The sequence below is a fragment of the Clostridium cibarium genome (assembly GCF_014836335.1).
Taxonomy (GTDB): domain Bacteria; phylum Bacillota; class Clostridia; order Clostridiales; family Clostridiaceae; genus Clostridium; species Clostridium cibarium.
Genome location: NZ_JACSRA010000027.1, coordinates 1 through 57,671 on the forward strand (window position 1 = coordinate 1; position 57,671 = coordinate 57,671).

General features: G+C 32.6%; 69 protein-coding genes, 3 tRNA genes and 2 other annotated features (1 of these 74 running past the window's edge). Of the genes, 66 read left to right on the forward strand and 6 right to left on the reverse strand.

The features are described 5' to 3' along the window. From H9661_RS14990 to H9661_RS15000, 4 genes are all read left to right on the forward strand, one after another. A tRNA-Phe gene (locus tag H9661_RS14990) sits at positions 1–76 on the forward strand. A gap of 5 nt (positions 77–81) precedes the next feature. Beyond that, a tRNA-Cys gene (locus H9661_RS14995) sits at positions 82–155 on the forward strand. Between the two features lie 343 nt (positions 156–498). Continuing rightward, positions 499–852: an acyltransferase family protein gene (locus tag H9661_RS19905; protein ID WP_341480437.1), complete on the forward strand. Its 354-nt coding sequence runs from the start codon at positions 499–501 to the stop codon at positions 850–852. Beyond that, positions 846–1,601, forward strand: a complete 756-nt coding sequence (locus H9661_RS15000) for an acyltransferase family protein (protein WP_279290175.1) — start codon at positions 846–848, stop codon at positions 1,599–1,601. Before H9661_RS19905 ends, H9661_RS15000 begins: the two co-directional genes overlap by 7 nt. Positions 1,602–1,856: 255 nt before the next feature. Here H9661_RS15000 and H9661_RS15005 read toward each other — a convergent pair whose 3' ends face one another. The 3 genes from H9661_RS15005 to H9661_RS15015 form a co-directional block, all read right to left on the reverse strand. Beyond that, the gene (locus tag H9661_RS15005) at positions 1,857–2,774 is read right to left on the reverse strand and encodes a S66 peptidase family protein (RefSeq protein WP_191769613.1); all 918 of its coding nucleotides are present in this window, start codon (positions 2,772–2,774) and stop codon (positions 1,857–1,859) included. A gap of 77 nt (positions 2,775–2,851) precedes the next feature. Continuing rightward, the gene (locus tag H9661_RS15010) at positions 2,852–3,796 is read right to left on the reverse strand and encodes a magnesium transporter CorA family protein (protein WP_143318465.1); all 945 of its coding nucleotides are present in this window, start codon (positions 3,794–3,796) and stop codon (positions 2,852–2,854) included. A 147-nt stretch (positions 3,797–3,943) separates the two neighbouring features. After that, positions 3,944–5,107 carry a zinc-binding metallopeptidase family protein gene (locus H9661_RS15015; RefSeq protein WP_191769616.1) on the reverse strand — a complete coding sequence of 388 codons (1,164 nt, stop codon included), beginning with the start codon at positions 5,105–5,107 and terminating at the stop codon, positions 3,944–3,946. 186 nt (positions 5,108–5,293) lie between these two features. Between H9661_RS15015 and tmk the strand changes: the two genes are divergently transcribed. The 6 genes from tmk (at position 5,294) to H9661_RS15045 (ending at position 8,674) form a co-directional block, all read left to right on the forward strand. Next, on the forward strand, positions 5,294–5,923 hold the full coding sequence (tmk, locus tag H9661_RS15020) for a dTMP kinase (RefSeq protein WP_143318467.1): 630 nt from the start codon (positions 5,294–5,296) through the stop codon (positions 5,921–5,923). Between the two features lie 81 nt (positions 5,924–6,004). Further along, the gene (locus H9661_RS15025) at positions 6,005–6,334 is read left to right on the forward strand and encodes a cyclic-di-AMP receptor (RefSeq protein WP_143318468.1); all 330 of its coding nucleotides are present in this window, start codon (positions 6,005–6,007) and stop codon (positions 6,332–6,334) included. Between the two features lie 19 nt (positions 6,335–6,353). Beyond that, positions 6,354–7,283, forward strand: coding sequence for a DNA polymerase III subunit delta' (locus H9661_RS15030; protein WP_143318469.1), 930 nt, complete (start codon positions 6,354–6,356; stop codon positions 7,281–7,283). A gap of 3 nt (positions 7,284–7,286) precedes the next feature. Beyond that, positions 7,287–8,192 carry a PSP1 domain-containing protein gene (locus H9661_RS15035; RefSeq protein WP_143318470.1) on the forward strand — a complete coding sequence of 302 codons (906 nt, stop codon included), beginning with the start codon at positions 7,287–7,289 and terminating at the stop codon, positions 8,190–8,192. Between the two features lie 11 nt (positions 8,193–8,203). Beyond that, positions 8,204–8,407, forward strand: coding sequence for a heavy-metal-associated domain-containing protein (locus H9661_RS15040; RefSeq protein WP_143318471.1), 204 nt, complete (start codon positions 8,204–8,206; stop codon positions 8,405–8,407). Positions 8,408–8,503: 96 nt separating this feature from the next. After that, on the forward strand, positions 8,504–8,674 hold the full coding sequence (locus tag H9661_RS15045; RefSeq protein ID WP_143318472.1) for a DUF362 domain-containing protein: 171 nt from the start codon (positions 8,504–8,506) through the stop codon (positions 8,672–8,674). A 41-nt stretch (positions 8,675–8,715) separates the two neighbouring features. Here the strand turns inward: H9661_RS15045 and H9661_RS15050 are convergent, their stop codons facing one another. Beyond that, the gene (locus H9661_RS15050; protein ID WP_143318473.1) at positions 8,716–9,357 is read right to left on the reverse strand and encodes an MBL fold metallo-hydrolase; all 642 of its coding nucleotides are present in this window, start codon (positions 9,355–9,357) and stop codon (positions 8,716–8,718) included. A gap of 159 nt (positions 9,358–9,516) precedes the next feature. Between H9661_RS15050 and H9661_RS15055 the strand changes: the two genes are divergently transcribed. The 7 genes from H9661_RS15055 (at position 9,517) to H9661_RS15085 (ending at position 16,842) form a co-directional block, all read left to right on the forward strand. Further along, entirely contained in the window at positions 9,517–9,972 is a 456-nt protein-coding gene (locus H9661_RS15055) for a CtsR family transcriptional regulator (protein WP_143318474.1), read from the forward strand. 15 nt (positions 9,973–9,987) lie between these two features. Further along, positions 9,988–10,524 carry a UvrB/UvrC motif-containing protein gene (locus H9661_RS15060; protein WP_143318475.1) on the forward strand — a complete coding sequence of 179 codons (537 nt, stop codon included), beginning with the start codon at positions 9,988–9,990 and terminating at the stop codon, positions 10,522–10,524. Then, positions 10,505–11,518 (forward strand): protein arginine kinase, encoded by a 1,014-nt coding sequence (locus H9661_RS15065; protein ID WP_143318476.1) that lies wholly within the window; start codon positions 10,505–10,507, stop codon positions 11,516–11,518. The genes H9661_RS15060 and H9661_RS15065 overlap by 20 nt, the downstream gene beginning before the upstream one ends. Before the next feature lie 21 nt (positions 11,519–11,539). Then, positions 11,540–14,017 carry an ATP-dependent Clp protease ATP-binding subunit gene (locus H9661_RS15070; RefSeq protein ID WP_191769618.1) on the forward strand — a complete coding sequence of 826 codons (2,478 nt, stop codon included), beginning with the start codon at positions 11,540–11,542 and terminating at the stop codon, positions 14,015–14,017. Positions 14,018–14,201: 184 nt separating this feature from the next. Further along, positions 14,202–15,125: a thioredoxin-disulfide reductase gene (gene trxB / locus H9661_RS15075; RefSeq protein WP_143318478.1), complete on the forward strand. Its 924-nt coding sequence runs from the start codon at positions 14,202–14,204 to the stop codon at positions 15,123–15,125. Positions 15,126–15,141: 16 nt separating this feature from the next. After that, positions 15,142–15,366 (forward strand): glutaredoxin family protein, encoded by a 225-nt coding sequence (locus H9661_RS15080; RefSeq protein ID WP_143318479.1) that lies wholly within the window; start codon positions 15,142–15,144, stop codon positions 15,364–15,366. 15 nt (positions 15,367–15,381) lie between these two features. After that, positions 15,382–16,842, forward strand: a complete 1,461-nt coding sequence (locus tag H9661_RS15085) for an NADP-dependent glyceraldehyde-3-phosphate dehydrogenase (RefSeq protein ID WP_191769620.1) — start codon at positions 15,382–15,384, stop codon at positions 16,840–16,842. Between the two features lie 215 nt (positions 16,843–17,057). On the opposite strand, the gene H9661_RS15090 is transcribed toward H9661_RS15085, so the two are convergent. After that, positions 17,058–17,285: a glutaredoxin family protein gene (locus tag H9661_RS15090; protein ID WP_143318481.1), complete on the reverse strand. Its 228-nt coding sequence runs from the start codon at positions 17,283–17,285 to the stop codon at positions 17,058–17,060. Positions 17,286–17,682: 397 nt separating this feature from the next. Between H9661_RS15090 and radA the strand changes: the two genes are divergently transcribed. Next, entirely contained in the window at positions 17,683–19,053 is a 1,371-nt protein-coding gene (gene radA / locus H9661_RS15095) for a DNA repair protein RadA (protein WP_143318482.1), read from the forward strand. 14 nt (positions 19,054–19,067) lie between these two features. Next, a complete protein-coding gene (gene disA / locus H9661_RS15100; protein ID WP_143318483.1) occupies positions 19,068–20,132 on the forward strand; it encodes a DNA integrity scanning diadenylate cyclase DisA in 1,065 nt (354 codons plus the stop codon). Positions 20,133–20,184: 52 nt separating this feature from the next. On the opposite strand, the gene H9661_RS15105 is transcribed toward disA, so the two are convergent. After that, the gene (locus H9661_RS15105; RefSeq protein WP_143318484.1) at positions 20,185–20,580 is read right to left on the reverse strand and encodes a nucleoside triphosphate pyrophosphohydrolase family protein; all 396 of its coding nucleotides are present in this window, start codon (positions 20,578–20,580) and stop codon (positions 20,185–20,187) included. A 280-nt stretch (positions 20,581–20,860) separates the two neighbouring features. Here H9661_RS15105 and H9661_RS15110 point away from each other — a divergent pair, with 280 nt between their 5' ends. The 47 genes from H9661_RS15110 to H9661_RS15340 form a co-directional block, all read left to right on the forward strand. Then, the gene (locus tag H9661_RS15110; protein WP_191769622.1) at positions 20,861–21,955 is read left to right on the forward strand and encodes a PIN/TRAM domain-containing protein; all 1,095 of its coding nucleotides are present in this window, start codon (positions 20,861–20,863) and stop codon (positions 21,953–21,955) included. Between the two features lie 19 nt (positions 21,956–21,974). Beyond that, the gene (gene ispD, locus H9661_RS15115) at positions 21,975–22,667 is read left to right on the forward strand and encodes a 2-C-methyl-D-erythritol 4-phosphate cytidylyltransferase (protein ID WP_143318486.1); all 693 of its coding nucleotides are present in this window, start codon (positions 21,975–21,977) and stop codon (positions 22,665–22,667) included. Positions 22,668–22,710: 43 nt separating this feature from the next. Beyond that, positions 22,711–22,891: a binding site (T-box leader), on the forward strand. Between the two features lie 54 nt (positions 22,892–22,945). Next, positions 22,946–24,661: a proline--tRNA ligase gene (locus tag H9661_RS15120; protein WP_143318487.1), complete on the forward strand. Its 1,716-nt coding sequence runs from the start codon at positions 22,946–22,948 to the stop codon at positions 24,659–24,661. A 12-nt stretch (positions 24,662–24,673) separates the two neighbouring features. Then, complete coding sequence (gene cysS / locus H9661_RS15125) at positions 24,674–26,071, forward strand: cysteine--tRNA ligase (RefSeq protein WP_191769624.1); 1,398 nt, start codon at positions 24,674–24,676, stop codon at positions 26,069–26,071. Between the two features lie 56 nt (positions 26,072–26,127). Continuing rightward, complete coding sequence (locus H9661_RS15130; RefSeq protein WP_191769626.1) at positions 26,128–26,544, forward strand: Mini-ribonuclease 3; 417 nt, start codon at positions 26,128–26,130, stop codon at positions 26,542–26,544. A 15-nt stretch (positions 26,545–26,559) separates the two neighbouring features. Further along, entirely contained in the window at positions 26,560–27,351 is a 792-nt protein-coding gene (rlmB, locus tag H9661_RS15135) for a 23S rRNA (guanosine(2251)-2'-O)-methyltransferase RlmB (RefSeq protein WP_143318490.1), read from the forward strand. 18 nt (positions 27,352–27,369) lie between these two features. Then, complete coding sequence (locus H9661_RS15140; protein WP_143318491.1) at positions 27,370–27,882, forward strand: NYN domain-containing protein; 513 nt, start codon at positions 27,370–27,372, stop codon at positions 27,880–27,882. 100 nt (positions 27,883–27,982) lie between these two features. Continuing rightward, complete coding sequence (gene sigH / locus H9661_RS15145) at positions 27,983–28,603, forward strand: RNA polymerase sporulation sigma factor SigH (RefSeq protein WP_143318492.1); 621 nt, start codon at positions 27,983–27,985, stop codon at positions 28,601–28,603. Between the two features lie 78 nt (positions 28,604–28,681). After that, positions 28,682–28,757, forward strand: a tRNA-Thr gene (locus H9661_RS15150). A gap of 57 nt (positions 28,758–28,814) precedes the next feature. Further along, positions 28,815–30,008 (forward strand): elongation factor Tu, encoded by a 1,194-nt coding sequence (gene tuf / locus H9661_RS15155; RefSeq protein ID WP_143318650.1) that lies wholly within the window; start codon positions 28,815–28,817, stop codon positions 30,006–30,008. 175 nt (positions 30,009–30,183) lie between these two features. After that, complete coding sequence (gene rpmG, locus H9661_RS15160) at positions 30,184–30,333, forward strand: 50S ribosomal protein L33 (protein WP_027099171.1); 150 nt, start codon at positions 30,184–30,186, stop codon at positions 30,331–30,333. Positions 30,334–30,384: 51 nt separating this feature from the next. After that, entirely contained in the window at positions 30,385–30,615 is a 231-nt protein-coding gene (gene secE, locus H9661_RS15165) for a preprotein translocase subunit SecE (RefSeq protein ID WP_143318570.1), read from the forward strand. A 32-nt stretch (positions 30,616–30,647) separates the two neighbouring features. Further along, entirely contained in the window at positions 30,648–31,169 is a 522-nt protein-coding gene (nusG, locus tag H9661_RS15170; protein WP_143318569.1) for a transcription termination/antitermination protein NusG, read from the forward strand. Positions 31,170–31,246: 77 nt separating this feature from the next. Then, positions 31,247–31,672, forward strand: coding sequence for a 50S ribosomal protein L11 (gene rplK, locus H9661_RS15175; protein WP_143318568.1), 426 nt, complete (start codon positions 31,247–31,249; stop codon positions 31,670–31,672). 53 nt (positions 31,673–31,725) lie between these two features. After that, the gene (gene rplA, locus H9661_RS15180; protein ID WP_143318567.1) at positions 31,726–32,415 is read left to right on the forward strand and encodes a 50S ribosomal protein L1; all 690 of its coding nucleotides are present in this window, start codon (positions 31,726–31,728) and stop codon (positions 32,413–32,415) included. A gap of 42 nt (positions 32,416–32,457) precedes the next feature. After that, positions 32,458–32,584: a sequence feature (ribosomal protein L10 leader region), on the forward strand. Positions 32,585–32,622: 38 nt separating this feature from the next. After that, the gene (gene rplJ, locus H9661_RS15185; protein WP_143318566.1) at positions 32,623–33,117 is read left to right on the forward strand and encodes a 50S ribosomal protein L10; all 495 of its coding nucleotides are present in this window, start codon (positions 32,623–32,625) and stop codon (positions 33,115–33,117) included. A gap of 48 nt (positions 33,118–33,165) precedes the next feature. Further along, positions 33,166–33,531, forward strand: coding sequence for a 50S ribosomal protein L7/L12 (gene rplL / locus H9661_RS15190; RefSeq protein ID WP_143318565.1), 366 nt, complete (start codon positions 33,166–33,168; stop codon positions 33,529–33,531). A gap of 293 nt (positions 33,532–33,824) precedes the next feature. Then, positions 33,825–37,535, forward strand: coding sequence for a DNA-directed RNA polymerase subunit beta (gene rpoB / locus H9661_RS15195; RefSeq protein WP_143318564.1), 3,711 nt, complete (start codon positions 33,825–33,827; stop codon positions 37,533–37,535). Between the two features lie 21 nt (positions 37,536–37,556). Next, positions 37,557–41,090, forward strand: coding sequence for a DNA-directed RNA polymerase subunit beta' (rpoC, locus tag H9661_RS15200; protein ID WP_143318563.1), 3,534 nt, complete (start codon positions 37,557–37,559; stop codon positions 41,088–41,090). Between the two features lie 154 nt (positions 41,091–41,244). After that, a complete protein-coding gene (locus tag H9661_RS15205; RefSeq protein ID WP_143318562.1) occupies positions 41,245–41,481 on the forward strand; it encodes a L7Ae/L30e/S12e/Gadd45 family ribosomal protein in 237 nt (78 codons plus the stop codon). Between the two features lie 56 nt (positions 41,482–41,537). Beyond that, the gene (gene rpsL, locus H9661_RS15210; RefSeq protein ID WP_143318561.1) at positions 41,538–41,915 is read left to right on the forward strand and encodes a 30S ribosomal protein S12; all 378 of its coding nucleotides are present in this window, start codon (positions 41,538–41,540) and stop codon (positions 41,913–41,915) included. 146 nt (positions 41,916–42,061) lie between these two features. Then, positions 42,062–42,532: a 30S ribosomal protein S7 gene (gene rpsG / locus H9661_RS15215; protein WP_143318560.1), complete on the forward strand. Its 471-nt coding sequence runs from the start codon at positions 42,062–42,064 to the stop codon at positions 42,530–42,532. A 78-nt stretch (positions 42,533–42,610) separates the two neighbouring features. After that, a complete protein-coding gene (fusA, locus tag H9661_RS15220; protein WP_191769629.1) occupies positions 42,611–44,677 on the forward strand; it encodes an elongation factor G in 2,067 nt (688 codons plus the stop codon). A gap of 171 nt (positions 44,678–44,848) precedes the next feature. After that, on the forward strand, positions 44,849–46,042 hold the full coding sequence (gene tuf / locus H9661_RS15225) for an elongation factor Tu (protein WP_143318650.1): 1,194 nt from the start codon (positions 44,849–44,851) through the stop codon (positions 46,040–46,042). 493 nt (positions 46,043–46,535) lie between these two features. Continuing rightward, entirely contained in the window at positions 46,536–46,844 is a 309-nt protein-coding gene (gene rpsJ / locus H9661_RS15230) for a 30S ribosomal protein S10 (RefSeq protein ID WP_143316941.1), read from the forward strand. Positions 46,845–46,925: 81 nt separating this feature from the next. After that, positions 46,926–47,555 (forward strand): 50S ribosomal protein L3, encoded by a 630-nt coding sequence (gene rplC / locus H9661_RS15235; protein WP_191769631.1) that lies wholly within the window; start codon positions 46,926–46,928, stop codon positions 47,553–47,555. A 25-nt stretch (positions 47,556–47,580) separates the two neighbouring features. After that, a complete protein-coding gene (rplD, locus tag H9661_RS15240) occupies positions 47,581–48,201 on the forward strand; it encodes a 50S ribosomal protein L4 (RefSeq protein ID WP_191769633.1) in 621 nt (206 codons plus the stop codon). Then, positions 48,201–48,500 carry a 50S ribosomal protein L23 gene (rplW, locus tag H9661_RS15245; RefSeq protein ID WP_143316944.1) on the forward strand — a complete coding sequence of 100 codons (300 nt, stop codon included), beginning with the start codon at positions 48,201–48,203 and terminating at the stop codon, positions 48,498–48,500. The genes rplD and rplW overlap by 1 nt, the downstream gene beginning before the upstream one ends. Before the next feature lie 61 nt (positions 48,501–48,561). Continuing rightward, entirely contained in the window at positions 48,562–49,395 is an 834-nt protein-coding gene (rplB, locus tag H9661_RS15250; protein ID WP_143316945.1) for a 50S ribosomal protein L2, read from the forward strand. 69 nt (positions 49,396–49,464) lie between these two features. Continuing rightward, positions 49,465–49,743 carry a 30S ribosomal protein S19 gene (gene rpsS, locus H9661_RS15255; RefSeq protein WP_143316946.1) on the forward strand — a complete coding sequence of 93 codons (279 nt, stop codon included), beginning with the start codon at positions 49,465–49,467 and terminating at the stop codon, positions 49,741–49,743. 28 nt (positions 49,744–49,771) lie between these two features. Then, entirely contained in the window at positions 49,772–50,107 is a 336-nt protein-coding gene (gene rplV / locus H9661_RS15260) for a 50S ribosomal protein L22 (protein WP_143316947.1), read from the forward strand. A 19-nt stretch (positions 50,108–50,126) separates the two neighbouring features. Next, positions 50,127–50,792: a 30S ribosomal protein S3 gene (gene rpsC / locus H9661_RS15265; RefSeq protein WP_143316948.1), complete on the forward strand. Its 666-nt coding sequence runs from the start codon at positions 50,127–50,129 to the stop codon at positions 50,790–50,792. A gap of 16 nt (positions 50,793–50,808) precedes the next feature. Next, the gene (gene rplP, locus H9661_RS15270; RefSeq protein WP_143316949.1) at positions 50,809–51,243 is read left to right on the forward strand and encodes a 50S ribosomal protein L16; all 435 of its coding nucleotides are present in this window, start codon (positions 50,809–50,811) and stop codon (positions 51,241–51,243) included. Next, positions 51,243–51,452 carry a 50S ribosomal protein L29 gene (rpmC, locus tag H9661_RS15275; RefSeq protein ID WP_143316950.1) on the forward strand — a complete coding sequence of 70 codons (210 nt, stop codon included), beginning with the start codon at positions 51,243–51,245 and terminating at the stop codon, positions 51,450–51,452. The genes rplP and rpmC overlap by 1 nt, the downstream gene beginning before the upstream one ends. A gap of 22 nt (positions 51,453–51,474) precedes the next feature. Next, the gene (gene rpsQ, locus H9661_RS15280) at positions 51,475–51,729 is read left to right on the forward strand and encodes a 30S ribosomal protein S17 (RefSeq protein WP_143316951.1); all 255 of its coding nucleotides are present in this window, start codon (positions 51,475–51,477) and stop codon (positions 51,727–51,729) included. Positions 51,730–51,758: 29 nt separating this feature from the next. Then, positions 51,759–52,127 carry a 50S ribosomal protein L14 gene (gene rplN / locus H9661_RS15285; RefSeq protein ID WP_143316952.1) on the forward strand — a complete coding sequence of 123 codons (369 nt, stop codon included), beginning with the start codon at positions 51,759–51,761 and terminating at the stop codon, positions 52,125–52,127. An 18-nt stretch (positions 52,128–52,145) separates the two neighbouring features. Further along, positions 52,146–52,460, forward strand: coding sequence for a 50S ribosomal protein L24 (rplX, locus tag H9661_RS15290; protein WP_143316953.1), 315 nt, complete (start codon positions 52,146–52,148; stop codon positions 52,458–52,460). A gap of 23 nt (positions 52,461–52,483) precedes the next feature. After that, positions 52,484–53,023 carry a 50S ribosomal protein L5 gene (gene rplE / locus H9661_RS15295; protein ID WP_143316954.1) on the forward strand — a complete coding sequence of 180 codons (540 nt, stop codon included), beginning with the start codon at positions 52,484–52,486 and terminating at the stop codon, positions 53,021–53,023. Between the two features lie 15 nt (positions 53,024–53,038). Further along, a complete protein-coding gene (locus H9661_RS15300) occupies positions 53,039–53,224 on the forward strand; it encodes a type Z 30S ribosomal protein S14 (protein ID WP_143316955.1) in 186 nt (61 codons plus the stop codon). Positions 53,225–53,254: 30 nt separating this feature from the next. After that, positions 53,255–53,653 (forward strand): 30S ribosomal protein S8, encoded by a 399-nt coding sequence (rpsH, locus tag H9661_RS15305; protein WP_143316956.1) that lies wholly within the window; start codon positions 53,255–53,257, stop codon positions 53,651–53,653. Positions 53,654–53,714: 61 nt separating this feature from the next. Continuing rightward, entirely contained in the window at positions 53,715–54,257 is a 543-nt protein-coding gene (gene rplF, locus H9661_RS15310; RefSeq protein WP_143316957.1) for a 50S ribosomal protein L6, read from the forward strand. 18 nt (positions 54,258–54,275) lie between these two features. After that, positions 54,276–54,635 (forward strand): 50S ribosomal protein L18, encoded by a 360-nt coding sequence (gene rplR / locus H9661_RS15315; RefSeq protein ID WP_143316958.1) that lies wholly within the window; start codon positions 54,276–54,278, stop codon positions 54,633–54,635. Positions 54,636–54,654: 19 nt separating this feature from the next. After that, positions 54,655–55,152, forward strand: a complete 498-nt coding sequence (gene rpsE / locus H9661_RS15320) for a 30S ribosomal protein S5 (RefSeq protein ID WP_143316959.1) — start codon at positions 54,655–54,657, stop codon at positions 55,150–55,152. Between the two features lie 13 nt (positions 55,153–55,165). Then, complete coding sequence (rpmD, locus tag H9661_RS15325) at positions 55,166–55,345, forward strand: 50S ribosomal protein L30 (protein WP_143316960.1); 180 nt, start codon at positions 55,166–55,168, stop codon at positions 55,343–55,345. A gap of 21 nt (positions 55,346–55,366) precedes the next feature. Beyond that, complete coding sequence (gene rplO, locus H9661_RS15330) at positions 55,367–55,807, forward strand: 50S ribosomal protein L15 (RefSeq protein WP_143316961.1); 441 nt, start codon at positions 55,367–55,369, stop codon at positions 55,805–55,807. A gap of 1 nt (position 55,808) precedes the next feature. Then, a complete protein-coding gene (gene secY, locus H9661_RS15335) occupies positions 55,809–57,083 on the forward strand; it encodes a preprotein translocase subunit SecY (RefSeq protein WP_143316962.1) in 1,275 nt (424 codons plus the stop codon). A 23-nt stretch (positions 57,084–57,106) separates the two neighbouring features. Beyond that, positions 57,107–57,671, forward strand: partial view of an adenylate kinase gene (locus H9661_RS15340; RefSeq protein ID WP_143316963.1) — the 5' portion only. 83 nt of this gene lie beyond the right edge of the window; 565 of the gene's 648 nt are visible here — the first part of the coding sequence; the start codon lies at positions 57,107–57,109; the stop codon falls past the right edge of the window.

Here is a 57,671-nt window from a genome sequence, read left to right on the forward strand (position 1 = left end):
GGCTCGATAGCTCAGTCGGTAGAGCAGAGGACTGAAAATCCTCGTGTCCCTGGTTCGATTCCTGGTCGAGCCACCAGGTATGGCGCTATAGCCAAGTGGTAAGGCAGAGGTCTGCAAAACCTTTATCCCCGGTTCAAATCCGGGTGGCGCCTCCATACTTAAACCCTTGAAAACATTATGTTTTCAAGGGTTTTGTTGTATTGTGACTCCTATCTGCGTAGCAGATAGGAGAATATATAAAAAACATATACAAGAAGATATAGCAAGTAATTATTGTTAGCTGTTAACAGAAAATATTTAGTTTACTTAAGCATTTTGTATAAATTTAACTAAGTTAAAAGTTTAAGGAATGTATTTTTCACAATGCATATAATGAAAGAAAGTAAACTTAAATTTTATAACAAATATAATATTTATTACTTTATTTATGTATTTATATATTTAAGTTTTTCTATGTTTTTGTATTGTCATGAACAATGTATTTAAGGAGAAGAGTTGGTGATTAAAGAGCAAAATTATATAAGAAGTAGAGTGGAATCAATTGATTGGTTAAGAGGGTTAGCTGCTTTATTAATAATGGCTTATCATCTTTATTATTGGAGAGTAGCACCATTAAATGCAGATTCTTGCTTAGGCAGACTTGGTATTTATGCAGTATCAATTTTTTTTATTTTGTCAGGATTAAGTATGGCTATAGTTTATAATGGTTTTATTAATAGTATTAAAACTTCATTTGTTTTTTTGGTAAGACGTATTTTTAGAATATGGCCATTATTATGGATTGTAACCACTTTCAATTTTGTTATTAATATTAAAAAAGTCAAAATGGATTTTCAATTAGTCAGTTGGTAGATTACATATCTAATATAACTACTACATTCGGCTTCTTCGATCCTGAGTCATATATTTCTGCAGGTGCTTGGTCCATAGGTAATGAAATGGTATATTATGTGATGACACCGATTGTAATAATAGCGTATAATAGGAAAAAAATATTTGGGAATATATTATTCATAGTTTCTTTAATAATTGGATATTTATTTGCGTTTATATTTCTTGACCCTAATATTGATTTAAACATGCAATGGGGAACATATGTAAATCCATTTAACAATTTTTTCTTTTATGTAGGTGGAATAGCAATCTATTATAATCTTAAAGATATAAAATTCAATAGATATTTTAATAATATTATAGTACTTATTTCTATAGCAGTATTTTGCTTTATTCCTATAAGTGGAAATCAAATAATGATAACTACGTTAATATGGAGAATAGTTTTTTCTGTATTGTGCTTTGTAATTGTAATTGGATTCTACAAGTTAAAATTAAATATACCTGAAGTTATTGGAAGATCATTTGAACTATTTGGGATAGCAACATATGGTGTATATCTGTTACATCCGGTGGTTTATAATATTATAAATTTTATTTTTATTAGACTTAAATTACCAAGTGGTAGAGGGGGTTGGGATTTACTGATAGTTATTAGTGTATCTTTAGGAACAATTTTATTAGCCTTGATAAGTTATTATAAGTTTGAATTAAAGTTTATGAGATATGGAAAGAAGCTTTTTATTATAAATAAGAAAGAAACATAAAACCTTATTAATTCAATTGGGTACGTGTTGTGTATTAAGTTTTTACAAATATACTTCCTATTAAAAAAAGAGCAGAAGTGCTCTTTTTTTAATAATTCATATCTTTAATATATATAGTAAGAAATAATATCTATATAAAAGATAAAGTAATCAATTGGCAGTATTAATCGATTTAATGAGTAAAAGTATTTATGATTAGAAAAAATGTTAAATAATCAACAGCATAAAGCATATTATATAGTTAAATGTGGATAACTATGTTAAAAAGGTTTCTTCAACTGTGAATAACTTTTTTTCATAAGAAAATTTAGCTTTACATCCTATAGGAATAGTGAGATTAGGATAGCTGTGTCCAAAAGGAAATCCGATTATAATTGGAATTTCTAAAGGTTTTAATCTATCAGTAAAAACTTGATCGAGCCTAAGGCTTTTAGTGTAATCAGGTAATGTACAACCATCAAAACTTCCTAGAATAATTCCTTTGCATTTTTTTAAGTTCTTATTATATATTAATTGAGTAAGCATCCGATCTATTGCATAAGGAGATTCATTAACATCTTCAAGTAAAAGAATAGAATTTTTCATATCTACTTCATAAGGAGTACTTAGGGATGAGCATATCATTGATAAGTTTCCACCAACAATTTTCCCGGTGAAAGAACTAGGATTTAAATAGGTAATTTCTTTATATAGGTTAAGGTCATAGGTATATTTAGAAGTATTACTTGATATTATACTCATAAATGAATCTAATGTGGCTAAATCGTCAAAATTTGAGTTTATCATAGGACCATGAAATGTTATTAATCCTAATTTTGAAAAGTAATTTAATAGTAAAGTTATATCACTATAACCACAGAAAAACTTGGGGTTAGATCTTATTAATTTATTGTTAATAAAGGATAATGTCCTAATTGATCCATACCCACCACGAAAACATACTATTCCATCTACTGATGAATCTTGGAACATGTTATTAATATCATCAGCTCGATCTTGGTCCGAACCAGCTAGATAGCCATATTTATCAAATAGATGAGAACCTAGTTTAATATTAAAGCCAAGAGAAATAAATTTTTCTATTTTTTTATTTATTATTTCTTTATCTTCTGGTGAAGAAGGAGCAATTATACCTATAGTGGCTCCAGCATTTAGGGTTTTTCCTTTCAACATAAAAAATATCCTCCAAAAAAAGAGAGCTAATAGCTCTCCTTACTAGTAATATATATTATGAATAAGTTTTTTATTTGTTAATTGAACATATCTTTTTTAAATAAGATAAATGCGACAAGTGCACATATGCCTACGGTCATCATCATAACTATTGCAAAGGCATACGGAGATTCTTGAAATGGTAAGGTTACATTCATACCATATATTCCACCCATAATTGTTGGAATGGACATCAAGATAGTAACAGAAGCTAATACTTTCATTACTATATTTAAGTTATTTGAAATAACAGAAGCGAAAAAATCCATGGTACTTGCAAGTATATTGCTATATATTTCAGTCATTTCAATAGCTTGTTTATTTTCAATGATAACATCTTCTAGAATATCTTTATCGTCTTCATATTTTTGAATCATATCTAACTTTAGCATTTTTTCCAAGGTTATTTCATTAGCTTTTAATGAAGTAGAAAAATATACTAATGATTTTTCAAGAGAATGCAGTTGTATTAGTTCTCGATTTTTCATGGATTTATGAAGCCTTTTTTCTATCATTAGGCTTTTTTTATCGATTTGTCGCAAATATAGAAGGTAGTAAGTGGATATTCTATTTAGTATTTGAAGTATAAATCTCGATTTTTTAAAGGTGAAGAAGGTTTTAATTTTACCATTAATAAAATCTGTTAATACTTTGCTGTTTTTTAGGCATACAGTTATTAATTCAGTTTCTGTATATATAATAGCTAATGGATATGTATCATATGTTAATGAGTTATCCTCCATTTCAGTGAATGGTATATCTACAATTACTATAATATTATTATCTTCAATATCTATTCGAGACGTTTCAGCATCATCTAAAGGTGCCTTTAAGAAATCTAAAGGTACGCCAGTCTTTTTTGATGTTAAAATAAGTTCTTCATCGGAAGGAGCAACGATATTTATCCAACATCCATTCTCAATATTATCTAGTAACTCTAATGTTGAATTTTCTTCGCTAGAACTTTTAAAAATTTGAATCATATTATAACCTCCTATGTATCACAGTACAATTATACTATTTTACTGGAGTTAGTAAAAGAAATTAATATAAGTAATGCTAAAAATATTAGGCTAATAATAAGTCTTAATAAAATATCTTTAGCATTCTAATAATTGAAGGATGTATATTTATATAGTTGTTTTAGTGGTAAAAAATTCATTTTTAACTTCAGCTAATAATCCCTCCTTTTCGATTAAGTCAGATCCTGTGAAAGCAAGTGCTAATGCAGCTTTCTTAATTTGTGATAAAGAAAAATCACTAATCGTTTCTTCCGAAAATTTTTTAGTACCATATTCTATAATGGAGTCTTTAATTATAGATATATATGGGTGAATGCAAGGAACTTTTTGACTAACAATTCCTATACTTAATCCTGCTGATATATCTTTAGGAGGATGTATATCAATAATTCCATTCTCTTTTAAGTTGTGGCTGAATAGGCGATTTAATGTTCTATTTGTTACTAATTCTTCATTAGGTGGCTCGTAAAGAGAAATAGTATTAGGGATATGAGTGAGGCTTGAGACACTATTTACTATTTCTCGTATTTTGTTTTCTGTAAGTTCTGCAATATCAGAAGTTTTTGCTCTTATATAAAATTTCGCTTCTGATTCAAGAGGTGTTAATAATGGAGTGTATCCTCCACTAGATAAAATAGAATTAATTTCAACGTTTTTTGGGAAGCCTTTCATTAGTGAATTAAGCATATTAAATGTTAAAAGGATAGAATCTAAGGATGTATATATTTCTCGATTTAAATAACTAAGTTCACTGTTTCCAGTAAATTTAACGCTTAAAGGGGTTATTGCTGATGAAGTTCCACTTTCGCAGGTTATAGTATCAGGGTGGCATTCCATTACTACATCTACATCATCAAAGGTTCCTTGTTTAACCATTGTAGCTTTTGTTCCACCTAGATATTCACCAGGGCAACCTATCAAAATTACTGATCCACCTATTTTATCAATTACATGACCTAATATTAAGGAGGCTCCAACAGATATGCTAGCAAGTGCATTATGTCCAGTTATATGACCACTATTAGGTACAGCATCATATTCACAAAGAAAGCAAATCTTAGGATAACCATTTCCTTTTACAGCAAGAAATGAATTAGTAATATCAAGGTATTCATTAGTTACATTAAAATTGTGCTTTTGTAGAACTTCACAAATATATCTTGAACTTTTTAATTCTTTGTAGCTTTCTTCTGGATTAGAGTATAAGTATTTGCATAAGTCTTCTATTTCATTTTCTATAGTAGCTAGAAAAGACATCATATCTTGTTTCATAATTTTTTCCTCCATAATTAATAGTTACTATTATTTTTAACATTTATCCTAAAAATTATTAGTAAAGTAATTCAAAAGGAATATATATTTAAATTTTAATTCAGTATTTTAAAGAGAATCATTTTTAGTAAGCCGAATTGATGATATAATAACAATAAAATGTTTTTTAATGAATGAGGTAGAATCATGAATAGAGGTTTATTTATTGTATTTGAAGGTGGAGAAGGATCTGGGAAAAGTACAATATTAGAGAAAATATATAACTGGTTAATTGAGAAAGAGATAGATTGTATTAAGACTAGGGAACCTGGAGGAATTAAAATTTCAGAGGATATAAGATCAATAATATTAGATCCGGCTAATACAGCTATGGATGGAAGAACAGAAGCTTTGCTGTATGCAGCTGCAAGAAGACAACACTTGATAGAAAAAGTTATTCCAGCATTAAATAATGGGAAGATAGTGTTATGTGATAGATTTATAGATTCATCTTTAGCATACCAGGGTTTTGCCAGAGAATTGGGGATTAAGGAAATATATGAGATAAATAAATTTGCAGTAGGTGAATATATGCCTGATCTTTCAATATTTTTTGATTTGGAGCCGGAAGAAGGTTTAAATAGAATAAATAAAAATAAGGAAAGAGAAATAAATAGATTAGATTTAGAAACAATTGAATTTCATAAAAAAGTAAGACTAGGATATGAATTTTTATTAGAGAATAGTGAGCATAAGATTGTAAAAATTGATGCATCTAAATCTATTAAAGATGTATTTGAAGATGTAAAAAATATTATAATGTTACATATTGAGTAAAAAAAATTCTTTTTATATATAATACCTAAGGCTTTATGATAAAATATAGATAAGTATTAAATATTGATGGAGGGTGATACTATGAAGATGGTCATATCTATAGTTCAGGATGATGATACTTTTGATGTTGTTGAAGGTATAACAGAAAAAGGATTTAGAGTAACGAAACTTGCAACTACAGGTGGATTCTTGAAGTCAGGAAATACAACATTATTAGTAGGGGTAGAAGATACGAAGGTTGAAGAAGTGATCAGTATAATAAAAAATATATGTAAGAAGAGAAAAGAAGTTGTTGCATCTCCTGCACCATTTTCAGGTAATTCTGATATGTATGTTCAATATCCGGTAGAAGTCCAAGTTGGAGGAGCAACAATTTTTGTTCTAGATGTTGATCAGTTTATAAGAATATAGTATAGAAGAGGTGTATATTGTGAAAGAGTTTATAGGATTTGAAAATATTATTAATGGATTTATGAAACGAGTTGATAACAATACACTTTCGCATGCACACCTCATTGTGGGTCCAGATGGAATAGGAAAAAGTTTAATAGCTAAAAAGTTTGCACTTAAAATATTAGGTAAAAATGATGATTATAATTATGTTGATATAATTAATTATAAGTCAGATAAAGCTTCCTTTGGTGTAGATGAAGTTAGAAAAATAATAGAAGAAGTATCTAAAAAACCTTATGAAGGTGATAAAAAGGTAATTATAGTACATCAAGGAAATAAGTTGACTGTTCAAGCCCAAAATGCTATGTTAAAGACTATAGAGGAACCACCAAAAGGAGTATACATAGTACTATTAAGTGAAAGTTTAGAGTTATTATTGGATACTATAAAATCAAGATGCCAAATTTATAAATTAACTCCATTAGATAAAGATTATATGATTAGGTATATAAAAAGTATTGGGGAAAACGATGAGGATAAGGTATTAACAGCTATAGCATATGGAGAAGGAATTCCAGGACGTGCTGAAAAAATACTTAAAGACAATGAATTAGAAAAACTAAGAAATTTAATTATAGAGTTATTTAATGAAATAAATAAAAATAATGATAATGCTGTATTAGAATATGAAACTAAGTTTAATAAGTTTAAAAATGAAAAGTATGAACTATTGAATTTGATAGCTTCTTTTATAAGAGACATTATAGTATATAAGGAATTAAGAGATAAGAATAATATTATAAATGTTGATAAAATAGATGACGTAGGTAGGTTATCATCTGCTTTATCTTATAATAGATTAAATTCAATGTTACGAAATATAGAAAAAGCAAGAAATAATTTTGAGAATAATATAAGTTATTCTATGGCAATAAGCATTATGCTTATTGGTTTTTTGGAGGGGTAATTGATGATAAACGTCGTAGGAGTAAGGTTTAAAAAAGCAGGTAAAGTATATTATTTTAGTCCTGGTTCATTAAAAATACATAAAGGGGATTATGTTGTTGTTGAAACAGCAAGAGGGATTGAATTCGGAGAATGTGTAATAGGTATTAAGAGTATAGAAGAAGAAGATGTTATTGCTCCATTAAAGAATGTTTTAAGGGTTGCTGATAACAAGGATATAGAAAAGCATAAAGAAAATAAGAGCAAAGAAGAAGATGCGTTAAATATATGTCTAAAAAAGGTAGGGGAACATGGTCTTGATATGAAGCTTGTTGATGTAGAATACACATTTGATAACAACAAAGTTATATTCTACTTTACAGCTGATGGAAGAGTAGACTTTAGAGAACTTGTTAAGGATTTGGCAACTATATTTAAAACAAGAATAGAACTTAGACAAATTGGGGTAAGAGATGAGGCTAAAATGATAGGTGGTTTAGGGCCATGTGGAAGATCTATGTGCTGTTCATCATTCCTAGGTGATTTTGCATCAGTATCAATAAAGATGGCAAAAGAACAGAATTTATCTTTGAACCCAACAAAAATATCTGGAATATGTGGAAGGTTAATGTGTTGCTTAAACTATGAGCAAAGCACATATGAAAGTATAAGGAAAAGCCTACCTAAGGTGGGATCTATAGTAGAGACAGAAGAAGGAAACGGAGAAGTTGTTTCAAATAGTACAGTGAAAGAGTCAGTTAGAGTGAAAATTAGGGTCGGAGATGAGGAAGTACTTAAAGATTTTAAGATTTCTACGATAAAATTAATAACAGGTAATTACGAAGATTCTGTCGATGAAAAAGATATTAAATTAGAAATAGAATCTGAAGAGGATAAGAAGTTAATTAAGGATTTAATTAACGAAAAATAGGGGGAAATTTTATGAAATCTGTACTTAAGGTATTTAACATAAATAATCAACGTGATGTATCTAATATACAAAGAGCAATAACGTCAAATGAAGGTATTATTGCCTGTGAGATATCTATTGAGAAAAAGGAAATACAAGTTATATATAATGAGAGTTGGTTAGATATAGATAAGGTAAAAGAAAGTATTGAAAATTTAGGTTATATGATTCTTTAGTAGTGAGTTATTTTATAAAATAGACTTTTAAAAGGTTATGAAACATGTTAAAATAATTATGGTGTAATAACTATGATTATTTAGGAGGTGTTTTTAATGGCATTCGCAATTAATGATTCTTGTGTAAGCTGTGGTGCTTGTGCTGCAGAATGTCCAGTTAATGCTATAAGTCAAGGAGATACTCAATTCGTTATTGATGCAGATACTTGTATCGATTGTGGAAACTGTGCAAATGTTTGTCCAGTAGGAGCTCCAGAACAAGCATAGTCTGGTAATTAAAGATCGTCTTTAAGGCGATCTTTTTTATTTTAATTCATTTTAGTTTCTTTTAAGAGAATTGTAACTGGATATGAATTTAATGTTTTGGTATCTAGTGAATTTTTAGTTGTTTTTATAACTGATTTTATGGAAGTTATAAAGTTTTTACAACTATCTAAATAGATTAAAGAGTTAGTGGTCTTATAATTCATAGGAATTATAACTTTAGGTTTAATTTTGTGAACCAATTTAATAGCTTCAGTTGAGTTAAGTGTAAAATGGCCTCCAACAGGAATAAAGAGGATATCTATTGACTCAATGGAACGTAGTATATCATCGGGTAGATCATGACCTAAATATCCTAGATTACAAATCTTTAGATTATCAAAAACATAATTATAAATTATGTTAGGTCCTCTCTTTCTACCTTGTGAATTGTCTTGAAAAGAAGGAAATCCAGAAATATTAACAAAGTTAAGTTTATATGAAGAGGCTTTGTCAGCTAGCATAACTTTCTTGGCATTAATTTTAGCATTAGTTGTATCAGAATAATAATGACTTAAAGTAATTATGTTCGGGTTTAAATCTAATAAAGTATCTATAGAAATTGTACTAGGGGGATCAGTTAAGATCCTTCGCCCAAGAGAATCTTGCAGTAAAAATGAACATTCTCCAAACCATTTGATTAACATATAAGCCTCCTTAATAAAGTATATAAGTTATATTTACCCTGAATAGAATAAATTTAAACATAAAGGTAGCAATAAAACTTGAAAAAAATGAAAAAAGATATTAATATAAAATCAAAAGGTCAAGGTAAGTCAAAAACAGAAGTTTAAGAAGGTGATATTGTGGCAAGACTTTCGGATATAATTGAAAATTTTATAAAGAATATGCTTAATGAAAATGGTGGGGAACAGATTCAAATTCAGAGGAATGAATTAGCAGATCAATTTAGTTGTGCGCCATCACAGATAAATTATGTATTAACAACTAGATTTACTTATGAGAGAGGGTATGTTATTGAAAGTAGAAGAGGTGGGGGTGGCTGTATTGTAATAAGACAAGTAAGTTATGATGGGTCGGAAGAGAGGAATAATCTCTTGTATGATTGTATTGGAAATTCTATTACAAATAATAGTTCCTTAGCTTTAATTGAGAGTTTAGTAGAGTCAAATTTAATCACTATGAGAGAAGCAGAATTAATTAAGATGGCTATTAACGATAGGACCTTAGCTAATACAGATGATAGAAATAGAGTAAGGGCTGATATATTAAAGGCTGTGCTTATAGTTGTATTATCATAGAGGGGGTAATAAAAAGTGCTATGTGAAAGATGTAATAAAAATGAAGCTAAGATACATTTAATAAAACTTATTAATGGAAAGAAAACAGAAACATGGTTATGCGAAAAATGTGCAAAAGAACTTTCAGACATACCACTTAAAGCATCTATGGCAGAAGGGGCAGGAATGCCGTTTCAGAATATTTTAAGTGGTTTTTTTGAAACTTTAGATAAAACAAAAAAAATTGAAATAGTGTGCAAAAATTGTGGATTAACATACTCTCAATTTAAGAAGAGCGGACAATTAGGTTGTAGCAAATGCTATGAAAGTTTTAATGATTTGTTGAGTCCTAGAATTAAAAGAATTCAGGGTGACTTAGAGCACGTAGGTAAGATTCCAGTTAGAGAAGGAAATGAAGTGATTCAAAGAAAGAGAATTAAAAAGTTAAAAGAAGATCTACAAAAAGCGGTTATAAAAGAAGAGTATGAAAGAGCTGCAGTTCTAAGAGATGAGATTAAGTTATTAGAATCCCAAAGGGAGGTAAAAATTGATCATGAAGAATTGGATAGATAGTGAAGTAGCGGCTGAAGATGTAGTAATCAGTAGCAAAGTGTGTCTTATAAGAAATTTTTACAACTCTTTATTTACAGATAAGATGAAAACAGAAGAAGCTAGAGAAAATGTTGATAGGTTATATGAAATATTATTAGATAAGATTGATGAAGAAATGACTCTTGTAAGATCATGGGAGCATAATATAGATTTTTTAAAAGTATATTTAGAAAAACATTTAATTAGTGAAGGTCTGGTTAAAAGAAGGGATAGAAGTGCATTTATCATTAATAAAGATGAAACTTTATCCATAATGATAAATGAAGAAGATAATTTAAGAATACAATGTATAACAGATGGATTAGATTTAACTAATGCATATAACTATGTAAATAAGATTGATGATTATATTGAAGAAGTTATAGGATATGCTTTTGATGAAAATTTTGGGTATTTGACAGCATCCCCATCAAATGTTGGGACTGGGCTTAAAGCATCAGTGATGGTTCATCTACCAGCCTTGTCCATTAGTGAAGAAATATCTAATATATTTAATGGACTTAATAAAGTTGGAATGAATATTGAAGGATTGTATTTAGAAAGTTCAAAAGCATGGGGGAATATATATCAAATTTCTAATCAAGTTACTTTAGGGGTGAGGGAATTAGAAGTTATTGATAACTTAGAAGGCATAGTTAATAATATTATTAATGAAGAGAAAAAATTTAGAGAAGTAGTGGATGACAAATATAAGAATGAACTTGAAGATAAAATATATAGGGCATATGGTGTTATGAAATATGCTAAGCTTATTAAACCAAAGGAAGTTTTAGACTTATTATCTTACTTAAGGTTAGGAACAGAAATGGGTTTATTGCACATAGACAAAAAAGTGTTAAATAAATTATTGATAGATACTAGAACTTCTATGATACAAAGAAGTTTACCAAAGGGAACAGATACTATGGAGCAAGATATCTATAGAGCAAATATAATTAAAGAAAGATTAATATAATAATTAGTTTGGAGGTGTAGTATGCCATACGGTAAGTTTACAGAAAGAGCTCAACTTGTGATATTAGGGGCTCAAAAAGAATCACAAAAATTTAAACATGGATATATTGGAACAGAGCATATACTTTTAGGAATTTTAGAAGAAGGTGGAGATGCTAAGGAGCTTTTAGGTAAATACGGAATAGAAATAGAGTTAGTACGTAACCTAATTGAAGACTACTTGGGATTTGGTGAGGTATTAATGCCTAAAGGAGAATTATTACTTACACCAAGAACAAAGAGATTATTTGATGAAAGTTTTGTGGAAGCAAAAAATTTAAATCATAAATATGTTAGTCCCGAGCATTTATTGCTTGCATTAGTTAAGGAACAAGAAGGAGTAGCTTATACAATTTTAAGTAAGTTAGATTTAGATTTTAAGGGATTGAAGAAAGAATTAGTAAATCTCTTGACTGAGAAAGAAGTTGATCAAGTAGTTGATGGAGAAAGAGAAGAATCAAAAGAAAGTAAGACTCCATTGTTAAATCAATATAGCAGAGATTTAACAAAACTTGCTCAAGAAGGAAACTTAGATCCTGTTATAGGAAGAGATATAGAAAATCAAAGAGTTTTAGAAATATTATGTAGGAGGACTAAAAATAATCCATGTTTGATTGGTGAACCAGGAGTAGGAAAGACAGCAGTGGTAGAAGGTTTAGCGCAAAGAATAGTAGATGGGAATATACCAGAGCTATTAAAAGATAAAAGGGTTGTTAGCCTTGATTTAAGTAGTATGATAGCTGGAGCAAAGTATAGAGGTGAATTTGAAGAAAGACTTAAAAAGGTCATGGAAGAAATAAGAAATAACAAGAATGTGGTTGTGTTTATTGATGAGATTCACACTATAATTGGTGCTGGGGGAGCAGAAGGAGCTATTGATGCCTCTAATATATTAAAGCCAGCGCTTGCAAGAGGAGAGATACAATGTATAGGTGCTACAACTATAGATGAATATAGAAAGTATATTGAGAAAGATGCTGCTCTTGAAAGGAGATTTCAACCCGTAACAGTTGGAGAGCCAACAAAGGAAGAAACCTTAGAGATTTTAAAAGGGCTTAGGGAGAAATATGAAGCTCACCATAAAGTTACAATAAGTGATGAAGCTTTAGATGCATCTGTAGATATGGCCGATAAATATATTACAGATAGGTTTATGCCAGATAAGGCGATAGATCTTATGGATGAAGCGGCTGCAAAGCTACGTATAGAAAATCTAGTGTCACCGCCTGATTTGAAAGAGATTGTGCTAAGTATTGATGATGTAATAAAAGAAAAAGAAGAGGCCATAAGAATTCAAGATTTTGAGAAGGCTGCAGCACTTAGAGATAATGAAAAAGATCTAAAGGAAAAGTTAGATAATTTAAAAAGCGACTGGAATTCTCAAAATTCAGTTCAGTCTTTAACTGTTACGAAAGAGAATATTGCGAAAGTTGTTGCAACTTGGACTAAAATTCCTGTAGAGAAACTTACAGAAAGAGAAAGCGACAGACTTTTAAGATTAGAAGAAATTCTTCATAAAAGAGTAATTGGACAGAGTGAAGCTGTAAAGTCAGTAGCTCGAGCTGTTAGAAGAGCAAGAGTTGGCTTAAGAGATGAAAAGAGGCCTATAGGTAGTTTTATATTCTTAGGACCAACAGGAGTTGGAAAAACAGAATTATGCAAGGCTCTCGCAGAGGCTATGTTTGCAGATGAAAATAATATAATTAGAATTGATATGTCTGAATATATGGAAAAACATTCTGTATCTAGATTAATTGGAGCGCCTCCAGGATATGTAGGATATGAAGAGGGGGGACAATTAACAGAAGCTGTTAGAAGAAAGCCTTATTCTGTTATTTTATTAGATGAAATTGAAAAGGCACATTCTGATGTATTTAATATATTGCTTCAAATTATGGAAGATGGAAGATTAACAGATGGAAAAGGAAAAGTCGTTAATTTTAAAAATACAATTATAATTATGACTTCAAATGTGGGTGCACATTCTATAAAAAAGCAAAAGTCAATGGGATTTGTTATTGATACAAAGAGTGATACAGAGTATGAAAAAATGAAAGAGAATATAATGGAAGAGTTAAAAAGAAGTTTTAGACCAGAATTTTTAAATAGAATAGATGATACCATTGTATTCCACAAATTAACTAAAGAAGATATGCTATCTATAGTAGACTTAATGTTAAATTCTATAATAAAAAGAATTAAAGAAAAAAATATTACTTTAGAATTTACTAAATCATGTAAAGAGTTCTTATTAGATAAAGGTGTTGATTTAAATTATGGAGCAAGACCTTTAAGAAGAGTAATAACTAAAGAAGTTGAAGATAGATTAAGTGAAGAACTTTTACGTGGAAATGTTAGTATGGGAGATAGCTTGCTAGTATCAGTAGAAGAAGATAAGCTTGTATTTACTACGATCAAGGAAATATCAGTAGAAAACACTGAGGATACAATTCATAGTTAATAGTAAGCATGTATATAAGAGAGATTGATGCAAATACTTTTTGTACCAATCTCTTTTTTTAATAATACATTAATGGAAGTGAGATAATAATATATAGAGAGAAAGCAAGAAATATTAAATAATAATTATTATTGATTAATTATTAAAATATGTTAAAATAAAATAAAGATAAGGAGTGAAAGATTTGAGTAAAGAAATTAAGAATATAGATTTAGTAATTTTAGGTGGAGGACCGGCCGGGCTAACATCAGCTATATATGCTTCAAGAGCTAGAATGAAAATGATTCTTTTAGAAAATGCTTTTTTAGGAGGGCAAGTTAGAAATAGTTACTTAATAGAAAACTATCCTGGTTTTAAAAATATTGATGGAGCTTCTTTAGCGGATAAGATGCAGGAACAAGCAGAAGAAGCAGGAGCTATTATAGATGAATTTGATCCTGTTGTTGATATAAAGTTAACAAAAGATGAGAAGATAATAGAAACTGAAAGCTATATTTATAATACTAAGACTGTTGTTATAGCAACTGGAGCAGTTCCTAAAAGATTGCCAATTCCAAGTGAAGAAAAGTTTTCAGGAAGAGGAATCCACTATTGTGCAGTTTGTGATGGAGCAATGTATTCAGATAAAATTGTAGGAGTTGTAGGTGGTGGAAATGCAGCGTTAGAAGAGGCTGTGTTTTTATCTAGATTTGCTAAAAAGGTTTATATAATAAGAAGATATGATTACTTTAGAAGCGAAAGATCTGTATTTGATGAAGCAAATAATAATTCTAAAATTGAAATTTTATATAATGAAGATCTTGTTGATGTAACTGGAGAAGAGTTTGTTCAGAGGGCAAGGTTAAAAAATACAATTACTGAAAAAGAAAGAGAAATAGAAATAGATGCAGTATTTGGTTACATTGGAACAGAACCTAAGACAAAGGAGTTTGAAAAATATATTGATCTAACTTCAAGTGGGTATATTATAGCAGATGAAATGATGAAAACTAATGTGCCAGGTGTGTTTGCAGCTGGAGATGTTAGAGATAAAGTGTATAGACAAATAACTACTGCTGTGGCAGATGGAACAATAGCAGCTTTGGAAGCAGAAAAATATATAAAGTAGAAAAGGAGAATAAGAGATGGTAAAAATATATTCAACATCATGGTGTCCAGGATGTATAAAGTTAAAAAAGTATCTAAACATGAAGGGGGTAGAATTTCAAGAAATTAATGTTGCAGATAAACATGAGGATAGAGAAGAAGTGTTTAAGGTATCAGGGCAAAGAACGGTACCAGTTCTAGAGTTTAATGGAGAAGTAATTGTGGGGTTTGATAAATCTAGAATAGATAAAATAATTGGTTAAAACTGAGGTGAAAAGATGTTTGATAATTTATGTAATGATAATAAGATATTCAAAAACCTAATAGGTGGAGATTGGGTTATAGCAGATGATAGTGAACTAATAGAAATTAAATCACCGATAGATGGAAGTTTAGTTGGAAAAGTTGGTGCTATGAATACTGGGGAAGTAGATAAAGCTATTAGAGTAGCCAAGGAAGTTCAAAAAGATTGGAAGTTAGTCCCTATAAGTGAGAAGGCAAAGGTGCTTCATAAAGTTGCTGATATCTTAGAGGAGAAAGTGAAAGAGTTAGCAAGTATAATGATGCACGAAGTTGCAAAGGACAAAAAAAGTGCTGAATCAGAGGTTATTAGGACTGCGGATTTTATTCGCTTTACGGCTGATACAGCAAAGAATATTGCTGGAGAAAGTTTACCGGCTGAGAGTTTTCCAGGTTATAAAAGAGATAAGATATCAGTTGTAACTAGAGAACCTCTTGGGGTAGTGTTAGCTATATCTCCATTTAATTATCCATTAAATTTGGCTGCATCTAAAATAGCTCCAGCTTTAATGGCTGGAAATACTGTTGTGTTAAAACCAGCAACTCAAGGAAGTATTACAGCATTACATTTGGTAAAGATATTTCAAGAAGCAGGTCTACCAAATGGTGTCTTAAATTCTATAACAGGTAAAGGCAGTGAAATTGGAGATTATGTTGTAACGCATCCAGAAATAAATTTTATTAATTTCACAGGAAGTACGGAAGTTGGAAAAAGAATTTCGTCGATAACTACAATGGTTCCGTTATTAATGGAGCTTGGTGGGAAGGATGCAGCAATTGTTCTAGAAGATGCAGATCTTGAGTTAGCAGCGAAAAATATAATTGCAGGAGCTTTTTCATATTCAGGTCAAAGATGTACGGCGGTAAAAAGGATTTTAGCTGTTGATACAATTGCTGATAAATTAGTGGATATTTTAAAAAGAGATATTAAAAAGTTAAAGGTAGGAAGTCCACTTGAAGGAGATGCAGATATAGTTCCTCTTATTGATGAGAAAGCGGTTGAATTTGTAGAAAATCTTATTAAAGACTCTAGGGAAAAAGGGGCAACCCTTGTAGTAGGTGGAAATAGGGAGGGAAATATAATATATCCTACACTATTTGATAATGTAACAAGAGAAATGAGATTAGCTTGGGAGGAGCCATTTGGACCTGTTCTTCCAATAATAAGGGTAAAGGATAAGGATGAAGCAATAGAAATAGCAAATGAATCGGAGTATGGGCTTCAATCAGCGATTTTTACAAATAACATAAATGAAGCATTTTATGTTTCAGATAGGTTAGAGGTTGGAACAGTACAAGTGAACAATAAAACTGAAAGAGGTCCAGATCATTTCCCATTTTTAGGTGTTAAGGCATCTGGATTGGGAACTCAAGGTATTAGATATTCTATAGAAGCCATGTCTAGACCAAAAGCAGTTGTTATAAATATTAATAATTAAAATGGGGTCAGGGTAAGTTTATGCTACTCTGACTCTGCTTTTTGGTGTGCTAAAAATTGGAGATACAAAAAAAGACTATTGGAGGATTTCCAATAGTCTTTTAATAAGAAAGTATTAAATAATACATTAAATTCTGATTAACTGCTACATGAAAAATTATATATTTATTGGTGTGAGAGATTGGTAGATGAAATAATTGTCTACTTCCTACTCTGCTATTTAGATAATGCAGTATCTATTGCTGGTTTATCAAAACCGATAATAACAGTACCATTTATGTCTAGAACAGGAACTCCCATCTGCTTAGATTTTTTTAGCATTTCTTCTCTTGCAGACATATTTTCACCAACATTAAACTCTTCAAATTCTATATTTTTAGATTTTAAGTAATTCTTAGCCTTTACACACCAAGGACAAGAATTAGTAGTATATACTTTAACCATCTTAATGACCTCCATAATTATATTTTATTAAAAATAGAGTACAACTTTTTAATGCTTTTTACAATATATAATATGTAGAAAACTAATTTTTGAGACTCTGCTTTTTAACGTGCTATCTTTTTAGAAGAGAAAAAAATTTATTATTTATAATATCATCCCTTAATATCTTTAGTATTTGGCAATAATTAAGGTAATATACTTGTAAATATGCATATTAATTTAAAAAGGATATATTGATATTTAAATTATTTACGATAATATATAGAAAATTATTTTTTATATTATCGCCGCTGAATAAATTTCTATAATAACTATTAATGATTTAATAATCTATGATATTATAAAAAGGGTAACAAACGTTATAGTTTCTTATTTTTATTAGAGAAGAGGGATAAAAATGGCTAAAATTAAATCTATATTTACATGTCAGCAGTGTGGATATGAATCACCAAGATGGCTTGGAAAATGTCCTTCTTGTAATGCTTGGAATACTTTTGTAGAAGAGATAAAAGGAAATTCTTTAAGCAATAAAAGTAATGCAACTAAGAAGAGTATTCTACCGGAAAATATGCCTAAAAGCATTAAGGAAATTAAATCAGGGGAGAAGGAACGACTTAAAACAAATTTAAAAGAATTAGATAGAGTTTTAGGTGGAGGGTTAGTAAAAGGTTCACTAACATTAATATCAGGTGATCCTGGTATAGGAAAATCAACATTGTTACTTCAAACTGCTAATAATATAGCAACTAATTACGGGAAAGTTTTATACGTATCAGGAGAAGAATCTGAAGAGCAGATTAAAATTCGAGGAGATAGATTAGGTGTATCATCGAAAGATTTATATATAGTATCAGAAACTAGTTTGGATATAATAGAAGCTTACATAGAGGAAATTAAACCTGTATTTGTAATAATAGACTCGATTCAGACAATTTATAAAGAAGGTGTTACATCTGCTCCAGGAAGTGTTTCACAGGTAAAGGAATGCTCAAATCAAATAATGAGAATAGGAAAGGGTAATAATATACCGCTTTTTATAGTAGCTCATGTGACTAAACAGGGTGAACTTGCAGGTCCTAGAGTTCTAGAGCATATGGTTGATACAGTTTTATACTTTGAAGGAGAAAGAACCGAAGAATTTAGAATATTAAGGACAATGAAAAATCGTTTTGGAACTACTAGTGAAATAGGAGTGTTTGAAATGAGGCAAGAGGGACTTATTGAAATCTATGACCCTTCTAAAATGTTCTTAGAAGATACTACGTTTAATCAGGAAGGATCTGTAGTAATAGGAATTATGGAAGGTACCAGACCTATTTTGGTAGAGATACAAGCTTTAGTAACTCAGACTAATGCCCCAATGCCAAGAAGGACTGCTGTTGGAATAGACAATCAAAGGTTAAGTTTAATACTTGCAGTTCTAGAGAAAAAGTTAAGAATTCCATTTTACAATCATGATGTATATGTGAATGTTGTGGGTGGTTTAAGTATAGAAGGCACTACTGCTGATTTAGGATTGGCAATAGCACTATTATCTAGTGTTAAAAATAAAGGAGTATCTTTACCAAAGGTAATGATAATAGGTGAAGTTGGGCTTACTGGTGAAATAAGGCCAATTAATGGCGCTGATAGGTTAGTGAATGAGGCTGAAAAAATGGGTTTTGAGTATGCTATTATACCTTATAGAAATAGAGATAAGATAAAAAATGTAAGCATAAATATAATGGGGGTTAATAACTTAAGAGAAGTAATTGGAAAGGTATTATAAAGAGAGGTGGGTATATGAGGTTAGAGAAAGATTTAGAAATACAAAAGATTTTGAAGATAATGTGTCCGGGGACAGCATTAAGAGAAGGGCTTGAAAATATCTTGAAGGCTAAGACTGGTGGATTGCTAGTTTTAAGTGATAGTGAAGAGATTATGAGAATGGCAGATGGTGGGTTTTTGATAAATTCTGAATACACTGCTGCTTATGTATATGAACTTGCAAAGATGGATGGAGCTATTATATTAAGTAAGGATTTGAAAAGAATAATTTCAGCGAATATACAATTAATACCTGATTCATCCATACCAACTTTTGAAACAGGAACTAGACATAGAACAGCTCATAGGGTGGCGAAGCAAACTGGGGATGTAGTTATAGCAATTTCACAAAGGCGAAATATGATAACTGTATATAAAGGTGATATTAAATATGTACTTAGAGAGAGTAGCGTGATATTGGAAAAAGCAAATCAAGCTATTCAAACTCTAGAAAAATATGTTGCTGTATTAGAAAGAGGTGTAAATAGTCTAAATTTATTAGAATTTCAAGATTTGACTACGTTATTTGATGTTGCAACAGTTGTTCAAAGAACAGAAATGGTTATGAGAATAGTTGAAGAAATAGAGATTTACATATTAGAGTTAGGGAATGAAGGAAGACTAATTTCTATGCAGTTAGATGAATTAGCTAAAAATATAGAAAGAGATGGAATTTTACTGATAAAAGATTATTTAACTGAAGGAATGAATGCAGCTGATGTGTATAAAAATATTCAAAAGTTATCGCAAAATGAACTTTTAGATTTAGAGGCTATAGGCAAAGTTATTGGATATGGAGGAGAACCATTAGTTGAAACTTTAATATCACCTAAAGGGTATAGGGTATTAAGTAAAGTTCAGAGAATACCAGCTAATGTAATAGAGAATTTAATTAGAGAATTTAAGGATTTGACAAGCATAATAGAAGCAGAAATAGATGACTTAGATAAAGTAGAGGGTATTGGAGAAGCAAGAGCAAGAACAATAAGATCTGGATTAAAGAGAATAAGTGAACAAGTTTATTTAAATAAGCAATTATAATTTTTTATAGATGGGGGATCATTAAAATTTATTTTATAATGATCCCCTTTACTTATCTAAATGTAAATTTACCCAAAGTATTAATCTTATCCTGTTCTTTTAACAATATATCATATAAGTTAATATCTAAATCGTTGCAAAGAGAAGTTAGATAAAAGAGATTGTTTCCCATTTCTCTTTCAATCACTTCACGACAATTATCACATAATTCACCTTCAACATGTGTATTTAAACAATCACATAGATCTTCTATAGAATTTTCATCTAACAAGTGTTGTTTTGTTGCATTAATTTTAATACAACCACAATTTGTAACAGCTTTAGCAATAGCTCGATTTACCCTTGCACTAGATTCAGTATATTTTGACATTAAGTCTAGAATACTTTTGTGTCTAAGTAATGATTCGTTTACTGAATTTTGAAATTCATCAAAAATTATATCCTTCATGAGTATCAACTCCTCTGTATTTTTAAAGTGTGATTGTAATTATATTATAGTTATAAAAATACTTTAATGTCAATATAAGGTGAGAGTCGTATGTCATTACTATATTATAATATACAACGAAATATAAGATTCATAGGGGGTAAAAATTAAAAAAATCTGAATTTATAAATAATTCGTTTTAGAGTTATATTCATTATGATATAATGAGAATAAATTAAATATTATGTAAATTGATTTTATTATTAGAAAATTGTCAATAATTATATAAGGAGGTGAAGAGATGTTAAAGAAATTACTAAGAGGAATTTTTTCATTAGCTGGAGTAATAGCTGGTTATGGAGTTTCAGAAGCCATATTACAAATTCCTTCAATGCAGCAATGGGGATTTTTATCAAATTCATATGAGAAGCTTTTATTTTTAATTTTTATTTCTTTGATATTCGGTATTATTTTTTATTTGTTATCTCCAAAAATTTATTCTGCTATAGCAGAACTTATTGATTATGTAGAAAAAAACGCACAAAAGTTGACAGTAGGAGAAATAGTATATGGTGCAGTAGGTGCATTAATTGCATTAATTATAACGAGTATATTATCAAGACCTTTGTTATCTATTCATGAAGTTTTTGGACCATTAATTGTTATAGTTTTAAATATAATAGCAGCAATAATTGGAACAGATATTATGATTAAGAAAAAAAATGACATTACTAATATATTATTAAGCTTAAAGAAGACAGGGACTACAAAGGAGAAAAAGTCAAAGACTACTACTAAGTCAGTACCAAAGGTGTTGGATACATCTGTTATAATTGATGGCAGAATATTTGATATTTGTGAAACTGGTTTTATAGAGGGACCATTAATAATTCCAAACTTTGTTTTAGATGAATTAAGACATATTTCAGACTCATCTGATTCATTGAAAAGAACAAGGGGAAGAAGAGGGTTAGATATATTAAATAAAATTCAAAAGGAATTAACTATAGAAACTCAAATTTGGGAAGGCGATTTTCCGAAGATTGCAGAAGTTGATAGCAAACTTCTAAAACTTGCACAAAACTTAAATGGAAAAGTTATAACTAATGATTATAACTTAAATAAGGTAGCAGAGGTGCAAGGAGTACCAGTACTAAATATAAATGAACTATCAAATGCAATCAAGCCAGTAGTAATACCTGGTGAGGAAATGACAGTAGATGTTGTTAAGGATGGAAAAGAATCAAGTCAAGGAATAGCTTATTTAGATGATGGTACAATGATTGTAGTAGAGAATGGAAAGAAGCTTATAGGGGAACGAATAGATGTAATTGTTACATCAGTACTTCAAACGGCTGCAGGAAGAATGATTTTTGCTAAACCTAAAGAGAGTTAATGGCAAGGAGAATGGATTGATGGTTTCAGCAATAATTTTAGCTGGTGGAAGAGGAAAAAGAATAGGAAAAGACATAAGTAAACAATTTATTATTATTAATGAAAAACCTATTTTATACTATACAATAAAGAAATTTTTAGAGTGTAAAAGTGTAGATGAGATAGTACTTGTGTTGCCAAAAGATGAAATTTCCTATTGTAAAGAACATGTTCTGAAAAAGCATTCATTGAAGGTTGATAAAATAGTTGAGGGTGGAAAAGAGAGACAAGATTCTGTTTATAACGGATTGAAGGTGTTAAGTGAAACAGATATTATAGTGATCCATGATGGAGCAAGACCTTTTATTTCGGAAAGCATAATTGATAAGGGGATAGAATGTGCTGTAAAATATGGAGCAGCAGCTCCAGGAGTTATGCCTAAGGATACTATAAAGGTTAGAGATAAAAACTTCTTTTCTAAAGAAACTCTCAATAGATCAGAGTTAGTATCTGTACAAACTCCCCAAGTTTTTAAGTCGGAGATTATTAAAGAATGTCATGAAAAGATAAAAGAAGATAATTTTATTGCGACTGACGATACAATGGTGGTTGAGCGTTACGGGTATAAAGTATATCTTTATGAGGGAGATTATAAGAATATAAAGATTACTACACCTGAGGATTTATTTTTAGCAGAATATATGCTGAAAAAGGATAGCAAGAATTTATATTGACATGAAAATATCGAGGGGATATAATATTAATAAATTTTTATGAATAAAAGTTATGATGAAGAATAGTAGAAATCATTTTTTTCAGAGAGAAAATACTAGGCTGTAAGATTTTCAATAGATTTTGAACCTGCTTCTGAACTATAGTTAAAGACTATCGGTTTAAAACCGTTAACATTATTAGAGAACAAATTTAGGTGGTACCGCGAGCAAAATTCGCCCTAATTATAGGGTGGATTTTTTTTATTGAAAAATATAATGTTTAGAGAGGATGTTATAATATGAAAATGTCAAAAATGTTAGTGTCAACATTAAGGGAAGTCCCAGCAGAAGCTGAGATTGCAAGCCATAAGCTTATGTTAAGAGCTGGTCTTATGAGAAAAATGGCATCAGGAGTATACAACTATATGCCTTTAGGGTTAAAGGTATTAAAAAATATAGAAGATATAGTAAGAGAAGAAATGGATAAAGCAGGAGCTCAAGAATTTTTAGCATCTGCAATGCTACCAGCAGAACTATGGCAGGAATCAGGAAGATGGGATGCTTATGGAGCAGAAATGTTTAGACTAAAAGACAGAAATAATAGAGATTTTTGTTTAGGACCTACACATGAAGAAGTATTTACTGATATAGCTAGAAATGAAATAAAGTCATATAAACAGTTGCCTGTTAATCTTTATCAAATACAAACAAAATATAGAGATGAGAGAAGACCAAGATTCGGAATTATGAGAAGCAGAGAATTCATTATGAAAGATGCTTATAGTTTTGATAAAGATGAAGAAGGATTAGATAAGTCATTTAAAAATATGCATAATGCGTATGTAAAGATATTTAATAGATGTGGGCTTGATGCAAAATGTGTTGAAGCAGATTCAGGTGCTATAGGTGGGGCTAATTCAGCTGAATTTATGGTTAAGTCAGAAGTTGGTGAAGATGATGTTGTTTTCTGTAATCATTGCGATTATGCAGCTAATATAGAAAAAGCACCATCTACTCCAGAAGAAGCTTTAAAAGAAGAATTTAAAGAAGTTAAAAAAGTTGAAACTCCAAATGTAAAAACTATTGAACAATTGGTTGAGTTTTTTAATACAACAGAAAAGAAATTTGTGAAAACTCTTATTTTTAATGCTGATAATAAAATAATAGCAGTAATGGTTAGAGGAGATAGAGAAGTAAATGAGGTAAAGGTAACTAATGCACTTGGTGGAGTTATTAATTTAAATATGGCGACTCCAGAAGAAGTCGCTAGTGCAACTTCGGCAGCAGTTGGATTTGCTGGGCCAATAGGAATAAAAGTATCTAGATTACTAGTGGATGAAGAAGTAACTAAGATGTATAATTTTATTGTAGGAGCAAATGAAACTGGATATCATTTTGAAAATGTTAATTATTCAAGAGATTTCGAAGGGGAAGTTGGAGATTATAGAAATATAACAGTTGGAGAAAAGTGTCCTGTATGTGGTAAAGAAATAACTATTTCAAGAGGAACTGAAGTTGGTCATATATTTAAGTTAGGAACTAAATATTCTGAGTCAATGAATGCTAATTTTATAGACGAAAATGGAAAAGAAAAGCCTTTTGTAATGGGATGTTATGGAATAGGAATCACAAGAACAATGGCATCTGTAATTGAACAACATAACGATGAAAATGGTATTATATGGCCATTGTCGATAGCTCCATACCATATGTCTATAATACCTGTTAATGTAAAAGATGAAGAACAGATGAAAGTTGCAGAAGAGTTATATAATTCATTAAAAGAATTAGGAATAGAAGTTTTAATGGATGATAGAAACGAAAGAGCAGGAGTTAAATTTAAAGATGCGGAACTTATTGGTATTCCAATGAGGGTGACTGTAGGTAAAAAGGTTACTGAGGGTTCTGTAGAGTTTAAATTAAGAACAGGTGGAGATAATGAACTTATTAAAATTGAAGATGTATGCAAAAGAGTTAAAGAAGAATTTGAAAAAAATAATCTTAAAGTAGTTTAGGAGGGATGCTTAATGAAGCTATATAATACTCTAACTAGAAAAAAAGAAGAATTTAAACCCCTAACACCTGGAGAGGTGAAAATGTACGTTTGTGGACCTACTGTATACAATTTTTTTCATATAGGAAATGGAAGAACTTTTATAGTATTTGATACTATAAGAAGATACCTTGAGTATAGAGGGTATAAGGTAGATTTCGTACAAAACTTTACAGACATCGATGATAAGATGATAAATAAAGCAAATGATGAGAATACTTCGGTAAAAGAGGTTGGAGATAGATATATTGGCGAATATTACAAGGATGCAGATGCATTAAATATTGAAAGGGCAACGGTTAATCCAAGAGCTACTGACTATATAGATGAAATCATAAAATTTGTAAGTGACTTGATCGAAAAAGGATATGCTTACGAAGTTGATGGAGATGTGTACTTTAGTACAAAGAAGTTTGAGTCATACGGAAAGTTATCAGGTCAAAACTTAGACGAGTTGCAGGTTGGAACTAGAATAAGCGTAGATGATCGTAAAAGAGATCCAATGGATTTTGCCATATGGAAAGCTCAGAAGCCAGGAGAACCAGCTTGGGATAGTCCTTGGGGCATGGGAAGACCAGGATGGCATATAGAATGTTCATGTATGGCTAAAAAAATATTAGGAGATACAATTGATATTCATGCGGGGGGAATGGACTTATCTTTCCCTCATCATGAAAATGAAATTGCGCAAAGTGAAGCGTTAACAGGAAAAACATTTGCAAATTATTGGATGCATTCTGCATACATAAATGTAAATAATAAAAAAATGTCTAAGTCATTGAATAATTTTTTTACAGCTAGAGATGTACTAAAAGAATATGATGCGGATGTAATAAGATTTTTTATGTTATCAGCTCATTATAGGATACAAATAAATTTCAGCAAGGATTTACTTGATTCAGCAAAAGCTTCTGTAGAAAGACTATATAATACTATTTCTATATTAGAAAATCTTTCGGATGAAGTATCTTTGGAAAATATGAATGAAGAAGAAGCTAAGTATCTTAAGTCTTTAGACAAATACAGAGAAAAATATATTGAAAAGATGGATGATGATTTTAATACTGCAGATGCAATAACTGTATTATTTGAATTATCAAAGGATATAAATACTAATGTTTCGGTGAATTCATCTAAGGAGTTAGTAATAAAAACTTTAGAATTAATTAGAGAGTTAGGTAGACCTTTAGGAATGCTTCAAAATACAACAAAGGGAAGTATTGAAGATGAAATAGAAGCTTTAATAGAACAGAGACAACAAGCGAGGAAAGATAGGAACTTTGCGTTAGCAGATAAAATAAGAGATGATTTAAAAGCTAGTGGAATTATATTAGAAGATACGCCTCAAGGGGTAAGATGGAAAAAATCTTAACAAAAAATATTTTAAGGGTTGCAAGGTTTTGCAGCCCTTATTTAGAGGAGAATAAAATGTTAAATGATCTAAGAATAAGAGAATTTTCAAAAGATGAAGTAAAACAATTAAATCCATTGCAATTAGCACTAGTTGGAGATGGAGTATATGAGGTTTTTATAAGAAACTATATACTGGCTTCAAATATGAGTTTATCAGCCCATAAAATACATGTTAAAGCTATAGGATTTGTAAAGGCAAAAAGTCAATCATTAATAATGCATAAAATTGAGGATACACTAACAGAAGAAGAAGAATACATATTTAAAAGAGGTAGAAATGCAAAGTCTGCAACAGTGCCTAAGAATGCAGATGTTAGAGATTATAGAATGGCAACAGGGTTTGAATCCTTAGTGGGGTATTTATATCTAATTGGTGATTTTGAAAGATTACAGTTTATATTAGAAAATAGTATTGCGATATTAAACAATTAGTGAGGAGAGTTGCTTATGAAACAAGTTAAAAGAACGGAAAATAAAAAAACTAATGAAAACAAAATTGAAGAAAGAGAAGATTTAATTATTGGTAGAAATGCAGTAATGGAAGTGGTAAAAGGGAATAGGACAATAGAATGTATTTATGTATCTAAGGGTCCAATGGAAGGGTCAATTAATTCGATAATTAAGATGGCAAAGGAAAAGAAGTTAGTAATTAAAGAAGTAGATAGAAAAAAATTAGATTTAATGAGTGAAGGAATTGTACATCAAGGAGTTATTGCTAGAGTAACGCCTTATAAATATTGCGAAGTTAATGATATATTAGAATACGCAAAAGAAAAAGGAGAAGCACCATTTGTAGTTGTATTAGATGAAATTGAAGATCCTCATAATTTAGGATCTATTATAAGGACTGCCGAATTATGTGGAGTCCATGGGATAATAATACCAAAACGAAGAAATGTTGGAGTAACAGCTACTGTATATAAGTCATCAGTAGGAGCAATAGAACATGTTAAAGTAGCAAAGGTTACAAACATCAATACAGTTCTTGAAGAACTTAAAGAAGCTGGAATTTGGGTGTATGGAGCAGATATAACGGGAGAAGAATATAGTTATGAAACAGACTTTTCGGGGCCTTGTGCTATTATTATAGGAAGTGAAGGTAGGGGGATTTCTAAGTTAACGTTAAAAAAATGTGATAAACTTATTAAAATCCCTATGGTTGGAAAGATTAACTCTTTAAATGCATCAGTTGCCGGTGGTATAATTATGTATGAGGTGCTAAAAGGAAGATTGAAGTAAATTTGTAAGGGGGAATTCATGAAAATAATTTTTATAGATGGATATAATGTTTTAAATAGTTGGCCGAATTTAAAAGAAGGTAAAAATGATAGTTTTCATGGCCGAAGGTTAAAATTAGTTAATATACTACATAATTATGGTTCATACAGTGATTCAAAAGTTATATTAGTGTTTGATGGACATAAGGTTGCAGGAAATTTGGAAAATAAAGAGGATATAAATAAAAATCTATCTATAATTTTTACAAAAGATGGAGAAACAGCTGATAGTTATATTGAAAGAGAAGTTCATAGCTTAGGAAGAAGATTTGAAGTGTATGTAGTTACTTCGGATTGGCTAGAGCAACAAACTATATTTCAAAGAGGGGCTGTCAGAATGTCCTCATTAGAATTTTACAATGAAGTTATGGAGACTGAGCATAGTATTAGAAAAAAAGCAGCAAAAAATAGAGTCGTAGCGAAAAACCATTTGCAAGATAATTTGGATATTGATGTAGTACAAAAACTTGAGAAGATTCGTAGAAGTGAGTGAATAGTTGAAATAGTTTGACTTGAGAGATTTCGTTAGAGTATAATTTAGAATGTAATTGACATAGTTCGGAGGGGGAGAATTGTACAGTAAAGGGTATTCAATGGGTAATTATTCGGAATTTGAAGAAAAATTAGATGAAGAAGTTGTATTAGAAGCTAAAGATGGTAATGCTAGAGCTCAAGAATATCTTATCACTAAGTATGAGAATTTTGTTAAAGCAAAGGCTAAGTCTTACTTCTTAATTGGTGCAGATAAAGAAGATATCTATCAAGAGGGGATGATAGGTTTATACAAGGCTATAAGAGATTTTAGACCTGACAAGTTAACATCTTTCAAAGGTTTCGCTGAGCTATGTGTAACAAGACAAATTATTACAGCTATTAAAACTGCAACTAGGCAGAAACATATCCCTTTAAATACCTATGTTTCTCTTAACAGACCAATATATGAAGAGGAATCAGATAGGACTTTATTGGATGTACTTGCTGGATTGAAGATAACTGATCCAGAAGAATTAATAATAAGCCAAGAACAGATGGCTCATATTGAAAATGAAATATCTAAAGTACTATCAGAACTTGAATTGGAAGTTCTTACATCATATTTGGATGGGAAATCTTATCAGGAAATTGCATGTGATTTAGACAGGCATGCAAAATCTATAGATAATGCATTGCAAAGAGTTAAAAGAAAACTAGAGAAATGCTTAAATCTAAAGTAGCATTTTTTTATTGACAAATAAAATGATTGATAGTAAACTTTATAATTGGTATATTGAGAAAATAGTCGATATACGAGTGCTCACGTAGCTCAGTCGGTAGAGCGTCGCCTTGGTAAGGCGGAGGTCGTCGGTTCAATCCCGATCGTGAGCTCCAAGAATTTAACAAAACGCTAGGCAAAGTTTATCAAAGAATAGAAGGAGGAATTTTACAATGGCAAAGGAAAAATTCGAAAGAAGTAAACCACACGTAAATATTGGAACAATTGGTCACGTAGACCACGGTAAGACAACATTAACAGCAGCTATTACAACAGTATTAGCAAACAAAGGGTATGCTGAAGCATTTGATTATGCAGCAATAGATAAAGCGCCAGAAGAAAAAGAAAGAGGAATCACAATCAACACAGCACACGTTGAATATCAAACAGATAACAGACACTATGCGCACGTTGACTGTCCAGGACATGCTGACTACGTTAAGAACATGATAACAGGAGCAGCACAAATGGATGGAGCTATACTAGTATGTTCAGCAGCAGATGGTCCAATGCCACAAACAAGAGAACATATACTACTAGCATCAAGAGTTGGAGTTGACTATATCGTAGTATTCTTAAACAAGGCAGATATGGTAGACGATCCAGAATTATTAGAATTAGTTGAAATGGAAGTAAGAGAATTATTAAGCGAATACAACTTCCCAGGAGATGATATTCCAGTAGTAACAGGATCAGCATTAAAAGCATTAGAAAACCCAACAGATGCAGAAGCAACTAAGTGCATAATGGACTTAATGGATGCAGTAGATAGCTATATCCCAACTCCAGAAAGAGCAACAGATAAGCCATTCTTAATGCCAATCGAAGATGTATTTACAATTACAGGTAGAGGAACAGTTGCAACAGGAAGAGTTGAAAGAGGAATCCTTCACGTAGGAGACGAAGTAGAAATCGTAGGATTAAGTGAAGAAAAGAAGAAGACAGTAGTAACAGGAATAGAAATGTTCAGAAAGTTACTAGATGATGCTCAAGCAGGAGATAACATAGGAGCATTATTAAGAGGAATACAAAGAACTGATATCGAAAGAGGTCAAGTAATCTCTAAGCCAGGATCAGTACACCCACACAGCAAGTTTGTAGGTCAAGTATACGTACTTAAGAAAGAAGAAGGTGGAAGACATACTCCATTCTTTGATGGATATAGACCACAATTCTATTTCAGAACAACAGACGTAACAGGATCAATCAAGTTACCAGAAGGAATGGAAATGGTAATGCCAGGAGATCACATAGATATGAATGTTGAATTAATCACTCAAGTAGCAATGGATGAAGGATTAAGATTTGCTATAAGAGAAGGTGGAAGAACAGTAGGATCAGGTGTTGTTACTAGCATAGTAGAATAATTAACTTGATTACAGGAGGGCTGGGTATTAATACCTAGTCCTTTGCAAAGGGATATCATATTGACAGTACGTGACTTTTGTGGTAATGTGGAAAAGTAACTCACAATTACGCAATTAGTTGAATCAGTAAGAGTATTGTCTCTTAAATATATACGAATAACTGGAGGTGCAGACCGTGAGAGTAAAGATAACTTTAGCATGCACAGAGTGTAAGCAGAGAAACTACAACTCAATGAAGAATAAGAAGAACAACCCAGACAGAATGGAAATGCAAAAGTATTGTAAGTTCTGTAAGAAGCACACTCTTCATAGAGAAACAAAATAATTAGCGATTGAGTAAAGACACAGACTTACCAAATTTAAGGATGTGAGAGAAATGGCTGTAAACAGTAGTACAAAAATAGAAAATAGCACTCAAAAGGGTGGGATTTTCAAATTTTTTAAAGACATTAAGGCTGAAGTGAAAAGAATAACTTGGCCGTCTAACAAAGAAACAAAGAAAGCATTTATTGCTGTTGCTGTAGTCACCATAGTGTATACAATTATGGTTGGCGGATTCGATTATATTTTTCAAAACCTCTTCGAAGTGATTTTGAAACTTAAGTAAGGGAGGTTCAGGTGAATTATCACCAGTCAAATATGAGTGAAAGAGCAAGATGGTACGTAGTACATACATATTCTGGATACGAAAATAAAGTAAAGGCTAGCATAGAGAAGGTTGTTGAAAACAGAAATCTTCAAGATTTACTATTAGATCTTCAAGTTCCAATGGAAGAAGTAATTGAAGAAAAAGATGGTAAACAAAAAGTCTCTTTAAAGAAAAAGTTTCCGGGATATGTATTGGTTAAAATGTTTATGTCAGACGAATCATGGTATGTTGTAAGAAATACCAGAGGTGTGACAGGCTTTGTTGGACCTGGATCAAAACCAGTTCCTCTTACCGATGAAGAGATTGAATCAATGGGAGTAGTAGAACTTCCAGAAGATATAGACTTAGAGGTAGGAGAAAGTGTGAGAGTGATTTCAGGACCTTTAAGAGAATTTGTTGCAACAGTGCAAGAGATTAATCTTGAAAAGCATAAAATTAAGGCATCAGTGGATATGTTCGGCAGAGAAACTTTAGCTGAACTAGACTTTAATCAAGTTGATAAATTAGTTTAATAATTTAATTATACTGATTTTTAATTAAGTGGGAGGACTTTTAAGTCCGTAAACACCACAGTATAGGAGGAATAACAATGGCTAAGAAAGTAACTGGAATGATCAAACTTCAACTTGCTGCAGGTAAAGCAACACCAGCACCACCAGTTGGACCAGCATTAGGTCAACATGGGGTAAACATAATGGGATTCTGTAAGGAGTTTAATGCTAAAACTGCGAATCAAGCAGGATTAATAATACCAGTAGTAATTACTGTATACCAAGATAGATCTTTTAGTTTCATATTAAAGACTCCTCCAGCTGCAGTTCTAATCAAGAAAGAATTAGGATTAGAAAGTGGTTCAGGAGTACCTAACAGAACTAAAGTTGGTAAGTTAACTAAAGACCAAGTTAAGAAGATCGCAGAATTAAAAATGCCTGACTTAAATGCTGCTACAATCGAAACTGCTATGAGCATGATCGAAGGAACAGCAAGAAGTATGGGTGTAACTATCGAAGAGTAATTCATAAATTAGTGGGAGGTCAGGACCGTTATTACCACAAAGGAGGCTTATTAATGGGAAAGAAATATGTTGAAAGTGCAAAGTTAATAGATAAGAATACTTTATACAATCCTGCAGAAGCTCTAGAGCTTTGTGTAAAAACTGCAAAAGCTAATTTCGATGAGACAATCGAATTACACGTAAGACTTGGAGTAGATCCAAGACATGCGGATCAACAAGTTAGAGGAGCTGTAGTTTTACCAAATGGTACAGGAAAGACTGTTAAAGTATTAGTATTCGCTAAAGGTGATAAGGCTAAAGAAGCGGAAGCTGCAGGAGCAGATTATGTTGGAGCAGAAGATCTAGTGCAAAAGATTCAATCTGAAAACTGGTTTGACTTCGATATAGTTGTAGCAACTCCAGATATGATGGGTGTTGTTGGTAGAATTGGTAGGGTTTTAGGGCCTAAGGGATTAATGCCAAACCCAAAATCAGGTACAGTAACATTTGATGTTGCTAAGGCAATAGCTGAAATTAAAGCTGGTAAGGTTGAGTATAGAGTAGATAAAACTTCTATAGTTCACTGTCCAATCGGTAAGAAGTCATTTGGTGGAGAAAAGTTAAAAGAAAACTTCCACGCATTGATGGAAGCTTTAGTAAAAGCTAAACCAGCAGCTGCTAAGGGACAATATGTTAAATCAGTAACTGTTTCAAGCACAATGGGACCTGGAGCAAAAATAAATCCAACAAAAGTTTTAGATTAGTATTGACTTAAAGAGAGTAAGCTGATATAATTTAATTCGTTGTTAAAAAGAATATTAACTCCGTAGACAGTAGGTGCGAAAGCGTAACGTAAATCAACCTGCCGAGGTAGCATATAATGGTTATTATAGGTCTTCCTTTGTCTACGGGAAGACCTTTATTAATATAATAAAGCAGTTAAAAAACTGTGAGGAGGTGGACACACAGTAATGAACAAAAACAGACAAATTAAAGAAGCAAAGGTTGCTGAAATTAGAGAAAAGCTAGAAAAGGCACAAGCTGTTATTCTTGCTGATTACCAAGGTCTTACTGTTGAAGAAGATACTCAATTAAGAAAGACTTTAAGATCAAATGGTGTAGAATATAAAGTATATAAAAATTCTTTAGTTACACTAGCTGCAAAAGAATTAGGATTAGATGGTATAGAAACATACTTAGAAGGACCAGTAGCAATAGCTTTCGGGTACGAAGATGCTACAGCTCCTGCAAGAATTCTTAATGATTTTGCAAAGGATCATAAGAAGCTTGAGCTAAAAGCTGGTATTGTTGAAGGAGAAATCTTTGATACAAACAAGGTTGTACAACTTGCTTCAATACCATCAAAAGAAATTCTTATTGCGAAACTTCTTGGAAGTATCAAGGCTCCATTATCAAACCTTGCATACTTATTAAGTGCAATAAGAGATCAAAAAGAGGCTGAATAGTCTAAAAAATAAACATAATAGTTAAGTAATTTTGGAGGTGCAATTTAAATGACAAGAGAAGATATCATTCAAGCTATAAAAGAAATGAGCGTTTTAGAATTAAATGAATTAGTAAAAGCTTGCGAAGAGGAATTCGGAGTAAGTGCTGCTGCTCCTGTAGCAGTTGCAGGTGGTGCAGTTGCAGGTGGTGCAGCTGAAGAAAAATCAGAATTTGATGTAGTATTAACTAATGCTGGTGCTAGCAAGATTAAGGTAATTAAGGTTGTTAGAGAATTAACTGGTTTAGGATTAAAGGAAGCTAAAGAAATAGTTGACGGAGCTCCTAAGACTTTAAAGGAAGCTGTTGCTAAGGAAGAAGCTGAAGACATTAAAGCTAAATTAGCTGAAGTTGGAGCTGAAGTAGAATTTAAGTAAGATTCTTACTTATAATATAAAAAGGTGCTAATATAGCACCTTTTTTATTGCCTATATATGAGAAGTAAAAAAGTAAAAAAACATCTTTTTTTATTAAAAACATTGACATTGTTTTTGTGTTATGCTACCATATTTTAATGTACTGTTCAATATGGATAAGTATATAAAAATGGAAAACATAGTATAACTAATGAGATATTGGTTATACTAAGATGATGATGCTCTCCGAAAGCACAAGTCCTTAGGGAAAGTGTGTTTTTGGTTATTTTAGTTTATACAAGGGGTGAAAATTCATGGTACATCCTGTCCAAGTTGGAAAAAGAACAAGAATGAGTTTTGCTAAGGTTAAAGATGTAACCGAAATGCCAAACTTAATTGAAGTGCAGTTAGATTCTTATGAATGGTTTTTAAGGGAAGGACTTCATGAAGTATTTGATGATGTAAATCCTATAAGCAATTTCACAGGTAATCTAATACTTGAATTTGTCGATTACAAGCTTGATATGGAAAATATCAAGTACTCAGTGGAGGAGTGTAAAGAGCGTGATGCTACTTATGCTGCACCATTAAAAGTTTCTGTAAGATTACAGAATGAAGAAACAGGAGAAATAAAGGAACAAGAAGTATTTATGGGAGATTTCCCATTAATGACTGAACAAGGTACCTTTGTTATTAATGGAGCTGAAAGAGTTATAGTAAGCCAATTAGTAAGGTCTCCAGGAGTATACTACAGTAGTAGTAGAGATAAGAGTGGTAAAAAACTATTCGCATCTACAGTAATACCAAATAGAGGAGCTTGGCTAGAATATGAAACTGATTCTAATGACATAATTTATGTAAGAATCGATAAAACTAGAAAGTTACCAATTACTATACTTGCAAGAGCTATGGGTGTTGGTAGTGACCAAGAGTTGCTTGATTACTTTGGTGAAGATGAAAGGTTTAAAGCCACTATTGAAAAGGATAATACAAAGACTAAAGAAGAAGCGCTACTAGAAATCTATAAGAGATTGAGACCAGGTGAACCACCAACGGTTGATAGTGCTATATCTTTAATTGATTCATTATTCTTTGATGCAAAAAGGTATGATTTATCAAGAGTAGGAAGATACAAATTCAACAAAAAACTTGCTTTGAATTTAAGAATAGCAAATCAAGTTGCAGCAACTGATATAGTAAATCCTTCTACAGGAGAAATCATGGTAGAAAAGGGTGGAAAGATCAGCAGATTAATGGCGGAAGACATTCAAAATGCTGGAATTAATTCAGTTGATATTTTAGTAGAAGATAAAGTTTTAAAAGTAATAGGAAATCATTTTGTAGATATACATAAGTATATTAACTTTGATATTTCTGATTTACACATAAAAGAACTAGTTCATTATCCTACTTTAAAAGAAATTCTTGATAATTTTACTGATGAAGAAACAATTAAGGAAGAGATAAAGAAGAATATAACAAGGTTAATACCTAAACATATAATCAAAGAAGATATCTTTGCAACTATTTCATATGAAATAGGTCTTGCATATGAAATAGGATATGTGGATGATATTGACCATTTAGGAAATAGAAGATTAAGATCTGTTGGAGAATTGCTACAAAATCAATTCAGAATAGGGTTATCTAGAATGGAAAGAGTAGTTAAAGAAAGAATGACCATTCAAGATCAAGAGTCAATCACTCCGCAAATGTTAATAAATATAAGACCAGTAGCAGCTGCTATTAAAGAATTCTTTGGTAGTTCACAATTGTCACAGTTCATGGATCAGACAAATCCTCTTTCAGAGTTAACTCATAAGAGAAGATTATCTGCTTTAGGACCAGGAGGACTATCTAGAGAAAGAGCTGGTTTCGAAGTTAGAGACGTTCATCATTCTCATTACGGAAGAATGTGTCCTATAGAAACTCCTGAAGGTCCAAATATAGGACTTATTAACTCGCTAGCAACTTATGCTAAAGTCAATGAATATGGCTTTATAGAAACTCCATATAGAGTTGTTGATAAGGAAAATATGAGAGTTACTTCAGAAATAAGATATTTTACAGCTGATGAAGAAGATCAGTATTTAGTAGCTCAAGCAAAAGAACCATTGGATGAAAGTGGGCACTTTGTAGATAGTAAGATTACAGTTAGAAACAAGGAAGAATTTTTCGTTGTTCCAGCACAAGATGTTGATTTAATGGATGTATCACCAAGACAAATTGTATCTGTTGCAACAGCAATGATTCCTTTCCTAGAAAATGATGATGCATCAAGAGCACTTATGGGATCTAACATGCAACGTCAAGCAGTGCCATTATTAAAACCACAAGCACCAATTGTTGGTACTGGTATTGAATTTAAGGCTGCTGTTGATTCAGGAGTTCTTCCAAAGGCAAAGAATGCAGGGGTAGTTAGTTATGTTTCAGGGAATGAAGTAAGAGTTAAGAGGGATTCAGATGGTGGAATAGATACTTATAGACTTCGTAAATTTAAAAGAAGTAACTCGGGTACATCTATAAACCAAAGACCAATAGTAAGTACTGGTGAAATTGTATTTAAGAATCAAGTGCTTGCAGATGGACCTTCAACTGACTTAGGTGAAATCGCATTAGGGAAAAACATAAGAATGGGATTCATTACTTGGGAAGGTTACAACTACGAGGATGCTATGCTTATATCAGAAGAACTAGTTAGAGAAGATGTATTTACATCAATTCATATTGAAGAATATGAATCAGAAGCTAGAGATACAAAACTAGGACCTGAAGAAATCACAAGAGATATTCCAAATGTTAGTGAAGATGCATTGAAGGATATTGATGATAGGGGAATAATTAGAATAGGTGCTGAAGTTAGATCTGGAGATATACTAGTTGGTAAGGTAACTCCAAAAGGTGAAACAGAACTAACAGCTGAAGAAAGACTTTTAAGAGCTATCTTTGGTGAAAAGGCAAGAGAAGTAAGAGATACTTCATTAAGAGTTCCACATGGAGAAGCAGGTATCATAGTAGATATTAAAGTATTTACTAGAGAAAATGGAGATGACCTTAATCCAGGTGTGAATGAACTTGTAAGATGTTATATAGCTCAGAAAAGAAAGATATCTGTTGGAGATAAGATGGCGGGTCGTCATGGAAATAAAGGTGTTATTTCAAGAGTCCTTCCAGAAGAAGATATGCCTTTCTTGCCAGACGGTAGACCACTACAAATATGCTTAAATCCACTAGGGGTTCCTTCTCGTATGAATATCGGGCAAGTACTTGAAGTTCATTTAGGATGGGCTGCAAGTCAATTAGGATGGCACATTGCTACCCCAGTATTTGATGGAGCAACTGAAAAGGATATTGAAGAGTGTCTTGTAAAGGCTGGTTACAATGCTAATGGGAAAACTGTTTTATATGACGGTAGAACTGGAGATGCATTTGATAACGAAGTAACTGTTGGGATAATGTATATCTTAAAACTAGCTCACTTAGTTGATGATAAGATTCATGCAAGATCAACAGGACCTTACTCATTAGTTACTCAACAACCACTAGGAGGTAAAGCTCAATTTGGTGGTCAAAGATTTGGTGAAATGGAAGTTTGGGCATTAGAAGCATATGGTGCAGCGCATACACTTCAAGAAATACTAACAGTAAAATCAGATGATGTTGTTGGTAGAGTTAAAACTTACGAAGCTATAGTTAAAGGTGAAAATATTCCTGAACCAGGAGTTCCAGAATCGTTTAAGGTTCTTATTAAAGAACTTCAAGCACTATGCTTAGATGTAAGAGTTTTAAATGAAAACCACCAAGAAGTTCAATTAAAAGAATTTTCAGAAGATGATTCTGAAGATTTAGAAGTTAATATAGAGGGTACTGAAGAATTTACAGTAGAACAAACTGTCGATACAGATGATAGCTATACAATAGCTGAAGAAGATCCAGATCAAGAACCTGAAGAAGATTTTGACAATTTTCAATTAGATGGATTACAAGAAGATTTAGTACTTGATGATTTTAATGACGAACACTAATTTTGAAGGGAGGATATACCCTTGTTTGAATTAAATAATTTTGATGCAATGCAAATTGGGTTGGCTTCTCCAGAGCAAGTTAGACAATGGTCTAGAGGAGAAGTAAAGAAACCAGAGACAATTAACTACAGAACTTTAAAACCAGAAAGAGATGGTTTATTCTGCGAAAGAATATTTGGACCTATGAAGGACTGGGAATGTCACTGTGGTAAGTACAAAAGAGTAAGATATAAGGGTATCGTCTGCGACAGATGTGGCGTAGAAGTTACTAAAGCAAAAGTAAGAAGAGAGAGAATGGGGCATATTGAACTTGCAGCCCCTGTATCTCACATATGGTACTTCAAGGGGATTCCATCAAGAATGGGATTAATTCTTGATATGTCACCAAGAGCATTAGAAAAGATTTTATATTTTGCTTCATATGTAGTAATTGATCCAAAGGAAACACCGCTTTTAAAGAAGCAACTTCTTAATGAAAAAGAATATAGAGAAGCAGCTGATAAGTATGGTGAAGAAAGCTTTGAAGCTGGAATGGGTGCAGAAGCAATAAAACAACTTTTAGGTGAAATTGATTTAGAAGCACAATCTGTAGAACTTAAGGGAGAATTGAAGCAAAGTACTGGACAAAAGAAGATTAGAATAATAAGAAGACTTGAAGTGATTGAATCATTTAAAAAGTCTGGTAATGATCCAAAGTGGATGATTATTGATGTTATTCCAGTTATCCCACCAGATTTAAGACCTATGGTTCAATTAGACGGTGGTAGATTTGCAACATCTGATCTTAATGACCTTTATAGAAGAGTTATTAATAGAAATAACAGATTGAAGAAGTTATTGGATTTAGGTGCTCCAGATATTATTGTAAGAAATGAAAAGAGAATGCTTCAGGAAGCAGTAGATGCTCTTATTGATAATGGTAGAAGAGGAAGAGCAGTAACAGGACCAGGTAACAGAGCGCTTAAATCTTTATCTGATATGCTTAAAGGTAAGCAAGGTAGATTTAGACAAAACTTACTTGGTAAGAGAGTTGACTATTCAGGTAGATCAGTTATAGTTGTTGGACCTGAACTTAAAATGTATCAATGTGGACTTCCAAAGGAAATGGCTATTGAATTATTTAAACCATTTGTAATGAAGAAGTTAGTTGAAGATGGTATAGCTCATAATATAAAGAGTGCTAAGAGAATGGTAGAAAGGCTAATGCCAGCAGTTTGGGATGTTCTTGAAGAAGTAATTGCTGATCATCCAGTATTGCTTAACCGTGCTCCTACTCTTCACAGATTAGGAATTCAAGCTTTCCAACCAGTATTGGTAGAAGGTAGAGCAATAAAGCTACATCCATTAGTATGTACAGCATATAACGCTGACTTTGATGGAGACCAAATGGCTGTTCATTTACCACTATCGGTTGAAGCGCAAGCGGAAGCTAGATTCTTAATGCTTGCTGCAAGCAATATACTAAAGCCATCTGATGGTAAACCAGTTTGTGTACCTACTCAAGATATGGTACTTGGTTCATATTACCTAACAATGGATAAGGAAAATGGAGAGGGTTCTGGAAAGCATTTTTATTGCAAAGAAGAAGCGATAATGGCTTATGAACTTAAAAAGATTGATATTCATTCAGAAATATTTGTAAGATTGTTTAAAGTTGTAGATGGAGTTAAAAAGTCAGGAATAATCAAGACAACTGTCGGAAAAATAATATTTAATGAATCAATTCCTCAAGATTTAGGATTTGTTGATAGAAGTAATAATAATGATGAATTTAATTTAGAAGTTGATTTCCTAGTTACTAAGAAATCATTAGGTAAGATAATAGATAAATGCTATTTGAAACACGGAGCTACTAATACATCAATAATGCTTGATAAGATTAAAGCACTAGGATATCATTATTCGTCTGTTGGAGCAGTTACAGTTGCAGCCTCAGATATGATTGTACCTCAAGCTAAGTTCGATTTACTTAAAGAAGCTGATGAAACAGTAGATAAAATCGAGAAGATGTATAAAAGAGGTTTCATATCAGATGATGAAAGATATGAAAGAGTTATCGAAAAATGGACTAAGACAACAGAAGATGTTGCTGATGCCTTAATGGAAAGTTTGGATAAATTCAATCCTATTTACATGATGGCAGATTCAGGAGCCAGAGGATCTAAATCTCAGATTAAGCAATTAGCAGGGATGAGAGGACTTATGGCCAGTCCATCAGGTAAGATTATTGAGTTGCCTATTAGAGCATCATTTAGAGAAGGATTAGATGTATCAGAGTACTTCTTATCTACTCATGGAGCGAGAAAAGGTAATGCTGATACGGCCCTAAAGACTGCCGATTCTGGATATTTAACAAGAAGACTTGTAGATGTTTCTCAAGATGTAATTGTTAGAGAAGAAGATTGTGGAACTAAAGAGGGAATGTATGTATCAGAAATTAAAGAAGGTAACGAAGTTATTGAAGGATTAGAAGAAAGACTAACTGGTAGATATTTAGCCGAAGACGTTAAGGATGAAAAATCTGGAGAAATAATTGCAACAAATGACAGTTATGTTGATCCAAATATGGCAAAAATCATTGCTTCTACTGGTATAAAGAAAGTTAAGATTAGATCAGTATTTACATGTAGTTGTAAAACTGGTGTGTGTGCTAAGTGTTATGGAATGAACATGGCTACAGCAAAACAAATTAATATAGGTGAAGCTGTTGGAATAATTGCAGCACAATCTATTGGTGAACCAGGAACACAACTTACAATGAGAACATTCCATACAGGAGGTGTTGCTGGTGCTGATATAACTCAAGGTCTTCCAAGAGTTGAAGAACTTTTTGAGGCAAGAAAACCAAAAGGTCTTGCAATTGTAAGCGAAATTAATGGTACAGTAAGAGTTGAGGAAACTAAGAAGAAGAGAACTGTACACATAATGGATGCTGATGGTGAGGAAAAAAGTTATGATATACCATTTGGTTCAAGACTTAAGGTTAGTAATGATGAAATAATTGAGGCTGGAGATGAAATAACAGAAGGTTCTGTTAATCCACATGATATAGCAAGTATTAAAGGGATTGATGGAGCAAGAAGATATCTTCTTTCAGAAGTTCAGAAAGTTTATAGACTTCAAGGTGTTGATATTAACGATAAGCACTTAGAAGTTGTTGTTAGACAGATGACTAGAAAAATTAAGGTTTCAGATTCTGGAGATACAGATCTTTTACCAGGAACAATGATTGATATATTCGACTTCGAAGAAGCTAATGAAAAAGTTAGAGAATTTGGAGGAGAAGAGGCAATCGGTGAACAAGCGCTATTAGGAATAACAAAAGCAGCTTTAGCAACAGATAGTTTCTTATCAGCAGCTTCATTCCAAGAAACAACAAGAGTACTTACTGAAGCAGCCATTAAAGGAAAAATAGATCCACTTGTGGGATTAAAAGAAAATGTTATTATTGGTAAGTTGATTCCAGCTGGTACAGGTATGATGAGATACAGATCAGTAAAGCTAGATGTTGAGGATAATAACGAAGAAGAAGAGTATATAAATACGATAGAATAGTATGATGCAATTTTATTGACATGTGTATGCTTAAATGATAAAATACGAGTTGTGTGATTTTTAAAGCTACACTACAGTATGATTGTCTACATGAGTTCATGAGGATAAAGTTTAGTTTCTTTGTCCTCGTGAGTTTAATATAAGGAGGGATCCCATGTTAGACAGACTTGTAGGAAAAAAAGTAATAGGTATAAAACAATGTTCCAAGTTCATTAGAAATGGAGAAGGACATATTTTATATATAGCAAAAGATGTAGATGAAAAGTTAATCGCACCCTTAGTAGTTTTAGCAACAGAGAGTAATATCAAAGTAGAGTATGTTGAAACAATGAAGGAACTTGGCAAGTTATGCGGAATTGAAGTGAAGTCTTCTGCTGCATTAATGCTATAAAAAAGTTTTATCTTTTTATATTTAAATAGATAAATAAAAATTCAGGAGGTGAAGAAATGCCAACTATAAGCCAATTAGTAAGAAAAGGAAGAAAAGTAGTTACTACTACTTCAACTGCGCCAGCACTTAAAGAGTGTCCTCAAAAGAGAGGTGTTTGTACTGTAGTTAAGACTACTACTCCAAAGAAGCCTAACTCAGCGTTAAGAAAAATTGCTAGGGTAAGACTTACAAATGGATATGAAGTTACTGCATACATTGGTGGTGTAGGACATAACTTACAAGAACATAGTGTTGTTCTTATAAGGGGTGGTAGAGTTAAGGACCTTCCTGGTGTTAGATACCATATTGTAAGAGGTGCACTAGACTGCGCTGGAGTAGCTAACAGAATGCAAGGAAGATCAAAGTATGGAGCTAAGAGACCAAAAGCAAAATAGGCTCTTAACCAAAAGTAGTGCTTATCTTCAGCATTTACATAGATTTTAAGTTAAGTTTATATAGATGAAGAAGTTAGCGCTTTGCGGTATGAAAGTAATACCGAGTACCGATGAACTTAAATTATCATGTTAAGGAGGGAAGAAAAGTGCCAAGAAAAGGACATATAGCAAAAAGAGATGTATTACCAGATCCAATGTACAACTCAAAGGTTGTTACTAAGCTTATAAACAGCATAATGGAAGATGGTAAAAGAGGAGTAGCACAAAAAATATGCTACGCAGCTTTTGAAACAATGGCTGAAAAAACTGGTAAGGATGCATTAGAAGTGTTTGAAGAAGCAATGAATAATGTAATGCCTTTACTAGAAGTTAAAGCTAGAAGAATAGGTGGAGCTACATATCAGGTTCCAATAGAAGTTAGAGCTGAAAGAAGACAGACTTTAGGTATCAGATGGATGTTAGCAGCAGCTAGAAAAAGAGGCGAAAAGCTTATGAGTGAAAGATTAGCTGGAGAATTATTAGATGCATCTAATAATACAGGAGCAGCTGTTAAGAAGAGAGAAGATACTCATAAGATGGCTGAAGCTAATAAGGCTTTTGCTCATTACAGATACTAATGAAAAAACTGTTTTGGTTCTTTTACCAAAACAGTTTTCTCGAATTTAATAATAACTCATTGAGAGGAGGACTAGTAAATGGCTAGAAAATTTCCGTTAGACAAATTCCGTAATTTCGGTATAATGGCACATATTGATGCCGGTAAGACTACTACTACTGAACGTATTTTATTTTATACAGGAAGAAGTCATAAAATAGGAGAAGTTCACGAAGGTGCTGCTACAATGGACTGGATGGTTCAAGAGCAAGAAAGAGGTATAACAATTACTTCAGCAGCAACTACTTGTTTTTGGGAAGGTCATGAATTAAACATCATTGATACTCCAGGACACGTAGACTTTACAGTGGAAGTTGAAAGATCTTTAAGAGTACTTGATGGAGCTGTTACAGTTCTTGATGCTAAGAGTGGGGTTGAACCACAAACTGAAACTGTATGGAGACAGGCAGATAAGTATGGGGTACCAAGAATGATCTATGTAAATAAGATGGATGCGACTGGTGCTGATTTCTTTAGATGTATTAATACAGTAAGAGATAGATTAAAAGCTAATGCAGTTCCAATACAAATTCCAGTAGGAGCTGAAGATCAATTTAAAGGAATGATAGATCTTATAGATAATAAGGCTATATTATTCTATGATGATCTTGGTCAAGATGTAAGACGTGAAGAAATTCCAGCTGATTTAAAAGATCAAGCTGAAGAATACAGAAATTCAATGATTGAATCAATAGCAGAAACAGATGAAGAGCTAATGATGAAGTATCTTGAAGGTGAAGAAATAACTGCTGATGAATTACATGCGGCATTAAGAAAAGCTACTATATCAAATGAAATTTATCCTTGTATTTGTGGTTCTTCATATAAAAACAAGGGAGTTCAAGAAATGATTAATGGTGTTGTAGCTTACTTACCATCACCACTTGATATTCCACCAGTTCAAGGAACTACTTTAGATGGAGAAGAAGATTCAAGAGAAGCATCAGATGAAGCTGGAATGTCAGCTTTAGCATTTAAGATAGCTACTGATCCTTTCGTAGGAAAACTTGCATTTACAAGAATATATTCAGGTGTAATGGAAAGTGGTTCTTATGTTCTTAACTCAACAAAGGGTAAGAAAGAGAGAATTGGAAGACTTGTTAAGATGCATGCAAATCATAGAGAAGAAGTTGATTCTTTAGAAGCTGGAGAATTAGGAGCTGTTATAGGTTTAAAGAATACTACAACTGGAGATACTTTATGTACTGAGGATAAGCCAATTATTCTTGAATCAATGGAATTCCCAGACACAGTTATAAATGTAGCTATCGAGCCTAAGACAAAAGCTGGTCAAGAAAAGATGGGATTAGCATTAGCTAAACTTGCTGAAGAAGATCCAACTTTCAAGACATGGACTGATCAAGAAACTGGTCAAACAATTATCGCTGGTATGGGAGAACTTCACTTAGAGATTATTGTTGATAGATTACAAAGAGAATTTAAGGTTGAATGTAACGTTGGTGCTCCACAAGTTGCTTACAAAGAAACAATCAGAAAACCTGTTAAGGCAGAAGCTAAGTATGCTAAACAATCAGGTGGTAAAGGACAATATGGTCACGCTGTTATTGAAATGGAACCAACTGATGGTGAGTATGTATTTGAAAATGCTGTTGTTGGAGGAGCTATTCCTAAGGAATATATCCCAGCAATCGATGCAGGTATACAAGAAGCTGCTTTAAGCGGTATAATAGCAGGATATAATGTTATTAACTTTAAAGTTAAGTTAGTGCATGGTTCATACCATGAAGTTGACTCATCTGAAATGGCATTTAAGATCGCTGGATCTATGGCATTTAAGAATGCTATGTCTAAAGCTGATCCAGTATTACTTGAACCAATGATGAAGGTTGAAGTTACTGTACCAGAAGAATACATGGGTGATGTTATCGGTGATATCAATTCAAGAAGAGGTAGAATGGAAGGTATGGAAGCTGTTAATGGTGCACAAATCATTAGAGCATTCGTTCCATTATCAGAAATGTTTGGATATGCAACTACTTTAAGATCAAGATCTCAAGGTAGAGGTAACTACTCAATGGTATTTGATCATTATGAAGAAGTGCCAAAGAGCGTACAAGAAAAGATAGTTGGAGAAAGAAAGAAGTAGTTTGAAGTCTGCAACTATTGGTTGATATGGTTAAGTACCTGTTATTTGGGTAATTAATTGATATAAGTGAAATATTAAAGTTGAATGATTAAGCTAGATATTGGAATCTTTTTAAGTTATAATATTCTCGAAAAGATTCTATATCGATTGCTATGAAGGAGGAATTTTACAATGGCAAAGGAAAAATTCGAAAGAAGTAAACCACACGTAAATATTGGAACAATTGGTCACGTAGACCACGGTAAGACAACATTAACAGCAGCTATTACAACAGTATTAGCAAACAAAGGGTATGCTGAAGCATTTGATTATGCAGCAATAGATAAAGCGCCAGAAGAAAAAGAAAGAGGAATCACAATCAACACAGCACACGTTGAATATCAAACAGATAACAGACACTATGCGCACGTTGACTGTCCAGGACATGCTGACTACGTTAAGAACATGATAACAGGAGCAGCACAAATGGATGGAGCTATACTAGTATGTTCAGCAGCAGATGGTCCAATGCCACAAACAAGAGAACATATACTACTAGCATCAAGAGTTGGAGTTGACTATATCGTAGTATTCTTAAACAAGGCAGATATGGTAGACGATCCAGAATTATTAGAATTAGTTGAAATGGAAGTAAGAGAATTATTAAGCGAATACAACTTCCCAGGAGATGATATTCCAGTAGTAACAGGATCAGCATTAAAAGCATTAGAAAACCCAACAGATGCAGAAGCAACTAAGTGCATAATGGACTTAATGGATGCAGTAGATAGCTATATCCCAACTCCAGAAAGAGCAACAGATAAGCCATTCTTAATGCCAATCGAAGATGTATTTACAATTACAGGTAGAGGAACAGTTGCAACAGGAAGAGTTGAAAGAGGAATCCTTCACGTAGGAGACGAAGTAGAAATCGTAGGATTAAGTGAAGAAAAGAAGAAGACAGTAGTAACAGGAATAGAAATGTTCAGAAAGTTACTAGATGATGCTCAAGCAGGAGATAACATAGGAGCATTATTAAGAGGAATACAAAGAACTGATATCGAAAGAGGTCAAGTAATCTCTAAGCCAGGATCAGTACACCCACACAGCAAGTTTGTAGGTCAAGTATACGTACTTAAGAAAGAAGAAGGTGGAAGACATACTCCATTCTTTGATGGATATAGACCACAATTCTATTTCAGAACAACAGACGTAACAGGATCAATCAAGTTACCAGAAGGAATGGAAATGGTAATGCCAGGAGATCACATAGATATGAATGTTGAATTAATCACTCAAGTAGCAATGGATGAAGGATTAAGATTTGCTATAAGAGAAGGTGGAAGAACAGTAGGATCAGGTGTTGTTACTAGCATAGTAGAATAATTAACTTGATTATATAAATATGGAGGTAAAAACGAGACGTCAGTTTTACCTTCAGTAGAAATAGGAGTAAAGATTTCTTTACTCCTATTTTTTTTATATAGAGTATTAAAAAGTATACTTTGGAGATAATAAAAAGAGTGTTGAATTTTGCTAAAATAAATAAAGATAAGTTTATTTCAAAATAAAAAAACAAAATTTACTTCTATAAAAATAATATAAAAAAACATAGCTGATAAAAAAATAATATTATATTGAAAAAAACTTGAAAAGAATAATTAAAAATAGTATAATAAAGAAGTTGCAGAGCAAACAGCGATGAATCAAGAGGTTGCCGGACTTCCGGGTAATTCTTGATGAGTATGTCTGGATCTAGAATCCGACGACAGGGATTCTATAATTTTGTCTAAGTGTTATGAAACACCAGGAACAGTTTATAGAATAACCGCTGTTGTGCGCTCGAAGTAAAGCGTACATGAAAAGGAGGGAAACCAAGATGGCAAAACAAAAAATTAGAATCAGATTAAAAGCATTTGATCATACAATATTAGATCAATCTGCTGAAAAAATCGTAGAAACTGCTAAATCAACAGGAGCTAAGGTTGCAGGTCCAGTACCACTACCTACAGAAAAAGATGTTGTTACAATATTAAGAGCAGTTCATAAGTATAAGGACTCTAGAGAGCAGTTCGAAATAAGAACTCACAAGAGACTAATCGATATCGTTAATCCATCACCAAAAACTGTTGATGCATTAATGAGATTAAATCTACCAGCTGGTGTAGATATCGAAATCAAGCTTTAGTAGCAAATAGTTTTATAATAGACAATGAACTATTATGATTGTGAAAGCAATCCGCTAATTAGTTTAGGAGGTGCAAGTATAATGAAAAAAGCTATTATTGGTAAAAAGATAGGAATGACTCAAATTTTCAATGAAAATGGAAAAGTAGTTCCTGTAACAGTAGTAGAAGCTGGTCCATGTGTTGTTGTTCAAAAGAAGACAATAGAAAAGGACGGTTATGAAGCAATTAAAGTAGGTTTTGGAGACATAAGAGAAAAGTTAGTCAATAAGCCAACTAAAGGTCAATTTGTAAAGGCAGGAGTTTCATTAAGAAGAACTCTTAAGGAATTCAGATTAGAAAATGCAAGTGAATATGAAGTAGGTCAAGAAATAACTGCTGATGTATTTGTTGCAGGAGATAAAGTTGACGTTTCAGGAGTTTCTAAAGGTAAGGGATTCCAAGGTGTTATAAAAAGATGGAATGCTCAAAGAGGACCAATGTCACACGGTTCTAAGTTCCACAGAGCGCCAGGTTCTATGGGAGCATCTTCAGATCCATCAAAGACATTTAAAAACAAACATATGCCAGGACATATGGGAGCAGTTAATACAACTGTAATGAATTTAGAAGTAGTTAAGGTTATAGCTGAAAAGAACTTAATACTAATTAAGGGTGGAATCCCAGGACCTAATAAAGGTACAGTAGTAATAAGAAACGCAGTTAAGGCTTAATTTCTGTAAGAAAGGAGGAAGCAGGATGCCTACAGTAGGATTATTTAATAAAGAAGGAAAGCAAGTTGGTGATTTTCAATTAAATGAAGAAGTTTTTGCAGTTGAAGTAAATGAAAACGCAATTCATCAAGTAGTTGTTGCATTACTTGCAAACAAGAGACAAGGAACTCAATCAGCTAAAACTAGAGCTGAAGTTAGAGGAGGCGGAATCAAGCCTTGGAGACAAAAGGGAACTGGTAGAGCAAGACAAGGTTCAATCAGAGCTCCTCAATGGATTAAAGGTGGTATTGTATTCGCACCAAAACCTAGAGATTATAGAGTGTCAGTACCTAAGAGTATGAGAAGAGTAGCACTTAAATCTGCTTTAACAAGTAAGGTTCAAGCAGGAGAAATGATCGTTATGGAAGATTTAGCTTTTGAAGCTATCAAGACTAAGCAAGTTGCTGAAATGATTAAAACATTAGGTTTTAAGAAAACATTAATAGTAACTGCTGGATCAGATGAAGTAGCTTACAAATCAGCTAGAAATATAGCAGGGGTTGCTGTAATACCTGCAAACAACATCAATGTTTATGATTTGCTAAAATTTGAAAAAGTAATCATGACAAAAGATGCTGTATCAAAGATTGAGGAGGTGTACGCATAATGAAAATGACAAGCCATGATATAATAAGAAAACCTGTTATAACTGAAAAGACTATGACAGCTATGGCAGAAAATAAGTACACTTTCATAGTTCACATCAACTCAAATAAATCTCAAATAAAGAGAGCTGTTGAAGAAGTTTTTGGCGTTAAAGTAGCTAACGTTCAAACTATCAGAACTATGGGAAAAACTAAGAGAATGGGCGTACATGTAGGAAAGAGAGCTGACTACAAGAAAGCTATCATTACTCTTGCTGAAGGAAGCAAGGGAATTGAATTCTTCGAAGGATTACAACAATAGTCGATTAAAGTGATTTATTGGTGCGATGCACCAGATAAGCTGTAAAAAGGAGGGAAAACCAATGGCAGTTAAGAAGTTTAGACCAACTACCCCTTCAAGAAGAGAGATGACAATGGCAACTTTTGAAGAAGTTACTTCAAGTTCACCAGAGAAATCACTTCTTGTTTCTTTAAAGAAAACAGGTGGTAGAAATGCACAAGGTAAAATAACTGTTAGACACCATGGTGGTGGCGCTAAGAGAAAATATAGAATTATAGATTTTAAGAGAAATAAAGATGGAATTCCAGCAAAGGTTGCAACAGTAGAGTATGATCCAAATAGATCTGCTTACATAGCATTAGTTGTATACACTGATGGAGAAAAGAGATATATCATAGCTCCAGTTGGATTAAAGGTTGGAGATGTTGTAGTATCTGGAGTAGATGCAGATATTAAACCAGGTAATGCTCTTCCATTAAAGAATATCCCTGTAGGTACAATAGTTCATAACATAGAACTACAAGCTGGTAAGGGTGGTCAATTAGTTAGAGCTGCAGGTAATTCAGCACAATTAATGGCTAAAGAAGGTAACTATGCAACATTAAGATTGCCTTCAGGTGAAATGAGATATGTAAGAATCGAATGTAGAGCTACTATTGGAACTGTATCTAATTCAACTAATGACATAGTTAACTTAGGTAAAGCTGGTAGAAAGAGACATTTAGGATGGAGACCAACAGTAAGAGGTTCTGTAATGAACCCTAACGATCACCCTCATGGTGGTGGTGAAGGTAAGTCACCAGTTGGTAGACCAAGTCCAGTAACTCCTTGGGGTAAACCTGCACTTGGATATAAAACAAGAAAGAATAAGAAGTATTCAGATAGATTCATTATTAAGAATAGAAACGCTAAGTAATATGAAGAGAATACTAGATTCTCTTCACAGCTTGGTCGTGCCTGATGTTAATGAAGGGAGGCAATGTTAGTGAGTAGATCAACAAAAAAGGGACCTTTTGTCCATGAAGGATTATTAAAAAAGGTTGAAGAAATGAATGCAAGTGGAGAAAAGAAGGTTGTTAAGACTTGGTCAAGAAGTTCAACAATTTTTCCACAAATGATAGGACATACGATTGCTGTTCACGATGGTAGAAAGCATGTTCCAGTATATATATCTGAAGATATGGTTGGACATAAGCTTGGTGAGTTTGCATTAACAAGAACTTACAGAGGACACGTAAACACAGACAAGAAATCAAAGAGATAATTAGTTAGCCTGGAAAGGAGGAACATAAATGGAAGCTAAAGCTATAGCTAAATATGTAAGAATGTCTCCAATTAAAGTAGGAGCTGTTACTGATTTAATAAGAGGAAAAGATGTTAAAGAAGCTTTTGCTATTTTACAATACACTCCAAGAGAAGCTGCAGTAGTTATTAACAAGGTGTTAAAGTCTGCTGTTGCTAATGCAGAAAATAATTTTGCACTTGATACTGATAAGTTGTATGTATCAGATGTATATGTTGGTCAAGGTCCAACTCTTAAGAGATTCAGACCTATGGATCATGGTAAAGCATTTAAGATTCTTAAGAAAACAAGCCACATAACAGTAATTGTTAAAGAAAGAGCTTAGAAGAAGGAGGGAAAGATAAGTGGGTCAAAAAGTAAATCCTCATGGACTTAGAGTCGGAGTTATTAAAGATTGGGATGCAAAATGGTTCGCAAACAAGAAAGATTTTGCTGATAATCTAGTTGAAGATAATAAGATCAGAACATTTGTTAAAAAGGAACTTTTCGCAGCTGGAATCTCAAAGATAGAAATCGAAAGAACAGCTAAGAGAGTTAAGTTAAATATACACACTGCAAAACCAGGAGTTGTTATAGGTAAAGGTGGATCAGGGATTGAAGCTTTAAAGAAAAAATTAACTAACTTTATAAGTGAGAAGAATGTTTTAATAAACATTGTTGAAGTAAAGAATGCTGAAGCATCTGCTCAATTAATGGCTGAAAACATTGCTGCTCAATTAGAAAAGAGAGTTTCATTCAGAAGAGCTATGAAACAAACAATTCAAAGAGCTATGAAACATGGCGTAAATGGTGTTAAGACTGCTTGTTCAGGTAGACTTGGTGGCGCTGAAATAGCTAGAACAGAACAATATCATGAAGGAACAATTCCACTACAAACATTAAGAGCAGATATCGAATATGGATTTGCTGAAGCAGACACAACATACGGTAAAATCGGAGTTAAGGTTTGGGTTTATAATGGAGAAGTACTTCCAACTAAAAAGGTTGAAAAGGAAGAAGCTCAAGCATAGAAAGGAGGAATAGATCATGTTAATGCCTAAAAGAGTAAAGCATCGTAAGGTACAACGTGGTAGAATGAAAGGTAAAGCAACAAGAGGAAATTTCCTAGCTTATGGAGATTTCGGTATTCAAGCTACTACTTGCGGTTGGATTACAAGCAATCAGATTGAATCTGCCAGAATTGCTATTAATAGATATATCAAAAGAGGTGGAAAACTTTGGATAAAGATTTTCCCAGATAAGCCAGTTACTAAGAAACCAGCTGAAACTAGAATGGGTAAAGGTAAAGGAGCTCCTGAATACTGGGTAGCAGTAGTTAAACCAGGTAGAGTTTTATTTGAATTATCAGGAGTTAATGAAGAAGTTGCAAGAGAAGCAATGAGACTTGCATCACACAAGCTTCCTGTAAAAACTAAGTTTGTTACAAGAAGAGATTTTGAGGAAATGGGTGGTGAAGAATAATGAAGGCTAGAGAATTTAAAGAATTAAGAGCAAATGATCCTCAAGATTTAGTTGCTAAATTAGGTGAACTTAAAGCTGAATTATTCAACTTAAGATTCCAATTAGCTACAGGACAATTAGAAAATCCTATGAGAATAAGAGAAGTAAAGAAATCTATAGCCCAAATAAAAACCATCTTAAGAGAAGAAGAGTTAAGGGTTCAACAGTAATTCTGGAAGGAGGTAAAACCTAATGGAAAGAGGATTAAGAAAAAAGAGAGTTGGCAGAGTTGTTTCAGATAAAATGGATAAGACTATTGTAGTTGCTGTTGAAACTAAGGTTAGACATCCACTATACGGAAAAACTGTTAACAGAACTACTAAGTTCAAGGCTCATGATGAAAATAATGAAGCTAAAGTAAATGATAGAGTTTTAATAATGGAAACTAGACCATTATCTAAAGATAAGAGATGGAGACTTGTTGAGATAGTTGAAAAAGCTAAATAGGCTTTAAGACTGAAAGGAGGGTAAATTCAATGATACAACAACAAACCTTATTAAAGGTAGCAGATAACTCAGGTGCTAAAGAAATTATGTGTATCAGGGTTTTAGGCGGATCTAAAAGAAAGTTCGGTAACATTGGAGATATAATAGTTGCTAGCGTTAAAAGTGCAACACCAGGCGGAGTTGTTAAAAAAGGCGAAGTAGTAAAGGCTGTTATAGTTAGATCTGTAAGAGGTTTAAGAAGAGCAGATGGTTCATATATTAAGTTTGATGAAAATGCTGCAGTTATAATAAAAGATGATAAGCAACCAAGAGGAACTCGTATCTTCGGACCAGTTGCAAGGGAGCTAAGAGATAAGGAATTCAATAAGATATTATCATTAGCACCAGAAGTTCTATAATAGAAGGAGGTGGCTTACTTGAAGGTACATGTAAGAAAGAACGACACAGTTGTAGTTATTTCAGGTAAAGACAAAGGTAAGACTGGAGAAGTTTTAAAAGTATATCCTAAAACAGGAAGAGTCCTTGTTCAAGGAGTTAATATAGTTAAGAAGCACCAAAAAGCTACTAGAAATCAAGCTGAAAGTGCTATTATAGAAAAAGAAGCTGCAATAAACAGCTCAAAGGTAATGTTATATTGTACAAAATGCAAATCAGCTACAAGAATTAGCACTAAGTTATTAGAAGACGGAGCTAAAGTTAGAGTTTGCAAGAAGTGCGGCGAAACATTCTAAGATCTGAAAGGAGGTAACTCAATATGACAAGACTTCAAGAGAAGTATGAAAAGGAAATTATACCAGCAATGATAGAAAAGTTTGGATATAAAAACATAATGGAAGTTCCAAAACTTGAAAAGATAGTAATCAACATGGGTGTTGGTGAAGCTAAAGAAAATCAAAAAGTTTTAGAATCAGCAGTTAGTGATTTAACATTAATATCTGGTCAAAAACCAATATTAACAAGAGCTAAGAAATCTGTAGCTAACTTTAAGATAAGACAAAACATGGCTTTAGGATGTAAAGTTACATTAAGAAAGGCAAATATGTATGAATTTGCTGATAAGTTAATGTCAATTGCTCTACCAAGAGTTAGAGATTTCAGAGGTGTTTCAAGTAAGGCTTTTGATGGAAGAGGAAATTATTCTCTAGGAATTAAAGAGCAATTAATATTCCCAGAAATTGAATACGACAAAATCGATAAAGTAAGAGGAATGGATATTATCTTCGTAACAACAGCTAATACTGACGAAGAAGCAAGAGAATTATTAAGATTCTTTGGAATGCCATTTGCTCAATAATAAGGAGGGAAAACTGTGGCACGTAAAGCTATTATTGAAAAGTGGAGCAAAACACCTAAGTATAAGACAAGAGCTTATACAAGATGTAGAATATGTGGAAGACCACACTCAGTACTTAAAAAATTCGGTATTTGCCGTATTTGCTTTAGAGAACTTGCTTACAAGGGCCAAATCCCTGGTTGCAAGAAAGCAAGTTGGTAGTACTAAGTTAAGCGAAAGGAGGCACAATTAATGGTTATGACAGATCCTATAGCAGATTTGCTAACACGTATAAGAAATGCAAATGCTGTTAGACACGAAGTAGTAGAGGTACCTTCTTCAAATGTAAAGAAGGCCGTTGCAAATATATTATTACAAGAAGGATACATTAAAGAGATTGATGAATATAACGATGGAGTAGTTCCAATGTTAAGAATTTCTCTTAAGTATGGTTCAAATAAAGAAAGAGTTATAACTGGTATAAAGAGAATATCTAAACCAGGATTAAGAGTTTACTGTAAGAAGGATGAGACTCCTAAGGTTCTTAACGGATTAGGAATTGCTGTAATATCAACATCTAAAGGAATTATGGTAGATAGAGAAGCTAGAAAGATGGGATTAGGCGGAGAAGTAGTTTGCTACGTTTGGTAGTATCTTTATAGAAATTTTATTAGAATAAATGTTTGTATAAAAAACAACAGGAGGTGCAATTATGTCAAGAGTAGGTAGATTACCAATAGCTATACCTGCTGGCGTAACTGTTACTGTATCAGCTGACAATGTTGTTACAGTTAAGGGCCCTAAGGGCGAGCTAGTAAAAGCTATGCACAAAGACATTAATATAGCGGTTGAAAACAACGAAGTAGTTGTTACTAGACCAAGTGATGATAAAAATCACAGAGCTCTTCATGGATTAACAAGAGCACTTATTAACAATATGGTAATTGGAACAAATGAAGGTTATCAAAAAACTTTAGAACTAGTTGGTGTTGGTTATAGAGCTCAATTACAAGGAAAGAAGCTTGTAATGAACCTTGGATTCTCACACCCAGTTGAAGTTGAACCAATGGATGGAATTACTTTCGAAACTCCAGCTGCAACAAAAGTTGTAATTAAGGGTATCGATAAGCAAGTCGTTGGAGCACAAGCTGCTGATGTAAGACGTTGGAGAAAACCAGAACCATATAAAGGTAAGGGTATTAAGTTTGAAGGCGAATATATCAGACGTAAAGAAGGTAAAACTGGTAAGAAATAATAGAAAGGAGTGAGCTTTATGTTCAAAAAGGCTGACAGAAAAGCAAAAAGAGAAAGACGTCACCTTAGAGTTCGTAAGAAAGTTTTCGGTACTCCTGAAAGACCAAGACTTTCAGTATATAGAAGTGAAAAAAATATATATGCACAAATAATTGATGATATAAATGCTGTAACTTTAGCTGCTGCATCAAGTGTAGAAAAAGATTTTTCTGCTAAGGGTGGTAACAAAGAAGGCGCTAAACTTGTAGGAGAGTTAGTTGCAAAGAAAGCTTTAGATAAGGGAATAAATGAAGTTGTATTTGACAGAGGTGGATACATATATCACGGAAGAGTACAACAATTAGCTGAAGCTGCTAGAGAAGCAGGATTAAAGTTCTAATAAATAAGGAGGGAAATAAATGAGAATCGATCCTAGTACACTAGACCTTAAAGAAAAGGTTGTTTTTATAAACAGAGTTACTAAGGTTGTTAAGGGTGGTAGAAACTTCAGATTCAGTGCACTTGTAGTTGTCGGAGACGAAAACGGTCATGTTGGCGTTGGAATGGGTAAATCTATCGAAATACCAGTAGCAATTAGAAAAGGAATAGAAGATGCTAAGAAGAACCTAGTTGAAGTTGCAATGGTTGGAACAACAGTTCCTCATGAGATATATGGAACTTTTGGAACTGGTAAGGTTCTTATAATGCCAGCTAAGGAAGGTACTGGAGTTATTGCAGGAGGTCCAGCAAGATCAGTATTAGAATTAGCAGGATTAAAGGATGTTAGAGCTAAGTCATTAGGTTCAAACAATCCAAGAAACATGGTTAACGCAACAATAAACGGATTAGCAAGCTTAAGAACAGCTGAAGATATAGCTAGATTAAGAGGAAAATCTGTTGAAGAGATATTAGGTTAGGAGGTATATTGCGATGGCAAAGTTAAGAGTTACGTTAGTAAAGAGCTTAATAGGTAGAAAAAAGAACCATATCGCTACTGCAAATGCCCTTGGACTTAAGAAAATCGGTAAAACAGTAGAACATGAGGGAACTCCTCAAATACAAGGTATGATTAACAAGATAGACTACTTATTAAAAGTAGAAGAAGTATAATATAGAGGAGGTGCACTAAATATGAAACTTCATGAATTAAAGCCAGCTACTGGTAGTAAGAAGGCTCCTAAGAGAGTTGGAAGAGGAACTGGTTCTGGATTAGGAAGAAATGCTGGTAAGGGTGAAAAAGGACAAAACGCTAGATCTGGCGGTGGAGTTAGACCAGGATTTGAAGGAGGTCAAATGCCTCTATATAGAAGACTTCCAAAGAGAGGTTTTACAAATATATTTGCTAAGAAGATAGTTAGTATAAACGTAGATAGATTAAATATATTTGAAAACGGGACAGAAATAACTCCAGAACTTTTACTTGAAACAAGAGTAGTAAGTAAAGTTATGGATGGAGTTAAGATATTAGGAAACGGAAACTTAGAAAAAAGCTTAACTATAAAAGGGTGTAAGCTTTCAAAGTCTGCTGTTGAGAAGATCGAAGCAGCTGGAGGAAAAGTTGAGGTGATTTAATATGCTATCAACCCTACGTAATGCCTGGAAGGTTCCTGACTTGAGAAAAAAGTTTTATTGGACTATAGGCTTAATTGCAATATTCAGAATAGGAATGCACATTCCTGTTTCGGGTGTTGATTCTAGTTTTTTAAAGCAAATGACTCAGTCTGGATTATTTGGATTCTATGATCTAATATCTGGAGGTGCTTTTAGTAGTTTCAGTATATTAGCACTAGGTGTAATGCCATATATTAATGCATCAATTATAATGCAATTACTTACAATAGGAATACCTTCTTTAGAGCAACTTCAAAAAGAGGGCGAAGAAGGTAAGAAAAAAATACAAAAAGCTACTCGTTATTTATCAATAGTAATAGCAGTATTTTTGGCTTTTGGAATTATGGCTTCTCTATCTCAAAAAGGTGGAACAGCCGGATTAAACACATTCCAATATATAGTTGTGTTAATTTCTTTAGTAGTTGGTTCAACATTTTGTATATGGTTAGGAGATCAGATAACAGTAAAGGGATTTGGAAATGGAACATCAATTTTGATTTTTGTTAATATCATTTCTAGATTACCTATGACTGCAGGAAGAATATATCAGCTTAAGCAAGCTGAAACAGTTAACATTGTACAATTAGCACTATTTGCAGTTGGTGTTGTTATACTTTTAGGACTATCAATTTTTTTCAGTTTAGCTGAAAGAAGAGTGCCAGTACAATATGCAGGAAAAGCAGTTGGTAATAAAGTGATGAAGGGACAATCAACTAATATACCACTTAGTATAATTAGTGCAGCAGTTATCGCAATAATTTTTGCAATGTCTGTTATGGGATTCCCAGAAGCTATAGCTAATTTCTTTCCACAAAAAGACTGGGCTATTTGGATAGTATCAAGTCCTTATAGTATATTTAATAAAAGTACATGGATGTACCCAGTAGTATATGCTCTATTAACTATTTTCTTTACTTGGTTCTATAATGAAGCAACATTAAAGCCAGAAGAGATTGCAGAAAACTTAAATAAATCTGCTGGATTTGTACCAGGTATAAGACCAGGAGAGCAAACTACAAACTTTTTTGAAAGGGTAATTTTGAAAATATCAATGATTGGTGGGGTGTATGCGGCAATTTTAGCTGTTATCCCTGTATTGGTAGATCAATTTACTGAGTTTAAAAATATGTCCTTTGGCGCTACTGCACTATTAATAGTAATAGGTGTAGCATTAGATTTCTCAAGAAGACTTGAGTCTCAAATGGTTATGCGTCATTATGAAGGATTTCTTAAATAGATTATAAAATGGAGATGATGCCCGTGAAGATTATATTATTAGGTCCTCCAGGAGCAGGCAAAGGAACACAGGCAAAATCAATTAGTAATAGATACTCAATACCACATATTTCAACAGGGGACATATTCAGAAAGAATATTTCTGAAAATACTCCTCTTGGAATAGAGGCAAAGAAGTATATAGATAACGGGCAATTAGTTCCTGATGAAGTTACAATTAACATGGTTAAGGATAGACTTCAACAAGATGATTGTAAAAATGGATATCTATTAGATGGGTTTCCAAGAACGGTTAGCCAAGCAGAATCACTTCAAGGGTTCTTAAAAGATAGAGATGAATCTCTAGACACAGCATTATTAATTGAAGTTCCTAGAGACTTTATACTTGAAAGAATGACAGGAAGAAGAGTATGTCCTTCATGTGGAGCAAGTTATCATGTTAAATTCAACCCAGCTGTTGAAGGAAAATGTGAGCTTTGCGGTTCTGAGGTTGTTCAAAGAAAGGACGATACTGAAGAAACTGTACAAGAAAGACTTGATGTTTATGAAAGACAAACACAACCACTAATTGATTTCTATAAAGAGAAAA

Coding starts and splice junctions, on each gene's coding strand:
- H9661_RS15005 (WP_191769613.1), bottom strand. CDS start 2,774: ATGTTGAAAGGAAAAACCCTAAATGCTGGAGCCACTATAGGTATAATT.
- H9661_RS15010 (WP_143318465.1), bottom strand. CDS start 3,796: ATGATTCAAATTTTTAAAAGTTCTAGCGAAGAAAATTCAACATTAGAG.
- H9661_RS15015 (WP_191769616.1), bottom strand. CDS start 5,107: ATGAAACAAGATATGATGTCTTTTCTAGCTACTATAGAAAATGAAATA.
- tmk (WP_143318467.1), top strand. CDS start 5,294: ATGAATAGAGGTTTATTTATTGTATTTGAAGGTGGAGAAGGATCTGGG.
- H9661_RS15025 (WP_143318468.1), top strand. CDS start 6,005: ATGAAGATGGTCATATCTATAGTTCAGGATGATGATACTTTTGATGTT.
- H9661_RS15035 (WP_143318470.1), top strand. CDS start 7,287: ATGATAAACGTCGTAGGAGTAAGGTTTAAAAAAGCAGGTAAAGTATAT.
- H9661_RS15040 (WP_143318471.1), top strand. CDS start 8,204: ATGAAATCTGTACTTAAGGTATTTAACATAAATAATCAACGTGATGTA.
- H9661_RS15045 (WP_143318472.1), top strand. CDS start 8,504: ATGGCATTCGCAATTAATGATTCTTGTGTAAGCTGTGGTGCTTGTGCT.
- H9661_RS15050 (WP_143318473.1), bottom strand. CDS start 9,357: ATGTTAATCAAATGGTTTGGAGAATGTTCATTTTTACTGCAAGATTCT.
- H9661_RS15065 (WP_143318476.1), top strand. CDS start 10,505: ATGAAGAATTGGATAGATAGTGAAGTAGCGGCTGAAGATGTAGTAATC.
- H9661_RS15070 (WP_191769618.1), top strand. CDS start 11,540: ATGCCATACGGTAAGTTTACAGAAAGAGCTCAACTTGTGATATTAGGG.
- H9661_RS15080 (WP_143318479.1), top strand. CDS start 15,142: ATGGTAAAAATATATTCAACATCATGGTGTCCAGGATGTATAAAGTTA.
- H9661_RS15085 (WP_191769620.1), top strand. CDS start 15,382: ATGTTTGATAATTTATGTAATGATAATAAGATATTCAAAAACCTAATA.
- H9661_RS15090 (WP_143318481.1), bottom strand. CDS start 17,285: ATGGTTAAAGTATATACTACTAATTCTTGTCCTTGGTGTGTAAAGGCT.
- radA (WP_143318482.1), top strand. CDS start 17,683: ATGGCTAAAATTAAATCTATATTTACATGTCAGCAGTGTGGATATGAA.
- disA (WP_143318483.1), top strand. CDS start 19,068: ATGAGGTTAGAGAAAGATTTAGAAATACAAAAGATTTTGAAGATAATG.
- H9661_RS15105 (WP_143318484.1), bottom strand. CDS start 20,580: ATGAAGGATATAATTTTTGATGAATTTCAAAATTCAGTAAACGAATCA.
- H9661_RS15110 (WP_191769622.1), top strand. CDS start 20,861: ATGTTAAAGAAATTACTAAGAGGAATTTTTTCATTAGCTGGAGTAATA.
- ispD (WP_143318486.1), top strand. CDS start 21,975: ATGGTTTCAGCAATAATTTTAGCTGGTGGAAGAGGAAAAAGAATAGGA.
- H9661_RS15120 (WP_143318487.1), top strand. CDS start 22,946: ATGAAAATGTCAAAAATGTTAGTGTCAACATTAAGGGAAGTCCCAGCA.
- cysS (WP_191769624.1), top strand. CDS start 24,674: ATGAAGCTATATAATACTCTAACTAGAAAAAAAGAAGAATTTAAACCC.
- H9661_RS15130 (WP_191769626.1), top strand. CDS start 26,128: ATGTTAAATGATCTAAGAATAAGAGAATTTTCAAAAGATGAAGTAAAA.
- rlmB (WP_143318490.1), top strand. CDS start 26,560: ATGAAACAAGTTAAAAGAACGGAAAATAAAAAAACTAATGAAAACAAA.
- H9661_RS15140 (WP_143318491.1), top strand. CDS start 27,370: ATGAAAATAATTTTTATAGATGGATATAATGTTTTAAATAGTTGGCCG.
- sigH (WP_143318492.1), top strand. CDS start 27,983: ATGGGTAATTATTCGGAATTTGAAGAAAAATTAGATGAAGAAGTTGTA.
- tuf (WP_143318650.1), top strand. CDS start 28,815: ATGGCAAAGGAAAAATTCGAAAGAAGTAAACCACACGTAAATATTGGA.
- secE (WP_143318570.1), top strand. CDS start 30,385: ATGGCTGTAAACAGTAGTACAAAAATAGAAAATAGCACTCAAAAGGGT.
- nusG (WP_143318569.1), top strand. CDS start 30,648: ATGAGTGAAAGAGCAAGATGGTACGTAGTACATACATATTCTGGATAC.
- rplK (WP_143318568.1), top strand. CDS start 31,247: ATGGCTAAGAAAGTAACTGGAATGATCAAACTTCAACTTGCTGCAGGT.
- rplA (WP_143318567.1), top strand. CDS start 31,726: ATGGGAAAGAAATATGTTGAAAGTGCAAAGTTAATAGATAAGAATACT.
- rplJ (WP_143318566.1), top strand. CDS start 32,623: ATGAACAAAAACAGACAAATTAAAGAAGCAAAGGTTGCTGAAATTAGA.
- rplL (WP_143318565.1), top strand. CDS start 33,166: ATGACAAGAGAAGATATCATTCAAGCTATAAAAGAAATGAGCGTTTTA.
- rpoB (WP_143318564.1), top strand. CDS start 33,825: ATGGTACATCCTGTCCAAGTTGGAAAAAGAACAAGAATGAGTTTTGCT.
- H9661_RS15205 (WP_143318562.1), top strand. CDS start 41,245: ATGTTAGACAGACTTGTAGGAAAAAAAGTAATAGGTATAAAACAATGT.
- rpsL (WP_143318561.1), top strand. CDS start 41,538: ATGCCAACTATAAGCCAATTAGTAAGAAAAGGAAGAAAAGTAGTTACT.
- fusA (WP_191769629.1), top strand. CDS start 42,611: ATGGCTAGAAAATTTCCGTTAGACAAATTCCGTAATTTCGGTATAATG.
- tuf (WP_143318650.1), top strand. CDS start 44,849: ATGGCAAAGGAAAAATTCGAAAGAAGTAAACCACACGTAAATATTGGA.
- rpsJ (WP_143316941.1), top strand. CDS start 46,536: ATGGCAAAACAAAAAATTAGAATCAGATTAAAAGCATTTGATCATACA.
- rplC (WP_191769631.1), top strand. CDS start 46,926: ATGAAAAAAGCTATTATTGGTAAAAAGATAGGAATGACTCAAATTTTC.
- rplD (WP_191769633.1), top strand. CDS start 47,581: ATGCCTACAGTAGGATTATTTAATAAAGAAGGAAAGCAAGTTGGTGAT.
- rplW (WP_143316944.1), top strand. CDS start 48,201: ATGAAAATGACAAGCCATGATATAATAAGAAAACCTGTTATAACTGAA.
- rplB (WP_143316945.1), top strand. CDS start 48,562: ATGGCAGTTAAGAAGTTTAGACCAACTACCCCTTCAAGAAGAGAGATG.
- rplV (WP_143316947.1), top strand. CDS start 49,772: ATGGAAGCTAAAGCTATAGCTAAATATGTAAGAATGTCTCCAATTAAA.
- rplP (WP_143316949.1), top strand. CDS start 50,809: ATGTTAATGCCTAAAAGAGTAAAGCATCGTAAGGTACAACGTGGTAGA.
- rpmC (WP_143316950.1), top strand. CDS start 51,243: ATGAAGGCTAGAGAATTTAAAGAATTAAGAGCAAATGATCCTCAAGAT.
- rpsQ (WP_143316951.1), top strand. CDS start 51,475: ATGGAAAGAGGATTAAGAAAAAAGAGAGTTGGCAGAGTTGTTTCAGAT.
- rplN (WP_143316952.1), top strand. CDS start 51,759: ATGATACAACAACAAACCTTATTAAAGGTAGCAGATAACTCAGGTGCT.
- rplE (WP_143316954.1), top strand. CDS start 52,484: ATGACAAGACTTCAAGAGAAGTATGAAAAGGAAATTATACCAGCAATG.
- rpsH (WP_143316956.1), top strand. CDS start 53,255: ATGGTTATGACAGATCCTATAGCAGATTTGCTAACACGTATAAGAAAT.
- rplF (WP_143316957.1), top strand. CDS start 53,715: ATGTCAAGAGTAGGTAGATTACCAATAGCTATACCTGCTGGCGTAACT.
- rplR (WP_143316958.1), top strand. CDS start 54,276: ATGTTCAAAAAGGCTGACAGAAAAGCAAAAAGAGAAAGACGTCACCTT.
- rpsE (WP_143316959.1), top strand. CDS start 54,655: ATGAGAATCGATCCTAGTACACTAGACCTTAAAGAAAAGGTTGTTTTT.
- rpmD (WP_143316960.1), top strand. CDS start 55,166: ATGGCAAAGTTAAGAGTTACGTTAGTAAAGAGCTTAATAGGTAGAAAA.
- rplO (WP_143316961.1), top strand. CDS start 55,367: ATGAAACTTCATGAATTAAAGCCAGCTACTGGTAGTAAGAAGGCTCCT.
- secY (WP_143316962.1), top strand. CDS start 55,809: ATGCTATCAACCCTACGTAATGCCTGGAAGGTTCCTGACTTGAGAAAA.